The organism is Brevibacterium otitidis (assembly GCF_042429315.1).
GTDB classification, from domain to species: domain Bacteria; phylum Actinomycetota; class Actinomycetes; order Actinomycetales; family Brevibacteriaceae; genus Brevibacterium; species Brevibacterium otitidis.
Genome location: NZ_JBHMAU010000057.1, coordinates 1 through 52,573, shown reverse-complemented (window position 1 = coordinate 52,573; position 52,573 = coordinate 1). Strand labels below are relative to the sequence as shown.

Here is a 52,573-nt window from a genome sequence, read left to right as displayed (position 1 = left end):
GGTAGATCAGGTGGTTAGCGCTTCTGATCCTCGGGGACCTCGACCCCTACCCGCCAACCAGCACCCGACGAACCTCACCCCCACCGGATGTCCGAAGAGCCGGTTTGATGCCGCTGCTGTTTGAGTTCGGAAGGACTGACAGTATGCCTAGAAGGATTGATGTTCAGCCGCGAGCGAGGTGCGTGCGGCTGGTGAGAGAGCACCAGCAGGAGTATCCCACTCAGCCTGCGGCAGTGACCGCTTCGACGCCGGCCAGGAAGTGTTTTGCGGGAGTCGGTGCGACGTTGGTTGGCTCGGGCCGAGATCAAACGCCGCAAGGCGGAGAATCGACGACTCAAAGAAGACAACGAGATCCTGCGCAGGGCCTCGATCTTCTTGGCGGGGGAGTGAAGTCACGGGACATCGTTCACTCGATGTCCCGAGGTTCTCTGTTCCGGCGCTGATGTCTCGCGACATCGTTCCGGTTTTCGGAGGCTGCCCCTGCGGTGACCAGGCGATGTCGAGGAGTTGAGCGCTGAGGTACCAATGCCGGGCCACGAGGTCAGAATCGCCGACCTGCTTGTTGGTGCGTCCGAGCTTCCTGGGGTCGTTGTAGTACTCGCCGGATCTCCAGGTGCTACCGGGCTTTCCTGTGATGAAGTAGGCGAGGTTGACCCCGCCCTGCTCGGGTGACATGAGGAAGCGGTTGAGAGCACCGTGGTAGACCCAGTGGAAATAGCTGCTGGTGTCAGAGGCGAAGCTGGTGGCGACATTGCCGGGGTGGAAGGCGACACTCGACAGTCCCTGGTCATGGAAACGGCTGTGCAGGCCCTTGGTGAAGAGGATGTTGGCGAGCTTTGCGTTGCCGTACGCGCGGTTCGGTCGGTAGCGGTTCCAGGTCTGGATACGCACGTCTCACGCTCGGAGCTGTCGCAAAGCGCGCGGGAGTGTCCACGGCCACCATCTACCGACGGAGGCCCACCAAACGCGAGCTCATCCTTGCCGTGGCAGGCCAGATCGCCGCCGACGAAGGGCCCGAGGCCGACACCGGCTCACTCGATGGTGACCTGCGTGAGATGTTCGAGCAGAAGCGCCATGCGTTCTCGGGGAAGGTGGCAGCTGCCCTTGTCTCCCTCGTCGGTGAATCTGCCCACAACTCTGAGCTGGCTGCCGCTGTTCGCGAGAGCATCCTTGTCCCCACGCGAGACTTTCTCACCGCAATCCTGAACCGTGCGACCGCACGGGGGCAGGCGGTGCGCACAGCCGATGCCGAGGCGGCCGCACGACTCATCGTCGGCCTCATCGTCACCAATGCCGCACTCCACCCAGCGGATGCCGACGGTAGCTGCACAGCGCTCGACGTCCTGCCCGCTGCTGATGCTGCACTCGTGATCCACGCACTCAAGTCATCAACGGTCGCCGGCGCAGAGAGCGGCACCTAGCCCGAGGACCGCACACTCCGGCAGGCTGCCGAAGCGCCGCAGGAGCTGCAGCACGCGGGCCCAGCCCAGCAGCGCGCTCGCCGCTCTTGACGAGTGTGTGCGCGTACACCACACCGGGGCTGTGACCGGCCCGGCCACCTGTGTTCTCGCAGAGCATGTATAACCCCCTGCAGCCCTAGGGAACACTGGGCAAGATGCCTGTCCCGTACACATATTCTGACCATGAACTCGAGGATCCCAGAGCAGCCGTCATCTGATGCGGCCACAACCGGAAGCCACACGGCGCAGCTGCCGCCAGCACGACCACCCGAGGCGGTGCCAAACGCCGCCCGCACAGCCCGCTTCCGTTCAACTTCGTGCAAGCATCGGGAGGAATCCGCGTGAATCCGGAGGATGCCGCAGACCGGCGATCACTCCCGATTTCAGGCAAAGGCGCAGGTCAGAGCAACGACATCGACGTGACTACGACGATCGGCGTAGAACGAAGGCGGAATTGTGGGCCGAATCCCGCCACTTCTAGCGTTGGATACATGGACACGAATGTGATTACTCGCCGTTCATTGTTCGCTACAGGAGCAGCTGTCTTCGGATCCGCCGTCGTCCTCGGCGCAGGTACCGCCCAGGCTGCTGAAACACGACCCGTCACCGAGGCCGCTGGCTTCCGCACCTCCGATGCCGATGGTGGTGAGGCCTCGAACCCGGCCAACCGCCTCGGCTGTGCACTCGGACGCGGAGTGGAGGGATAAGCCATGGCAGAACCCATCTGGATCGGAAGCCCCAACTTCAACGAAGGCCGCGCCGGCTCCGGCATCGACCGGATCGTCATCCACTACATCGTCGGCACGCTCGCCGCTGCCGACGGCACCTTCCTCGACCCCGAAGCCCAGGTCAGCGCCCACTACGGCATCGGTGAAGGCGAACTTCACCAGTACGTGGGCGAGGAGAACACCGCCTGGCATGCCGGCGATCTGTCGATGAACCAGCGCAGCATCGGCATCGAGCACTCCGCAGATCAGGACCGCGCACCGGATCAGTTCACCTACGACACCTCGATCGCCCTCTGCACCCGGATCTGCCGTGAATACGGCCTCGACCCGCAGGCTCAGATCATTCCCCACAACTCGGTGGTCTCCACCTCGTGTCCAGGAACCGTTGACTTGCAGCGGATCAAGGACGGCGTCGCAGCGGCGCTGTGATGACCTTCCTCGATGACCTTCCTCGGCACTCCCACCCCTCGATAACCGAATAGTCCCCCTGTCCCCAGCGCAGGGCCGCCAGGTCAGCAACCGCCTCGGCGGCCCTGCGCGCATTCATGTGCTCCCGCCCCGCGGCGGTGCAGTTCTCAGCGTGTGGCACACATCTCAACACCTCCGCAGCACTCGTCTAAGCTGAAGTCATGGATCTGCCACACGCTGATATCGACCCGGACGGCCTGCTCGAATACTCCGTTGTCTTCACCGACCGGTCGCTCAACCACATGTCCGCACGCTTCGTGTCCGTCATGGAGGACACGCTCGCGATCCTGCGCAGCACCTACAATGCCCACACCGCCGCACTCGTGCCCGGCGGCGGCTCCTACGGTATGGAAGCAGTCGCCCGGCAGTTCGCCGGCGGCAAGCGCTGCCTCATCGTGCGCAACGGCCAGTTCTCCTACCGCTGGTCGCAGATCCTCGACATCGGCCAGATCCCCGCCGAACACGAGGTCCTCAAAGCCCGCCCGGCAGGCGGCGACTCCGACAAGGGCTTCGCCCCGGCGCCCATCGACGAGGTCGTCGAAGCGATCCGCCGGCAGCGCAGCGAACTCGTCTTCGCCCCGCACGTCGAGACCGCCTCGGGCATCCTCCTCACCGCCGACTACCTGCGCCAGCTCGCCGCGGCCGTGCACGAGGCCGGCGGCCTGTTCGTGCTCGACTGCGTCGCCTCCGGCCCGCTGTGGGTCGACATGGAGGACATCGGCGTCGACATCCTGCTCTCCGCCCCGCAGAAGGGCTGGAGCGGCTCCCCCTGCGCCGGCTACATCATGCTCTCCGAACGCGCCCGCACCGCGATCGAGGACACGACGAGCTCGAGCTTCGCACTCGATCTGAAGAAGTGGCTGACGATCAGCGAAGGCTACGCCGCCGGAAAGCACGGCTACCACGCGACGATGCCCACTGACTCCATCGCCCACAACCTCACCCTCATGCAGGAGGCCGTCGACACCGGCCTGCCGCTGCTGCGCGAACGCCAGATCGAACTCGGCACCGCGGTCCGCCGCCTCCTCACCGAACACGGGTACACCTCGGTCGCGGCGGAGGGCTGGCAGTCGCCGACGGTCGTCGTCGTCCAGACCCAGCGACCCGCCGCCGAGGTGGTCGCCGGCTTCGCTGCCGCCGGCGTCCAGGTGGCGGCCGGGGTACCGCTCATGGTCGATGAGCCCGAAGGATTCCAGACCTTCCGCATCGGCCTCTTCGGCCTCGACAAATGGGCCGATGTCGACGGCGCGGTGGCGCGCCTGGCAGCTGCGCTCGAACGCGTCGACAGCTGAGGGCGCAGCTGCGCCTCGTGGCCGCGGGGCCAGCTCCGCGGGTGCGGTCTTCTCATGAGCCGTTCTCACCCATCGGTAATATCGGCTGCGGCGGTTGCTAATGTGGAGAGCGTCCAGCCGCCGCCGGTTCGCCGCGCGCCGGCTCACCTCCACATTGCAGAGACGATCACATGAATGATGCGCAACACCCGTCAGAGTCGAAACCCTCAGCAGAGTCGCTGAACCCGCAGCAGAACCCACGCACTGCCTCGGCCCGGGCCACCCCAAGCGAAACCCCGACCGGCACCTCGGGAGCGGACCCGGAAGCGCAGCCGACCGGCACCTCGGCCCCGGCTGATCCGCCGCCGGCGAACTGGCCGGTCTTCCTCATCTCCGGCATCAGCATCCTCGCCATCGCCCTGTGGGCGATCATCGCCCCGGAGAACGCCAATACGGTGCTGAGCACCGCAGTCGGCTGGATCTCAGCGAACTTCGGCTGGTACTACATCCTCACCGCCACCCTCATCATCGTCTTCGTCATCATCATGGCCGCCGGCCGCACCGGCTCGATCCGACTGGGCCCGCAGCATTCGCGCCCCCAGTTCAGCCTCTTCACGTGGACGGCGATGCTGTTCGCCGCCGGCATCGGCATCGACCTGATGTTCTTCTCGGTCTCCGAACCGGCCTCCCAGTTCCTGTACCCGCCCGAGGGCGAGGTCGCCGATCCGCTCAACCCGGACTCCGACCCGAACGGCCGGGCGCGCATGGCCGTCATCTGGACGCTGTTCCACTACGGCATCACCGGCTGGGCGATGTACGCACTCATGGGCATGGCCTTCGCCTACTTCGCCTACCGCAAGAACATGCCGCTGTCGATCCGCTCGATCCTGTACTGGGCGATCGGCAAGCGGATCAACGGATGGCTCGGCTCCAGCATTGACGTCGCCGCCGTGCTCGGCACCGTCTTCGGCATCGCCACCTCGCTGGGCATCGGCGTCGTGCAGCTCAACTACGGCCTGTCGATCATGTTCGGCATTCCCGAAGGCGTCGGCGCGCAGATCGGCCTCATCGCGCTCGCCGTGCTCATGGCGACGATCTCGACCGTCACCGGTGTGGAGAAGGGCATCCGCCGGCTCTCAGAGCTCAACGTCATCCTCGCGATCGTCCTGCTCGCCCACATCCTCATCACCGGCAAGACCCGGTTCCTCTTCGACGCACTCGTGACCAACATCGGCGAGTACCTCTACGAGCTGCCGCGCATGACGCTCGACGTCTTCCCGTTCATCCAGCCCGATGACTGGATGGCCGGCTGGACGCTGTTCTTCTGGGCCTGGTGGATCGCCTGGGCGCCGTTCGTCGGCCTGTTCCTCGCCCGCATCTCCCGCGGCCGCACGATCCGCCAGTTCGTCACCGGCGTGCTCATCGTCCCCTTCACCTTCATCGCCATCTTCATCTCGATCTTCGGCAACTCCACCCTGCGCCTCGTGCTCGACGGCGACACGGAGTTCGCCGATGTCGCAGCCAACACCCCGGAGCGGGCGTTCTACTCGCTGCTGGAGATGTACCCCGGGGCCACCGCCGTCATCGGCCTGGCGACGATCGTCGGTCTGCTCTTCTACGTCACCTCCGCTGACTCCGGTGCGCTCGTGCTGGCGAACTTCACCTCCCACACCCACGACCCCAACACTGACGGCCGCAAGGGCCTGCGCGTGTTCTGGGCGATCGCCACCGGCGTGCTGACCCTCGGCATGCTCATCGTCGACGGCGTCACCACCCTGCAGGGAGCCACGCTCATCATCGGCCTGCCGTTCTCGATCGTGCTCTATCTCGTCATGCTCTCCCTCTACCGGGCGCTGCAGGTCGAGCTCGATGTCACCGACAGCCGGTTCAACAGCCTGCCCGGCCGGCTGTCCGGTCAGGCCGGGCTGTCCTGGCAGCAGCGCCTGCGCCGCGCGACGAGCTTCCCCGGCCGCGGATCCGTCTCCCGCTACTTCAAGTCCACCGTCATCCCGGCGCTGACCGCGGTGGCCGAGGAGCTGCGCGCCAATGGCGCCGACGCTCAGCTCGACACCTCGGAAGTGGTGTCCCTGAAGCTGCCGCAGGCCGCGCTGACGATCGAGTTCGCCGAGGCGGAGCCGTGCGTCTACCAGGTCTATCCGGTGGCCTCGCAGATGCCGTCCTTCGCCCTCAACACCGCCCGCGAAGGCAGTGACGCGTACTACCGCCTCGAGGTCTTCAACACCGAGGGATCACGCGGATACGATGTCTTCGGCTACACCAAGGAGCAGCTGATCTCCGATGTGCTCAGCAGCTATGAGGCGCATCTGGAGTTCCTGCGCATCTCCGACGGCACCCCGCCGGATGTCGCAGCAGCTGCCCCGACGACCCTCACCACCGACTGGGAAGAGGGCACCCCGGAGACCACAACCACCGACCAGAGCTGACCGCAGCACGGTGTCGATCCCGGCGCCGTGCCAGAGTGAGGAGTGCCATGCCGAACACCCTGTACATCGACGGCGAGTGGGTCTCCGCCTCCGCCGGAGGAACCCGCGAGATCCACTGCCCGGCCAACGGCGAACTCGTCGCCGTCGTCGACGAAGCCACCCAGGACGACACCGTCAAGGTGATCGAAGCCGCCCGGCGGGCCTTCGACTCCGCCGTGTGGTCGAGCGTGCCGGCGGCCGAGCGCGGTGCGCTGCTGCTCAAGGTCGCCGCCGCGATCCGGGAGCGCAAGGACGAATTCGCCCGCGCCGAATCGCTCGACACCGGCAAACGGCTCGTCGAATCCGAGATGGATATGGACGATATCGCCGCCTGCTTCGAGTACTTCGGCCGGATCGCCGACTCAAACGCCGGCCGCGTCGTCGACGCCGGTGACGCCTCGGTGGTCTCGCGCATCGTCTATGAGCCGGTGGGCGTGTGCGCGCTCATCACCCCGTGGAACTACCCGCTGCTGCAGGCCGCGTGGAAGATCGCCCCCTGCCTGGCCTCCGGCAACACCTTTGTGCTCAAGCCGGCTGAGCTCACCCCGCACACCGCGATCCTCATCATGCAGGTGCTGGAGGAGGCCGGCCTGCCCGCCGGCGTCGGCAACCTCATCCTGGGTGCCGGAGCCGAGGCGGGGGCCCCGCTGTCGACGCATGCGGACATCGATATGGTGTCGTTCACCGGCGGTCTCGTCACCGGCCGGCTCATCGCCCGCAATGCTGCCGAGACGGTCAAGAAGATCGCCCTGGAGCTCGGCGGGAAGAACCCCAATGTCATCTTCGCCGACGCCGACCGGGCAGCCGCCCTGGACAATGCGCTCAACGCCGCCTTCGTGCACTCCGGCCAGGTGTGCTCGGCCGGTGCCCGGCTCATCGTCGAGGAGTCGATCGCCGAGGAGTTCGTCGATGAGCTCGTCGCCCGGGCCGAGAAGATCCGCCTCGGTGGGCCCTTCGATGAGAACGCCGAGACCGGCCCGCTCATCTCCGCTGAGCACCGCGACAAGGTCACCGCCTATGTGGAGGCCGGCAAGCAGGAAGGCGCCCGCGTGCGCTGCGGCGGCAGCTGGGGGACCGGCGCGCTCGAATCCGGTTTCTACTACCTGCCGACCGTCATCGACCAGGTCAAGCCGGGTATGTCCGTGCTGCGCGACGAGGCCTTCGGCCCGGTGGTGACCGTCGAGACCTTCACCACCGAGGATGAGGCCGTCGCCCTGGCCAATGACACCCACTACGGCTTAGCCGGTGCGGTGTGGACGCAGGATGCCGGCAAGTCCCAGCGGGTTGCTGGCCGCCTGCGCCACGGCACCATCTGGATCAACGACTTCCACCCCTATCTGCCGCAGGCCGAATGGGGCGGATTCAAGCAGTCCGGGTTCGGCCGCGAACTCGGACCGACCGGTCTTGCCGAATATCAGGAAGCCAAGCACATCTACCAGAACCTCGAACCGGCTGTCACCGGCTGGTTCCCGGAGCACTGAGAGGGAGCCATGGAGACCACCCACACTTTCGACTACATCGTCGTCGGCGGCGGCTCGGCCGGTGCGGCCGTCGCCGCCCGCTTAAGCGAGGACCCCAATGTCACCGTCGGCCTGCTCGAGGCCGGGCCCACCGATGTCGACCTCGACGTCGTCCTCACCCTCAACCGGTGGATGGAGCTGCTCGAATCCGGCTACGACTGGGACTACCCGATCGAAGAGCAGGCCAACGGCAACTCGTTCATGCGCCATGCCCGCGCCAAGGTGCTCGGCGGCTGCTCCTCGCACAACTCCTGCATCGCCTTCTGGGCACCGAAGGAGGACCTCGACGCCTGGGCGAACACCTACGGTGCCATCGGCTGGGAGGCGGAGAAGACGTTCCCGCTGTTCACCAAGCTCGAGACCAACGAGGACGACGGCCCGCTGCACGGCCACGACGGCCCGGTCGAGCTCATGAACGTCCCGCCGAACGACCCGTGCGGCGTCGCCATCCTCGATGCATGCGAACAGGCCGGCATCCCGCGCGCGCAGTTCAACACCGGTGAGACGGTCGTCAACGGCGCGAACTTTTTCCAGATCAACCGCAAGGCCGACGGCACCCGGTCATCGTCCTCGGTGTCCTATCTGCACCCGATCCTCGACCGCGAGAACCTCACGATTCTCACCGACACGTGGGTGCGCGAGATCGAGTTCGACGACGACAACACCGCCACCGGCGTGCACGTCGTCAACAACGCCTTCGGCCGCACCCACCGGATCGCCGCCGACCGCGAGGTGATCCTCTCCGCCGGCGCGATCGACACCCCGAAGCTGCTCATGCTCTCGGGCATCGGCCCGGCCGCCCACCTGAAGGAGGTCGGCGTCGACGTGCGCGTCGATGCTCCCGGCGTCGGCTCGAACCTGCAGGACCACCCGGAGGGCGTCATCCAGTGGGAGGCGAAGAAGCCGATGGTCACCGAATCGACGCAGTGGTGGGAGATCGGCATCTTCACCCGCATCGACGGTGAGGGCGATGTGCCGGACCTCATGATGCACTACGGTTCGGTGCCCTTCGACATGCACACTCGCCGCCAGGGCTACCCCACCTCGGAGAACGCCTTCTGCCTCACGCCGAATGTGCCGCACGCCCGGTCGCGGGGCACGGTGCGCCTGCGCAGCCTCGACTACCGGGACAAGCCGAAGGTCGATCCGCGCTACTTCACCGATCCTGAGGGCTATGACATGCACATCATGGTCGAGGGCATCAAGAAGGCCCGCGAGATCGTCTCGCAGCCGGCGATGGCCGAATGGGCCGGCCGCGAGCTCTACCCGGGTGAGGACGTGCAGACTGATGAGCAGATTGAAGACTACATCGTCCGCACCCACAACACCGTCTACCACCCGGCCGGCAGTGTGCGGATGGGCCCGGCGGACGACAGCGAATCGCCGCTGACCCCCGATCTCAAGGTCAAGGGCGTCACGGGCCTGCGCGTGGCTGATGCCTCGGTGATGCCGCTCATCACCGCTGTCAACCCGAACATCACCGTCATGATGATCGGCGAGAAGTGTGCCGAGCTCATCAAGCAGGACAGCTGAGCCTGACAGACTCACCCAGAAAGGGGGCGGGCAGCGATGATTCGGTGCCCGCCCCCTGTTGGTCATCGGCTCGGTGACCTCAGATCAGGACGTCTCCTTCGCCTCGGTGGTGGCTGGCGGCTGAGATGCCCCGGCACCCGGAGCCGGCTGAGATGCGGAAGTCTCGGAGTCTGCGGCTGTGTGCAGCAGGGTCCGGAGGTCGACTCCGGTGGTCTCGTCGACGACCTGCAGCACTTTGGCGAGGTTGACGCCGATGTTCTCGCTTAGCTTCCCTTCCCCATCGGAGGAGATGATCGAGAGCCTGTCGATGCTGCCGTAGGGCTCAGCCAGGCGGCCGGCCATCTCCGGCAGCACTTTGAGGATCTCGGCCAGTCGTGCGGCATCGTTGTAGGAGGCGTACGCCTCGGCGGCGGCCTCGATCGCCCGTGCCTCGGCCTCACCGCGGGCGGCCACCGCAGCCGCCTCGGCCCGGCCGCGCGTCTCGGCGGCCGCAGCGTCGTTCTGCGCTTCGACCAGTGCCGCTGCCGAGGCGCGCTCGCGCCGGTAGTGATCGGCGTCAGCTTCGCGTTCGGCGGCGTACTTCTTGGCATCGGCTGGCTTCTGCACCTCACCGATGAGTTCGCGCTCACGCAGCTCGTTGTTGCGGTCAGCGATCTTCTGCTTCTCATCCAGGATGCGCTGCTCCTGCTCCGCACGGGCCAGTTCCTCAGCGGCAGCCGCCTGCGCCTTCTCGGCAGCGGTCTCACGCTGGATCGCGGCTTGGCGCAGCTCGAGGTCCTTCTGGGACTCGGCCACCCGCTGGGCATCGGCGTTCGAGGCTTCGGTCGCCTTGCGGCGCGATTCGGACTCAGCGATCGCGGCACGCTCGGCGACGAGTGCGGCCTCGGGACGGCCGAGATCCTTGAGATAGCCGTCATCGTCTTCGATCGAGATGATCTGGAAGGTGTCGATGACCAGGCCCTGGTTGTTCATCGAATCCGCGGCATCGGCCCGCACCTGCGCGGCGAACTCGGCGCGGTCGCGCAGCACCTGCTCGACCGTCAGCGTGCCGATGACCGCGCGCAGCGTACCGGAGAGGATCTCCTGGCAGTAGTTGTCGATGGCCTTCTGCTGATCGAGGAAGCGCTGGGCGGCTTTGCGGATGTCGGCAACCGATTCGCCGACTTTGATCTGGGCGACACCGCGCAGCCGGAGGAAGATGTTGTTCGACGAGTAGCCCTCGATCTCGATGCTGATCTGGCGCGAGGACAGCGAGATCGTGTGCGCGCGGTCGAACAGCGGCCTGACGATGGCGCGACCGCCGACCACGACGCGGGTGCCGCTTTCGAGGTCGACGTCCCCGCCCTTGCTGCGGGTGGGTGCGCGGCCGGTGATGACGAGCGCCTCATTGGGCGCAGCCACGCGGTAGGCGCGGCGGAACATGATGAAACCGATGATGCCGATGATGAAGACGACGGCGAGGATCGCGCCGATACCGGTCACCAGTGTGGGATCGAACATGGGGGTTCTCCTGAAAGTGACAGCGCGGGGCTGCTGGCAGTGCCGAATGGGTCACTGGCAGACTATCCGAAGAATGTGAGGCGCGGCGCCGTCAGCCCGCAGAGGGCCGGCACCTGCGGCTGCCGGCCCGCTGCGAAACCAGGGACGGGGTCGTCGTCTTAGGTCAGAAGGCCGCACCAGTGGCCGCAGGAACCTCCTCGGCGGCGCGAACGCGCACTGCGTCACGGGCGGCGATGAGATTCTCCAATGCCGGACGGACCGCCTCGTACCGGCGGGTTTTGAGTCCGCAGTCAGGATTCACCCACAGGCGATGGCGCGGCACGTGGGTCAGGGCTGCCTCCAGCAGGCCGACGAGCTCATCGACCGAGGGCACCCGCGGGGAGTGGATATCGTAAACGCCTGGGCCGACGCTGCGGTCGAACTCGGCGGGGTCGAGGCTGGCGAGCAGCTCCATCCGCGAACGGGCGGCTTCGATGCTCGTGACATCGGCATCGAGTGCATCGATGGCGTCGATGACCTGCTCGAACTCCGAATAGCACAGATGCGTGTGGATCTGGGTCCTCGGCTCCACGCCGATGCTGGCCAACCGGAAGGCATCGACCGCCCAGTCCAGATAGGCGTCCCGGGCATCGGCGCGCAGCGGCAGCAGCTCACGCAGAGCCGGCTCATCGATCTGGATGATCCGGATGCCGGCGGCCTCCAGTTCGGCAACTTCGTCGGAGAGCGCCAGGCCGATCTGCTCAGCAGCTGTCGACAGCGGCACGTCATCGCGTACGAAGGACCACGACAGGATCGTCACCGGGCCGGTGAGCATTCCCTTGACCGGTTTGTCGGTCAGGCTGGCGGCAAAGGTCGACTACGGCACCGTGATCGGAGCCGGCCGGTGCACGTCGCCGAACAGGATCGGCGGGCGGGTGCAGCGGCTGCCGTAGGACTGCACCCAGCCGTGATCGGTGACCGCGAAGCCGGCCAGGTGCTCGGCGAAGTACTGCACCATGTCGTTGCGCTCGGGCTCACCGTGGACGATGACATCGAAGCCGAGCTCCTCCTGCAGGCGCACCACCTCGGCGATCTCAGCCTCTATCGTCGCCTGGTACTGCGCCTCGGTGATGCGCTCATCGCGCAGCGCGGCCCGGGCGCGGCGCACCTCGGGCGTCTGCGGGAACGAGCCGATCGTCGTGGTCGGCAGCACCGGCAGGCCCAGCGCCTCCTGGGCCCGCCGGCGCTCGTCGAGGCTGCCGGTGCGCACCCGATGCTCAGCGGCGAAGGACAGCCAGCCGGCCACATCAACCGGCAGCCGGGTCTCGGCGGCCACTGTGTAGATCGTGCTCACAACACTCCCGCCGGGGCCGTCAGCAGGTCGGGGTGGTGGATTGCGGCGACGTCGGGGTGGGAGCGCAGCCGGGAGGCCAGCGCGTTCTCCCCGTAGACGGCATGGAGGGTGTCGCGCTCATCAGCGCTCACCCCGCGCGCCCAGGGGGCGAGCTCGTCAGGCAGGGTCACCTCGGGCAGGCTGGCGCGCAGGGCGGGGTTGTAGAAGAACGGCACCGAGATCCGCTCGGCACCTGGGGCGGTCGGCAGCACCCGGTGGACGGTGGCGCGCAGGTAGTCTGCGGTGGCGACCTCGAGCAGCTTGCCGATGTTGACGGTGAAGGTGTTCTCGATCGGTTCGACGTCGATCCACTCGCCTGCGTGGAGCACCTGCAGCCCGGTTGTTCCTGGCTGCGGGTAGAGCAGGGTGAGCACCCCGCCGTCGCGGTGTGCGCCGACGCCCTGGGCGATGTGCTCGGCGGCCGTTCCCGAGGCGGCGGCCGAGTCTGAGGGGGTGGCCGGACCCGAGGCGGTGGCAGCGTCCGAGGTGGTGGCCGGTTCGGGTGCCGGGTAGCGGATGTCTTGATGAAGGATTCGGGGTCCTCGGCGAAGGCCGGTGCGAAGAAGTCAGCCGGCTGGCCGAGGCTGACTGCCCATTCGGACAGCAGCCGGGCCGCGACCGCGCTCAGCTGGGCGTGCCAGGCGTCGGTGACGGCCCGGAGCTCCGGCATGGCGTCCGGGTAGAGGTTCGGGCCGGTGAGCCGGTCGTAGGCGTGCAGCGGCTCGGCGACCGGCTCACGGTGCGGGCCGATGTCGATCTGCTCGCGCCAGTCGACCAGGCCCTGGGTGCGTTCGCCGCCGGTGCGGGTGTAGCCGCGGAAGTGCGGGGAGCGGGTGTTCTCGATGGCGAGCTTGTCCGCCTCGGGCAGGGCGAAGAAGCGCTCAGCGGTCTGCAGCAGGGTGGTGAAGTCTGCGGCGGGGATGCCGTGGCCGGTGAGGTAGAAGAACCCGACTGAGTGGGTGACCTCGCCCGGCGGAAGTCGGCGGCCAGCTGCGGGTCGTCGGCGTGGGACAGGTTGAGGAGCGGCAGGCGGTTGAGTGTCATGGTGGCTCCTGGTTCTGCTGGAGGGCGGATGTGGAGCTCACGCTAGAACCGCGCTGGGACCGGCGCCGGTGCGGCTGTCACGGCGGGTCTTTTGCCGTCATATGCCTGCCGCGCAGCGTCATGAATGCGACTTCCGGCGTCATCTGCCGCCGCACAGCCGCTGGCTCGCTGACAGCTGCAGCTGCTCAGTCGCGCACGATGCGCTGTTCGCGCGCAGCGGCGATCGCCGCAGTGCGATTGGTGACGCCGAGCTTCGAGTAGACGTGATGCAGATGCGTTTTCACGGTCGCCTCTGAGATGAAGAGCTGGCGGGCGATGTCCCGGTTGGCCGCACCGGTGGCCAGCAGCTCCAGGATCTCGATCTCCCGCTTCGACAGCGAGATGCCCGGGCTGCGCATCCGGTCAAAGAGCCGGGCGGCGATTTCCGGTGCCAGGGCGGTGCGTCCGGCGGCGGCCTCGGTGACGGCCTGGCGGATCTTCTCCGGGTCGGCATCCTTGAGCATGTAGCCTGCCGCACCGGCCTCAATCGCTGCGACGATGTCGGAGTCGGAGTCGTAGGTGGTGAGGATGAGCACCGGCAGGCCGGGGCGGGACTCCTTGAGCCTGCGGGTCGCGGTCACCCCGTCCATCCCGGCCATCTGCAGGTCCATGAGCACGACATCGACTGGTTCGCCCAGCGTCTCGGCCCGTTCGACCTCCTTGATGGCCTGCATCCCGTCGGAGGCCTCGGCGGCGACCTCGAACTCAGCGAAGCCGTTGAGCATGGCGATGAGCCCGGTGCGCACAACCGGATGGTCATCGACGATGAGCAGACGGATCTCAGGCATCAGCATCCTCTTCATCACCGTCAGGCAGCGGCAGCCGCACACCGACGACGGTGCCGGCACCGGGGGTCGATTCCACTGTCAGCTCGCCGCCGGCGCTGGTGATGCGCTCGCGCAGCAGACGCAGCCCATAGCCGGAATCAGCGCTTGCAGCCTCGATGGCCTGCGGGTCGAAGCCGCGGCCGTTGTCGAAGACATCGACGGTGACCGCATCGTCGAAGTACGCCACGGTCGCCCGGGCGGCCCCCGCCTCGGCGTGGGTGGAGACGTTCGACAGCAGCGACTGCACGGCCCGCACGAGCACCGCCTCGGTCGCGGCTGGAACCGGCACCGGATCGCCTTCGACCGTGAAGGTGCAGGTGAGCGGCTGGCCGGCGGCGCGGGCATGATCCTCAGCAGCAGCGCACAGCTGGGGGAGGCGGGTGAGCAGCTGGGTCGAGGGCGTGCGCTGCGGGGCCTGGCCAGCGGCAAGGTCGCGGACGAAGCCGCGCGCCTCGGCGAGGTTGTCGCCGGCGGTGCGTTCGATGAGGTCGATGTAGTCACCGGCGGCCTGCAGATCGCCGCCGGTCTGGGCATTGCGGGCCGCGCGGGAGACGAGCACGATGCTCGACAGCCCTTGGGCGAGGGTGTCGTGGATCTCCTGGGCGAGGCGCGAGCGTTCGGCCAGCTGCCCGGCCTCATGCTGGGCGGCGGCGAGCTCGCTGCGGGTGCGGATGAGCTCCTCGACTGCCCGGCGCTGCCGTTCGCTTTCGGTGTAGAGCGCCTGGTAGACGAGCGACATGACGATCGCCACGCCCGCCCCGAGCAGCGGGCCGACGATGAGCGCGGTTTGCAGCTGCCCGGTGTGCGCCCACTGCACGACTCCGACTGCCGCAGCGAGCAGGAAGATTGCGATGATCGCATGCCGGGTGCGCAGGATGTGCAGGTGCAGGAAGAAGAGCGGAAAGGCCAGCCACGTGAAGTGCTCGCTCAGCGAGACGAGGCACAGCCACTGGACGGTGACGGCGGCCAGCCACAGCATTGCCATGCGCTGCGGCAGCCCGGCGAGCCGGCCGTCGACGCCGACGTGTTCGCTGTGGTGCTTCTCGCGCACCGTGCCGTAGACGTAGGTCCCGGTCAGGACGACGGAGAGCACCAGGACGATCCAGCCGATGCCGTGCAGCCCGATCTCGGTCAGCGCGCGGATGATGCCGATACCCAAGAGGAGGGCGAACCCGAGGTGCAGGGTCACGCGCATGGTGCGCATCACCAGCGGCACTGGACTCTCAGGCTCGGGCATGTGTCAACAGTAGCCCGGCACCCGCAGCGGCGGCATCAACTGAATGGTTGAGGGCAGATCCCACCTCGCGTCCGATGTGCGCGCGGCACATGCGCGAGATCGTGGAGATATGTTCCTAGCATTTCGTGAGATCAAGTTCGCCAAGGGCCGCTTCGCCCTCATGGCCGCAGTCGTCGCGCTCATCAGTGTGCTGCTCATCATGCTCTCCGGGCTCACCGCCGGTCTGGCCCGCCAGTCCACCTCGGCGATCGCCGATCTGCCGGCCTCGATGGTGGCCTTCGGCTCGGGCAGTGAGGATGAGGAGGTCGACGACCCGTCCTACACCCAGTCCCGCGTCACCACCGATCAGGTCGACGCCTGGCAGTCGACGGCTGGTGTCTCCGGTGCCGAACCGCTGGGCATCGTGCAGTCCCGCCTGGAACTCGACACCCCCAGCCAGGCCGCCGGCTTCGCCGCCGAACCGGGCTCGGGCATCGCACCTGATGCGCTGCGCGCAGAGACCATCGTGCTGAGCGAGGAGCTCGCCACCGAGCTGTCAGCTAAGACCGGTGACATCGTCACCTTCGGCGGCACCGAGCTCGAGGTCGCCGGCACCATGCCCGATGAGTGGTATTCCCACACTCCGGTCGCCTGGATCGACCTGGGCACCTGGAAGGCGATCACCCATATCTCCGACCCCGAGGTGGCCGGCACCGTCGTGCTCGCCGACGGGACCGACGCCTCGGCCGCGGCAGCAGACGAGGCCGCCGGCACCGTGTCGATGACCCCGAAGCAGAGCTTCGCTGCGCTCGCCTCCTACAGTTCCGAGAACGGCTCACTGACCCTCATCCAGGCGTTCCTCTACGGCATCTCCGCGCTCGTCGTCGCCGCGTTCCTGAGCGTGTGGACGATCCAGCGGACCCGTGAGATCGCCGTCGTCAAGGCACTCGGCGGCTCCACCCGCTATGTGCTCGGCGATGCGCTCGGCCAGGCGCTCATCGTGCTCGGCATCGGCATCATCGCCGGCGGCGTCATCGGCATCGGCGCGGGCCTGGGCCTGTCCTCGGTCGCCCCGTTCACCGTCAGCCCGGCGACCACGCTGCTGCCGATGGCAGGCGTCATCGGCATCGGCCTCATCTCCGCTGCCTTCGCCGTTCGCCGCGTCACCCGCGTCGACCCGCTTCTCGCACTGGGAGGAAACTGATGACCACCATCCTGCAGACCACGAACACCCAGACCACCACCGCCGGCAGCGCCCCTGCGCTGGAGCTGGAGCGCATCACCCTGACCTATCCGGACGGCACCGGCACGGTCACCGCGCTCCATGACGTGAGCCTGACCCTGATTCCGGGCACCGTCACCGCGATCGTCGGCCCGTCCGGTTCGGGCAAGTCGAGCCTGCTGGCTGTCGGTTCGACACTGGTGAAACCGACCTCCGGTGTGGTGCGCATCGACGGCACCGACGTCGGTCGCCTCAAGGAGTCCGAGCGCAGCCGGCTGCGCCGAGAGAAGATCGGCATCGTCTTCCAGCAGCCGAATCTGCTGGAGTCGCTGACTGCTGTTGAGCAGCTCATCATCACCGACAAGCTGCGGGTCAAGGGCGGCGGAGACGACACCCGCACACGCGCTCAGGAACTGCTCGAGCGCGTCGGATTAGCCGATGCCGCCAGGCGCCGGCTCCACCAGCTCTCCGGCGGTCAACGGCAGCGCGTCAACATCGCCCGCGCGCTCATGGGCGACCCGAGCGTGCTGCTCGTCGATGAGCCGACCGCTGCTCTCGACCACGACCGTTCGGAGGCGATTATGGACCTGCTGTGTCAGGTGACGAAGGAGTTCAACGTCGCCACCGTCATCGTCACCCATGACACTGAGTTCCTGCCGAAGACCGATGTCGTGGCCACGATGCGCGACGGCAAGCTCTCGGAGCCGGAGTGCGCTGCCGCTGCAGCGTGCTGACCCGGTCTGCACTGCAGCCTGAGGCGGCCCCGGCGCTGACCCAGCGGCGGCAGCCCGCCTGGGCTGAAGCAGAGCGATCTGTCAGCCGAGCTGCCGGATGACCCTCGCTGGAACCCCGGCTGCGAGTGCACCGGCGGGGACATCCTCAGTGACGACGGCACCGGCGCCGATCACGGCATCATTGCCGATCGTCACGCCCGGGCAGATGGTCACTCCGCCGCCGAGCCACACGTTGTCGCCGATCGCGATCGGCTCAGCTGATTCGCGCCCGGTCCGCCGCGTGCCGGGATCCAGCGGATGGATCGGGGTGAGCAGCTGGACGTTCGGGCCGATCTGGCAGTCGGCGCCGATGGTGATCGGTGCGACGTCGAGGGCGGTCAGCTGCGCGCCGATGTACGTGCGCTCGCCGATGCTGATGTTGCTGCCGTAGTCGATGGTGAACGGCGGGCGCACCTCGACGTCAGCACCGACGGTGCCGAACACAGCCTCCAGGCGCGTGCGCACGAGGCGCACATCGACCTCGGCGCCGGAATAGAACGCCTCCGCGTAGGCGTGCGCCCGCCCGGTCGCGGCCCGGTGACTGCTGGCCAATGCTGGGTTGTCGGCTGCGATGTACCAACCGGCTGCGGCCGGCAGCACCGCCTCAGCTGCCCGAGACGCTGCGACCGCCACCTCGGGTGCGGGCCCGCCAGCGGGGGAGGAGGTAGAATCGGCGGTCTGGTTGCGCGTCTCGGTCGCCGGGTGGGCAGCGGCATCGACATCACCGCTGGTGAGTTCCGCCAACTCGGCCATATCGCCGACGACGACGAGCTTGAACCGGGCACGGGACATTCCGACGTACATCATCTCCCGGGCCCGCTGCGGGTCGCGGAAACCGTTGGCGCACAGCACGACGACCTCGCGGTCGAGGCCCTTGAAGCCGAGCACGTGATCGTAGAGGGCGTCCGTGCCGGCGAAGAACGCATCCCAGTAGGCGGCGAAGCCCTCGGTCTCGACGATCTCGCGCTGCACCGGATGCCTCGGACCGGTCGTCAGCAGTGCGATCTGGTTCAGCTCCCAGTCCCCCGAGTCGGCGATCCGGGCGAGAACATCGTCGGCGGTCTCGAGCGCGGCAGCAGTGGGCACGTCGACGAATTCGACGCGCTCACCGCCGTGTAGCCGCACGATCTGGGGTTCGGAGGCGAGCCCGGCGATCGACTCGACGATCGTGTCGGCGTTGCGCAGATTCTCACCCAGATAGAACGGGTTCATGGTGATCGGTGCTGCGCCGTCCCGGTCGAAGATCCGCTGATGTTCGTCGGTGAATGCGTAGAGGATGCCGGTCGCCGGTGCGCGCAGGCACGACTCGACGGCCTGCCACCAGATGTCAGAGAAGTCCTGGCCCTCGTCGACGATGATCGCATCGAACAGGTCGGCAGGATCACGCTCACCGGCGAGTTCGCGCAGCCGCTGGGGCAGTGCGACCTCCCAGTAGTGCGAGTCGTCATCGGCACCCGGCTGCGCGCCCCACTGCAGCGGCAGGTCATGGAACAGGCCCACATATGCCGGGCGCTCGTCCGGCCCCCACTGGGCGATCGTCAGCTGCATGAACCGGGCCAGCCCACGCGAATAGCACATCACCGCCACGCGCAGCCCCTCCCGTGTGAGCTGGCGAGCCTTGAGCAGCGCCAGGTGCGTCTTGCCCGAGCCGGGGCCACCGCTGAGCTCAGCTCGCGTCTGGTAGCGCAGCACCGATAGGATCCGCTCCTGTTCGGCTGTCAGCGCATTCGAGCGGCTGTCGAGTTCAGCCGCGCGCAGCCGGGAGGTTTCAGCAGCCTGATGGGTCTGGCGCAGCTGGCGGGTCAGCAGTTCCAGCTGCTGGCCTGACAGCGGCGCGGTCTCGCTGTAGTAGGTGCGCAGAGCGGCTTCGATGCGCGCGCCGATGCTGCCGAGATCCTGCCCGTCGATGAGCAGATCGCGTGGGGCATCGGGCACACTCGTCCAGTCCCGCAGGCTGCTGAACGGCAGGCTGGCCATCTGCACCATCCGTCCTGCACCGGTGCTCAGCCGGTTGCGCAGCCACCGGCGCAGCGCGTGCTTGGCACGCATCGCCTGCTCCAGCGGGGACACCTGCAGCTGGGCAGACCCGTGCCGGCCGGCGGTGTACCACTGGCCTTCGCGCATCGACACCTGCCCGCCTTTGACCTCGAGGACGACGATGCCCAGGCCTGGCCACAGGATGAGCATGTCGATCTCGACGTCGAGGTCTGCGGTGGTGATCCGCTGCCCGCAGATGACCGTGACCTCCTCCGGCAGCTGCTCGCGCAGGCGGCGCAGGACCACCGCCTCGGCAGTGGAGGCATCGTGCGGCTCACCGAGCACCCGCGGGCCGGTGTCGTTCGTCTGGGACGGAGGGTGGAGGCCAGAAGCGGTTTCGGACATACGCGGTCTCTCTGCTGGGATGATCTGCTCACCGTGAGGCCGGCAGCGCCCGACGGCTGCGGCACTCGTGCTCAGCGTAACCCGTCGAGCATGCAGCAGCAGCCGGAGACAGCGCAGCTCCCCTGCTCATCATGAGCAGGGGAGCTGGTGTCCTCACCCGAGGCTCACCTCGGGAACGGGGCGCTCATCGCGCGGCGATCAGAAGTTGCGGGGATCCTTGGCACGCGGGTTGCCGAACTCGTCGACGCCCTCTTCCGCCGTCTTCTCCTCGGCGTCTTCCTCAGCGTCGATCTCCTCAGCCTTGGCGGCCGGGACCGGGGCCTCGGACACCTCGGTCACCGCGGTCTGGCGGGACGCCGGGGTGGAGCCGACCGGACGGGCATCGGCGGGGCGGTTGCCCTCCAGCGGCGTCGACCAGGGATCGTCGACCGGCTGCGCCTTGCGCCACACGAAGTAGGCAACACCGGCCAGGCCGACGAGCACGAGCATCCACAGGAACACCTTGGTGCCGGTGCCCATGCCCGACTGCGCGGTCCGCTTCTCGATGTCCTTGCCGGCCTTCTTCAGAGCCTTCTTGGCCTTCTTCACAGCCTTCTTGTCGCCGGTCAGCTTGGTGGCGATCTCCTCGATGGCCTTGGGGGTCTGCGCCGAGGCGAGGGCTCCGGCGGCACCGGCAGCCAGTGCACCTGCACGTCCGGTGGCCTCAGGGGCCCAGTCATCGGCCACGCGCTTCTTGGCAGTCGCGAGACGCTCACGGCTGTCGGCGCTGAGCGAATCGAACTGGTCGGCCACCTGATCAGCGACGACGCCGAACTGCTTGCGGCCGTCCTTGCTCAGCTTCTCCAGGCGGGGGCGGAGATCCTTCTCGAAATGGTTCACATCGGGTCGCACTTGGTCAGCAGCCTCCTTGAGCTTCTTCGACACTCGACGCAGCTTCGGCGCATTCTTCGCCGCACCGTCGCCGACATAGGCATTGGCCCTCTCGAGCGCCGGTCCGGAGGCTTCGATGGCCTGTGCAGAGCCTGCACGCACCGCATCCCCGACTGCAGCGGCGACATCGCTGACCTCTGCGAGGAGGCGCTGGGACGTGGGTTGGGTCTTCTTCTTGAACATCTCACCCTCCGGAATCGGTGGATTCATTCTGTTATCTCAACGTTACCCCAGTCTAGAGGGTCGGCTCACCGGTTCTGCACCCGGGCGGAGGTCCAGCGGCTGACAATTCGCTCAGCATTCGAGCCTGCGGCACCGGATGCACTGAGAATGCCGTGAGCCGCGCCCGAGGCGGTGGGAGCCGGGGTGCGTTCGTGACAGAATGACGGGTATGAGTATCGCAACGCAGCAGGCAGTCCTGCACACGAACAAGGGCGACATCGTCATCGATCTCTTCGGCAACCACGCTCCGAAGACGGTGGCGAACTTCGTCGAGCTCGCGCAGGGAACCCGCGAGTTCACCGACCCGCAGACCGGCCAGCAGGTCACCCGTCCGTTCTACGATGGACTCGGCTTCCACCGCATCATCAAGCAGTTCATGATCCAGGGCGGCTGTCCGCTGGGTACCGGCACCGGCGGCCCCGGCTACGTCTTCGACGACGAGATCCACCCGGAACTGCAGTTCAACAAGCCCTATCTGCTGGCCATGGCGAATGCCGGCAAGCAGATGGGCCGCGGCACCAACGGCTCGCAGTTCTTCATCTCGACCGTGGAGACCCCGTGGCTCAACGGCAAGCACACGATCTTCGGTGAGGTCACCGACCCCGAGTCGCAGAAGGTCGTCGATGCGATCGAGGCTGTGCCCACCGGCCAGGCTGACCGCCCGCTCGAGCCGGTCGTCATCGAATCCGTCGAGATCCGCTGAGCTGACGCGCAGCTGAGCTGATCCGGTTCTCATCCAACGGCCCCCGACTGCCGTGCAGTCGGGGGCCGCTGCATGTGCGGGGGAGCGCGCAGCTCGGCACAGTGGCGAGCTCATAGGATGAGGGCATGTCAGCTCCGCCGCCCGAACCGCCTGAGGACATTCCGCCCGGCCGCATGCCCGGTGACGGGTCCGACGCCGTGCCCGGTGACGGGTCTGCGGGTGCGCCTCCGCCGCCGAGGCCCCGGCCGGGTGCGCCTGCCGGTCGCCGCTCCCCGTGGAGCTTCGCCGAGACCCCGGTCACCTTCACGCTCATCGGCGCCTGCGTGATCGTGTGGCTGCTGCAGCTGCTGACAGGCGACTGGATCGCACAGCGCTTCGGCTTCGCCGCCTACTGGGCCGCAGCCGAACCGTACACCGCGCTGACGACGGCCTTCATCCACGCCGGCAGCATGCACGTGCTGTTCAACATGATCGGGCTGCTCGTCTTCGGCACCTTCCTCGAGCGATACCTCGGCTCCGGCTGGTTCGCGCTGCTCTATCTGCTCAGCGCCTGGGGCGGATCATTGGCCGTCTTCGTCATCGCGGTCGCCGACGGCAGCCCGCAGGCGGTGCTGACGGGACACATCGGCGCCTCCGGGGCGCTGTTCGGGCTCGTGGGGTTCATCGCCACACCCACCCGCCGGCTCGATCGCAACCTCACCGGGATGCTCGCCTTCGTCGCCATCAACATCGCGATCATCTGGCTGCTGCCGAACATCTCCTGGCAGGCGCACCTGGGCGGCTTCGTCACTGGGTTCATCCTCGGCTGCGTGCACTTCTTCACCTCGGCCCGCGTGCGCACGCTCGCCATGCTGAGCACGGCTGCGCTCATCACGGCCGCCGGGTTCGCAGCGATGATGCTCATCCCCATCAGCGTCTGACGCCGCAGCCGAGGTGGGCCGCGGGTGTGCGTGTCCGGCTCAGGTGTCCTCGGAGACCATCGGGTCGCCGGGGCCGAAGATCTTGATCGCCAGATTGAGGATGAGGTGGGTGACCGGCCCGATGAGGAATGCGAAGAGGATCGTGGCGATGAAGAGGGTGCCGCCGAGCAGCCAGCCCACCAGCATGACCGCGATCTCGATCGAGGCGCGCACGACGGTCACCGAGCCGCCGGTCTTGAGGACGAGGCCGGTCATGAGGCCATCGCGGGGACCCGGCCCGAAGTTCGGGATGATGTAGAGAACCGTGGCGATGGCGTTGATGAGGATCGCCAGCACGACGAAGACGATGCGCACCCACAGCGCCTCGGGCTCGGGCACCATGAACAGGGTCAGGTCGATGAACAGGCCCACGAGCAGCGCATTGGACAGGGTGCCGAGTCCCGGCCGCTGCCGCAGCGGAATCCACAGCAGCAGGATGATGAAGGACAGGATGACGGCGGTCAGACCGATCGAGATGCCGGTGAGCTTCGACAGGCCCTCATGCAGGACGTCCCAGGGCATATTGCCCAGGGTCGAGCGGAGCATGAGCCCGGCGGAGAAGCCGTAGAGGAACAGCCCGACGTAGAGCGCCGCCAGGCGAATGGGCAGTGGGTGGTGTGCTAGGAGGCGGAAGTATCCGGCAGGTTTTGCCATTCCCCTAGCGCCATCGGGTCGACATCAGCAGCCCTGCCACGAGGATCGAGAAGCCGGCGATGAGGTTCCAGTTGCCCCACGCCTCCACGGGCCACGCACCCTGGGATAGGTAGAAGACGACGAGCCAGGTCAGGCCGAGCAGCAGGATCCCGACCATGACGGGGACGAACCAGCGGGCGTTCGGCTTCACCACCGCCGAGGTGGAGCCGTCATAGGAGCTGGTGGTGCGGCCGGACGACCGGGAGGTGCGGGAGGTGCGGCTCGTGCGGGTGGCTCCGCGCTTGGCGGGATTGCCGGAACGGGCAGAGGCCTTCGAGGACTTCTGCGACTTCGACGACTTCTCATCATCGTCAGCGGCGTCCGCGGCCTTGCCCTTGGCGGACTTCTTGGAATCGGCAGCGGTGTCCTTCTTCTCAGCGTCCTTCTTCGCGGCGGCGGAGCCGGACTTCGTGGAATCGGACTTCGTCTCGCCGTCCTTCGTGTCAGCTGCCGCGTCGGCGTCGGTGTCGAGGATCTCGTCGTTCAGAGTCTCCTCGGCGGTCGATTCAGCGGCCTTGGGGCTCTCCGTATGGCGCGAGGTGCGGTGCGCTTTGCGGTTACGGCTCGACTTGGACACGTTTCTCCTCCGGTGGACAGGTCGATCCCGTGTTCGGGGCCGGTGCTGCTGTCCCTGAGTGCATGTGGGGCTTGGACAACACCCAAAGTCTACTCGAGGACGAACGCAGTGCACATCGCTGCAGAAACAGCTGTGGCTCGCCGGCTGGAATCAGAGGATCTGCCCGTCATCGGTGATGACGGAGCCGAGGCGTCCGGCAGCGGCGCGGGCCGCGCGGCGCCGGCGCCTGGCCTCGGGGTGGAAGGACACCGGGGTGGCGTCGAGCACGCGGTTGACCATGACGGTGAGGAACCGGTCGGGTGAGAGCCGATCGGCGACCACATCATCTCGGACGGTGACGGCCGGCAGCCGGTCGATGATCGCATCGAGATCGCCTTCCGGTGACATCTGCGCTGCATCGTCGAACAGGGTGCCGCTGGCCCTCGGGTCCTCATAGTCGAAGACGATGATGCTGGTGGCATGGTAGGCATCGTCTTCCTGCCCGAGCTTGCCGACGAGATCGAAGAGCCATTCGGCTGTCGCCGGGGCGGTGTCGAGGATGTCGGAGCGCAGCCCCAGGACGAAGCCGAGCGCGGCCAGCGGATGGCGCAGCCGCAGATTCTTCGCATCCCCATAGGACTCCTCGACCCGGTTGGCGGCGTTCTTGCCGTAGGAGGAGTCCATCCGCTTCGTCGAGATGAGCAGCTCCGGTCCGGTCGCCCAGTCGGTCATCATGACATCGACCTGCTTGAGATAGTGCTTGCCCAAGATGTTCGCGCTGGCCGCCGTGGCACCAGGGATGGCGGTCCGCTGTTCCAGTCGGGCGGTCAGGCTCGCGCGCTCAGCTGCCGGCAGACCGGAGAGCAGCTTGGCGATCGGGGTCGGCAGGATCCGCGGATGAGTGGGCCGCGGCCAGACGGCATCCGGGTCGAAACCGGCACGGCGCAGCTCATAGGACAGCCACACATCGAGAGCCAGTGCCGGCACCCCGGTCTGGCTGCCGGCCCGCAGCAGCAGCGGCACGCCGAGCAGCCGTTCAAGAGTGTCGACATCCGGGCGGAAGCGCAGCCGCCCGTCAGCGGTCGTCGTCCACGGATCGGCGTGCTCACCTTCTGGTGCGGCCGCTGCGACGATCCGGTCGAAGAGCCGCCATGCCCGCTCCTTGGCACTCGTCTCAGCGGCCACTGGACCCCCTGATCGTACGCCGGGAGACCATCGCCTCGCGGGCGGTGCGCACCTGCTCCAGCTCAGCCGGGGTGAGGTGGCCGGTCTTCAGCAGCAGCGCCTCATCGACGAGTGCGGTGGCCTCGGTCCGGTGGCCGGCGGCCAGCAGCCGGGCGACCTTCGGCCGGATGGTGCGCAGCGCCTCGGCGGCGGAGGCCACGAGCTCAGGGGAGGGCACCGCCCAGCGGTCGGCCTCCCGCGGTTCGAGTTTGAGGATCCCGCCGCCGTAGCTGCGTCCGACGAGCTCAGCGTGCAGCATCGTGACGGTGTTGAGGCTGGCCAGCGGCAGCAGCTCGCAGCCGAGCTCGCGGTGTTCCGCACGCAGGTAGACGCCGTGGACGGAGTTGAGGTGGTGGGCGCGTGCGCTGTTGGTCGTCAGGCGCGGAGTGTCGGCGTTCATGCAGGTGAGCAGCAGATCGGCCGGTTCCAGCAGCGGCACGGAGTACCAGGTGCGGCGCACGCGGCACTTATAGGCCTCATCGACTCCGGTGCGCTCGCCGGCCTCGATATAGGCAGCAGCGGCGGCCGAGAGCGGTTCGCGCGGATGGAACAGCTGCGTCGATTTGCCCTCAGCGGTGAGCCGGCGCATGAGGGCAGGCGAGAGGGTGAGCCCTCGCAGATGGGCGCTGCCCGGTGGTGAGACTCGTCTGAGGTCGCGGCGGTTGAGACCGAGTTCGGCAGCGCGGGCGGCCGAGAGGGTGAAGTACTTGTTGTTGCCGGTCACCGTGCCGAGCGTGGTGTCGCCCCAGGTCTCCAGCTCGCAGAACCGGCCGGTGGCCAGCTGGGTGCGCACCGCCTCGGTGGCGGCGGGGCTCACGAGGCTGTCGATCCATTTGGCGGCCGGGTTCGCCGGGGTCCAGTGCTGGCCGGGAGCCAAGGTCGCCAGGTCGGCCGGGTTCTTCGCCTGCCGGATCGTGGCGTGGGCGCTCGGGCCCTCCTGATAGCCGTCGGCGAGCAGGAGCACCACCTCGGTCTCGGCACCGGGGAACACCTGCTCTTCGAAGAGGACGAGTTCGACGCTGCGGAAGTGCTCGAACAGGAAGGTGCGCACCGGGGCGGCGTAGTTGACGGTCAGCAGCTCGGCCGGCAGCACAAGGCCGAGCCGGCCGCCGGGACGCAGGAACAGGGCTGCGTGGACGGTGAAGGCCGCCCAGCTGGAGGCCAGCCCGGACAGCGCGACCCCGCCGCGCAGGGCCGCCTCGCGGGCGCGGGCGCGGTTCTCGCCGGTGAAGCCCTGGTAGCGGATGAAGGGCGGATTGCCGATGACGGTGTCGTAGTCGCCGGTGGGCAGGAGGCGGAAGAAGTCGCTTGTGTGCACCTCGGCCCGGCCACCGGCAGCGGCGACGCGGGCGCGGGCCAGCTCGGCGCTCTCCGGGTGGATCTCGACGCCGTGGACGGTCGGTGCCTGGGGCGCCGGCTCGCCTGTCGGCTGGTCTGGGGCGAGAGTCTGCAGGCGGTGCAGGGCGGCGATGAGGAAGGCGGCGTCCCCGGCAGAGGGTTCGAGCACCCGGTCAGCAGCGGAGCGCACCGCCCAGGAGGCGATGAACTCGGTGATCGCGGCCGGCGTGAAATAGGCGCCCCGGGCTTTGCGCAGGGCAGGAGTATCGGCCGGTGAGGCTGCGGGCATGGACGTCACCTCTCCATTATCGACGATCGTGGGCGGGATCCCGGCCCGGCGGCGTGTGTGCTGCACGTCCGGGTCCATGACACAGTCAACCCGCCGGCACGGACATCGCCGGCTGCATCGGGACCAGACGGCCGCGAGCACCGGCAGCAGGAGGACAGGAAGCGGCCGGCAGATCACCGGTTCATCACGAAGCGCCGACAGGACCGGCCGTCAGGTGGCCGCTGCCTGCTGCGCTGGGTACATTTGACCTCAGTGATCATCCCCCGGGGCATCCGATGAAGGTGCGGCCCCGTGAATGCGAAAGCACCAGCGCACACGGGCACGCGCGCGTGAGCCGAGCACTGGTGTGAAGAAGGAGCACAGGACAGTGAAGCGACTCTTCGGACATCCGATGGTCTTCGCTGTGCTCATCATCTGCGGGATGCTCATGGCCACCTCCGCCCAGACCTCTGACGGCACCCGGCTGCGGACCGAAGCCTCGACCCTGCCCGATATCGTCAAGCAGCGCTCCGAGCACGGCCGCGAACTCGAAGACCGCGTCTCCGAGCAGCGCCGCACGATCAAGGACCTGCAGAGCAAGTCCGGATCGGCCGAGGTCGATGAGGCACAGGCCTTCGCCGATGCGCTGGCCGAGCAGGCCAAGGCGACTGAGCTCACCGGCGAAGGCGTGACCGTCACCCTCGACGATGCGCCCAAAGAGTCGATGAACCTGCCCAATGTCACCGTCAACGACCTCGTCATCCACCAGCAGGACCTCGAAGGCGTCATGAACGCGCTGTGGGCCGGCGGTGCTGAGGGGATGTCCGTGCAGGGCCACCGGGTCGTGGCGACGACCTCGGTCAAGTGCGTGGGCAACACCCTGCGGGTGAGCTCCCAGGTGTACTCCCCGCCGTATGTCATCGAAGCGGTCGGCGACCCCGATGCGCTGCGTGCGGCACTCAGCGACTCCTCAGCTGTGCAGGTCTATCAGCAGTATGCCGACCGCTTAGGATTAGGGTGGAGACTCGAGACCGGAACGGTCACCCTCGATGCCTCTGAGGCGACGTTCGACCTCTCCCAAGCGAAGGTGAAGCAGTAGTGGACCAACCGATGTCGCGCCGTGAGCGCATCGCGCAGGAGCGCGCTGCAGCTGCCCGGCAGGCCGGCACCGGCGACAGCGGAACCGGCAGCGCCGCCGGCAGCACCGCTGGTGGGGCCGGAGAACGCACATTTCCTGCCGGCGGCACATTCGGCGCAGACCAGCAGACCGGTCCGCAGCGCCCATCCGCCCCGACCGGCCAGCGGCCGGTCATCAAACCCGCCGCACGGCACCAGGAGCACGGCTACGGCCGCGCAGCCGGCGCCTCGGCTGCGGGAGCGGGATACGGCAGCGGACCCCAGAGCTCCTACGGCTCCGGCCCGCAGGCCTACGACACCAATCAGACCCAGCCGATGCCGGCCGCCCAGCAGCAGGGTGATTTCGACACCGTCGTCTTCGGTGACGAGCGGGTGCGCAAGCAGACCGCATACAAGCCCAAGCCGGAGCGCGAACCCCTCGGACCGGTGCGCGCAAGCGTGCGGACCTTCGGCGAGCTGTGCATCACCGCCGGTCTCGTGCTCATCCTCTTCGTCGTCTGGCAGCTGTGGTGGACCGACATCGAGGCCAATGAGGACAACCGCAACCTCGCCAATGAGCTCACCACCGAGTGGCGGGACAATCCGCGCAATGAGCTGCCTGAAGACCCGGACACCCCGTATGTCGGGGAGCCGGCGGACATCAACTCCGCCTTCGGCATCATGTACATTCCGCGCTTCGGCGACGACTACTACCGCACGATCGCCGAGGGCGTCTCGCTCGAACCGGTGCTCAACCGGATGGGTCTGGGCCGCTACCCGAACGCCGCGATGCCCGGTGACGTCGGCAACTTCGCGATGGCCGGCCACCGCGTGACCTACGGCAAGCCCCTCAACCTCATCGCCGAGATCCGCCCCGGCGACGAGGCGATCGTGCAGACCGCTGACGGTTTCTACACCTACACCTTCGTCAACTTCGACATCGTGCTCCCCGACCAGACCGAGGTGCTCGCCCCCGTGCCGGACATGCCCGACTACAAGGGCAAGGACCGGATCATGACGCTCACGGCCTGCAATCCGATGTTCTCCGCCCGCGAGCGCTACGTCGGCTACTTCGAGCTGAGCGACTGGCGGCATGTGAGCGAGGGCCCGCCGGATTCCATCAAGGACTCCTCGGCGTATGAGAAGGCAGGAGGTGCGACGGACTGATGTACGAACTCATCTGGCGTGCCCTGCCCGGCAACTGGTTCAGCAAGCTCATTCTGTCCCTCGGCCTCATCGCCGGGGCCTGCTATCTGCTCATGCAGTTCGTGTTCCCCGTCGTCGCCCCGTACATGCCGTTCAACGACGCGACGATCGAGGAGGAGGGCGACCACGCCCCAGCCGACCCCGGAGAGGGCGGCGAACCCGGCGTCGAACAGCCCGGACAGGGCGGCTGATGACCCGCATCCTCGTCATCGACAACTACGACAGCTTCGTCTACACCCTCGTGAGCTACGTCCGCGAGCTCGGCGCGCAGACAACGGTGATCCGCAACGACGATCTCACCGCGCCCGAGGTGGCGGGCACCCTGGCAGATTACGACGGGGTGCTCATCTCCCCGGGGCCGGGAGCCCCAGCCGATGCGGGAGTCTGCCCGCAGGTCATCGCTCACTGCGCTGAGGCCGGGCTGCCGGTGCTCGGCGTGTGCTTGGGCCATCAGGCGATGGGCGAGGTCTTCGGTGCGACGGTGTCGCATTCGCCGGTGCTCATGCACGGCAAGACCTCGCAGATCACCCACACCGGCACCGGCCTGTTCGCCGGCTGCCCGAGCCCCCTGACGGTCACCCGATATCACTCCTTGGCGATCGTCGACCAGACCCTGCCCGCAGACGTCTTCACGGTCACCGCGCAGACCGCCGACGGGGTCATCATGGGCATCGAGCACCGCAGCGCACCGGTGTTCGGGGTGCAGTTCCATCCCGAATCGGTACTGACCGAATGCGGGTACCAGATGATCGGCAACTTCCTCGCCGCCTGCGGGATGCCTGAGGCGGCACAGGCCGCCCGCGACCGGGCCCCGCTGCTTTCGGCCCGCAGCTGACCTGCCCTCGCAGCAGCCTCAGATGCCGAAGCGCTCGCGGACGGTCCGCTGGGCCTTGTCGACCAGGCCGCCGAGGTCGTAGCCGTCAGGCAGATCGGTGTCCGGCCACGGCCATTCGAGGCCGCCGCCATCGTCATCGTCGTCGGTCGGTGGCGGTGACGGGGTCGGGGTCTGGGTCGGCTCCGGCGGGGCCTTGGCGATCGTGATGGTGATGGTGGCGTGCTGTTCGACCTCCTCACCGGCATCGGCGCTCTGCTTGAAGACCTTGCCCTCTTCGTGGTCGGCGGTCTCCTCTTCCTTGACGTCGCACTCCAGCTGGTAGTCGTCGCCCTTGAGCGCGTCGCAGGCCTCCTGCTCGGTCTTGCCGAGCACATCGGGCACATCGATCCGTCCGGTCGAGAGCACCAGGTCGACGTTGGAGTCCTTGTCGACCTCGGTGCCGGCCTTCGGGCGCGTCTCGATGACCGTGCCGGCCTCGACGTCCGGGGAGTTCTCGTCGATGTTGTTACCGGCCTTGAGGTCGGCATCGTTGATGCGCTGGCGGGCCAGCGACTCAGTCTCGCCGGCCACATCGGGCACGGTGACGACATCCGGGCCGGTGGAGACGTAGATGGTGATGGTGTCGCCGTGGGCCACCTGCGAGCCGGCCGGGGGATCGGTCTTGACGACATTGCCCTCCTTGACCTCGTCATCGGCGATGGACTCGCGGTCGGGGACGAGGTTCTGGCTGATGAGGTAGCTTTCGGCGTCGTCGGCGCTGCGGTCGCGCAGGTCGGCGAGCGCGAAGGTCACCGGCTCCTTCTCCTTCGTGGCGTTGTACAGCCACAGGCCGAGCCCGGTGAGCACGACGGCGACGAGCGCAGCCCCGACCCACAGCCAGGCCTTGCGCTTGCGGTCGCGCTCCTCATCAGCATCGTCGTCGCTGTCGGGAACCGTGGCGACGGCGTTCGTCGACGGCGCGGTGTGCATCGCCTGCGTCGGCAGCTCGGTGGCATAGGCCGGTTGCGGGGTGCCGTGACCGGCCGCAATCGCCGCCGGCGGGCTGAACACCTGGGTGGCGTCCTCATCACCGGCATCCAGCGAGGTGGGACGGCCGTCGCGCACCGCGAGCACGTCCTCGCGGAAGGTGAAGGCATCCTGGTAGCGGATGTCGCGGTCCTTCTCCAGGGCGTGCATGAGCAGCCGGTCGAGAGCAGGCGGCACCTCGGGGTTGAACTCCGAGGGAGCCTTCGGCCGTTCGCCGACGTGCTGGTAGGCGACCGCGAGCTGCGAATCGCCCTGGAACGGGGGCCGGCCGGCGACGAGTTCGTACAGCAGGCAGGCGGTGGAGTACAGGTCGGAGCGGGCGTCGACGATCTCGCCGCGCGCCTGCTCGGGTGAGAGGTACTGGGCGGTGCCGACGACCGACTGGGTCTGGGTCAGGCTGCCGGTGTCCTCCAGGGCGCGGGCGATGCCGAAGTCCATCACCTTGATGTCGCCCTCGGGGGTGAGCATGACGTTGGCGGGCTTGATGTCGCGGTGGACGATGCCGTTGCGGTGGCTGTACTCGAGCGGGCCGAGCACGCCGGCGGTGACATCGAGGGCTTCGCGGATCGTGAGGCTGCCGTGCGTGGAGATCACCTCGCGCAGAGTCTGGCCCTCGACGTACTCCATGACGATGAAGGGCACCTGCACGGTCGAGCCGCCGGATTCGGAGAAGACCTCCTCACCGGAGTCGTAGACGGCGACGATGCCGGGGTGGTTGAGCCCGGCGGCCGCCTGCGCTTCGCGCTTGAGGCGGGCGTGGAACGACGGGTCGCGGGCGAGGTCGGAGCGCAGCAGCTTGATGGCAACACGACGGCCGAGGCGGGTGTCGAGGCCCTCATGGACCTCGGCCATGCCGCCACGTCCCAGCAGCCGATGCACTTCGTATCGGCCGGAGAGTATCCGCGGTTCGCTCATGCTGTTCCTTCTCGTCTGTCAGTTTCCGCCGCGGCCGGAGTTCTGTCCCGGTCCGCTGCCGTTGTTGCCACCGCCGTTGTTGCCACCGCCGTTGCCGTTTCCGCCCCCGTCACCGCCGCCGTCACCGCCGCCGTCGCCGCCATCATCGCCGCCGTCGTCGGGCGGCTGGGTGGGCTCAGGTTCGGGTTCCTGCGTCGGCTCCGGGGCGCGGGTCGGCTTACGTTCCTGCGTCGGCTTCGGGGCGCGGGTCGGCTCCTGGCGCTGCGGTCCTTCCGACACCTCGATCGTGACAGTGTCACCAGGGGCAAAAGTGTAGCCGTTGTTGCCCTCGCGGACATCGACCACTGTACCGGCGGCCGCATCGGCTTCGACCTTGGCGGACTTGACCTTGAGGCCCAGCTTCTCCAGGTTCGCCTTCGCTGAGTCCTCCGACAGCCCGATGTAGTCATCGGGGGAGATGGTGATCTCCTCTTCCTCCTCCGTCTCCGTCGCGGTGGCGGTCGGGGTGGGGTCGGGCTGTTCGCCCTGTGGGCCGAAGAACAGCCAGGCGATCCAGCCGAGGCCGGCGAGCAGCAGGATCACGAGGATCGTGATGACGACCGCAGGGGCCTTCGATTTCTTCTCCTCCTCCGGATCCTGCTCCGGGTCGAGCTGGCCGGGCTGCTGGTCATAGGGAGCGACCGCATTCGCGCTCGGGTCATTGCCCGGCTGGTAGGCACGCGTCTGGGCGGTCGCTGGCAGCACGCGGGTGCCGGTGTCGGCGGGCTGGTTGAACACCCGGGTGACCGCCTCGGAGGCGGCCGAACCGGCAGCGCCAGCGGCCAGCATCTGCGGGACCGCCGCCTCGGCTGCGGCCACATCGCCGTTCATGAGCGCCCGCGCCGCGGTCGCGAGGGCGGCGCCGGAGGCCGGGCGCTTCTCCGGCTGCTTCGACAGCAGCGAGTCGACGAGCCGGCGGACCGGTTCGGAGACCGTGTCCGGCAGCGGCGGATGCTGGCGGTTGACCTGCGCGATCGCGATCTCGACCTGCGAGTCGCCGGTGAACGGGCGGGTGCCGGCGAGTGCCTCATAGGCGATGATGCCGAGCGAGTACAGATCGGACTTGGGCGTCGAGCCCTTGCCGGTGGCCTGTTCGGGCGCGAGGTACTGGGCGGTGCCCATGACCTGGCCGGTCTTCGTCAGCGGCGCCTGATCGGCGACCCGGGCGATGCCGAAGTCGGTGATCTTGACCCGCGAGTCCGGGGTGATGAGCAGATTGCCGGGCTTGACGTCGCGGTGGACGACCCCGGACATGTGCGCGGCATGCAGGCCCTGCGCGGCCTGGGCGATGATCGAGAACGTATCGGCTTCGCTCAGCGGGCCGCGGTCGAGCACTGCCGCCAGCGACTCACCGGGCACGAACTCCATGACGAGGTACGGCGAGCCGTTCTCCTCACCGTAGTCGTAGACGCCGGCGATGCCGGGATCGGAGACGGCGCCCATCGAGCGCGCCTCAGCGCGGAAGCGGGCGAGGAACCCCTGGTCGGAGAGGTACTCGTCCTTCATGATCTTCGCTGCGACCTCACGGTCGAGCACTGTGTCGCGGCCGCGCCACACCTCGCCCATGCCGCCGACCGCGATCCGGCTGGTGAGCTCGTACCGGCCGCCGAGCAGCGTGCCTGGTTCTGGCCTCATGAATCCATCACCGCTTCCATGACTGATTTTGCGATCGGGCCCGCCACACGTCCGCCCGAGGCCTCGTTGCCGGCATTGCCGCCGCTTTCGACGACGACGGCGACGGCGACCTGGGGATCGTCGGCGGGGGCGAAGGAGGCGAACCACGCATGCGGGGCCTTGCCCTTTGCGTGCTGCGCCGTGCCGGTCTTGGCAGCGACATCGACACCCGGGATCTGCGCCGCGGTACCGGTGCCGCTTTCGACGACATGGACCATCATGTCGGTGAGCTGACCGGCGGTGTCGCTGCTGATCGGCTTGGAGAAGGTTCGCGGCCGGGACTGCTCGATGAGGTCGAGGGTGCGGGCATTGCGGACCTGGGCGATGAGCTGGGGCTGCATGAGCTCGCCGCCGTTGGCGATCGCCGAAGCGACCATCGCCATCTGGATGGGCGTCGAGCGCACCTCGTACTGGCCGAGCGACGACTGAGCGAGCTGCGGTTCGTTGATGTCGGAGGGGAACGACGAGGCGGTGACGCCCAGCGGCATGTCGAAGGACTCTCCGAAGCCGAACTTCTTCGCCTGCTCGTTCATCGCATCAGCACCTAGGTCCATGCCCAGCTGCGCGAACGTCGTGTTGCACGATTTCGTCAGCGCATGGTCGAGGCTGGCGGTGCTGCCGTTGCCGCAGGATGCGCCGCCGGCGTTGCGGATCGTCGCCGAGGTCTGCGGCAGGTCGAGCACGGTCGGCGACGGCAGCTTGGAGTCCTTCGTGTACTCACCGGATTCGAGTGCCGCGGCCGCCGTCACGAGCTTGAACGTCGAGCCCGGCGGGTAGAGGTTGCCGCCGATCGCCCGGTTGTAGGCCGGGTTGGCGTCGTTGTCGATGAGTGAGTTGTACGCATCGAGGGCGGCATCGCGGTTGTGGGTGGCCAGCGAGTTCGGGTCCCAGCCCGGCGTCGAGACCATCGCGAGGACCTTGCCGGTCTTCGGATCGAGCGCCACGGCCGCGCCGCGCTGCCCGGACAGGCCGTCCCAGGCGGCCTTCTGCGCCTTCGGGTTGATGGTGAGCTCGACGGCGGCGCCGGTCGGCTGCTGGCCGGTGAGCAGATTGGAGACCTTGTCGTAGAACAGCGCGTCGTCGGTGCCGGAGAGCAGGCCGTTCTCGCTGCGCTCCAGGCCCGAGGTGCCGGAGGTGATGGAGAAGTAGCCGGTGAGGCTGGCGTACATCTCCGCCGGCATTCCCTCGGCACCGTATCTGCGCTGGAACTTGTACGGGTCGTCGACGGGCTCGGAGTAGGCGATCGGGGTGCCGTCGACGAGGATCGGGCCGCGGTCGCGGGAGAGTTCGTCGAGCAGGGTGCGGTTGTTGAGCGGATTGTCGTTGAGCGACTGCGCAGCGAAGTACTGCACATAGCTCGTCGAACCGAACAGCAGCGCGAACATCACGAATCCGACGACTGCCAGGTGCTTGAGCGGATTCTTCACTGCCAGTCACCTCCGCGCTGCAGATTGGTCGTCGGTGCGTCGTCGGCTGCCGGGCCCGAGGTGTGGGCGCCGGGGGCCGGGCCCGAGGCGGGGGTGGCGATGCGCTCGCCGGTCTCGTACACCTCGTAGCCGCTCTCCGGGGTCGCCGGTCCGCTGTCGGGTCGGTGGACGCGGCGCTTGGAGCGCAGCCGCCCGAGCGTGGAGGCGAGAGCGGATTCGTGGGCTTCGTCCTCATCGGCGGGCTTCTGGATGGTGAGCACACCGGTCTGGAACTCCTCGGCCGGGCGGCGGGAGTTGTCGCTCATCCGCAGCATGAGGCCGATGATGATCCAGTTGGCGATGAGCGAGGAGCCGCCGTAGGCGAGGAACGGGGTGGTGAGGCCGGTGAGCGGGATGAGGCGGGTGACACCGCCGATGACGATGAAGCACTGCAGGGCGATGGTGAAGGACAGGCCGGCGGCCAGCAGGGTGCCGAAGCCGTCGCGCAGCTGCTGGGCGATCTTCATGCCGCGTTCGAACAGCACCACATAGAGCAGCAGGATCGCGAACATGCCCACCAGTCCGAGCTCCTCGCCCAGGGAGGCGTAGATGAAGTCGGATTCGGCATAGGGGACGATGTGCGGGCGGCCGTTGCCCAGCCCGGCGCCGCCGAGTCCGCCCTTGGCCATGCCGAACAGCCCCTGCACCAGCTGGTAGGAGCCGCCGAACTTGCGGTTGTACATGTCCGGGTTGAGCGCATCGAGCCAGCCGTCGAGGCGTTGCTGGACGTGGCTGAAGATCCGGGAGGCGACGAAGGCCCCGGCGGTGAACATGCCCAGGCCCAGGAAGATCCAGGCCTTCTTGCCGGTGCCCACATAGAGCACCGCGACGAACAGTCCGAAGAACAGCAGCGAGGTGCCGAGGTCGCGCTGCAGCACGAGGATGCCGACGCTGGCGATCCAGGCGATGATGATCGGGCCCAGATCGCGCGGCCGCGGGAACTGCATGCCGAGGATCTTGGGTCCGGCGAGCACGAGCTGATCGCGGAAGCTCACGAGGTAGCCGGCGAAGAAGACCGCCAGGCAGATCTTGGCGATCTCACCGGGCTGGAACGACATGCCGCCGACCCCGATCCAGATGCGGGCGCCGTTGATCGTCTTGCCGAGGCCGGGCACCAGCGGCATCATGAGCAGCACGATGGCGGCTAAGCCGCTGAGATAGGTGTAGCGGCGCAGCATCCGGTGATCGCGCAGCAGGATGACGACGACAGCGCACAGGATGATACCCAGGGTCATCCACATCAGCTGTGAGACCGCGGCGCTGCTCTCACGTCCCGCGGCGGTTTTGGCGACGTCGATCCGGTAGATCATGGCGAGGCCGAGGCCGTTGAGCAGCACCGCCAGCGGCACGAGCACCGGGTCGGCGTAGCGGGCCCGCCACCACACGATGATGTGCAGCACGAGGGCGAGGCCGGCGAGCCAGCCGGCGTACTTGTAGACATTGGCCGGCACGGTGTCCTCTGCGCCGAGCCCGACGAGCGCATAGGCGCCGGCGGAGATGACGATCGCCAGCAGGGTGAGCAGCAGCTCCGAAATCCGCAGCGCCTGCGCGCTCCGGTGCCGCTGGGACGTCATCCCTGCCGGAAAGGGTGCGGGAGCATCAGGTGCGTACGCCATCGTCACCCGCCTGTGTCCGCAGCTGGACTGTCCTCAGGCGCACCGTCCTCAGGCGCGTCACCGGCCGGTGCGGCGCTCTCCGGCGGCGGTGCCGGATCCGAGGAGTTGTCGCTGGCTTCGGCGGCGATGCGCTTAGCGTTGTTCTGCGCGGCTTCCTCGCGCAGGTTCTCGACGAGCTTGTCGGCATCGGCGCGCGAGCTCGCCGGGATCGTCTGCTCGATCCGCCGCTGCGAATAGGGCGACAGGTCGTCGACGGCCACATCGGTGGTCTCATCGAGTTCGGAGAGCTCGAGCGGCCCGAGCTTCTGGGCGATGCCGCGGTAGACGGCGACCTTGCCGGTCTCCGCGGCGACGTAGTACTGGCTGCGGATGAAGGAGTAGCCGACGATGCTCGCGAGCACGAGCGCACCGAGGACCGCGATCGTGATGACGATGCCGAGCACCGGCCGGCGGCGCGGATGCTCATCCTCCTCGCCCCAGTCCTGGCCGGCGGCGATCTCCCGGGTCGCGCCATCGCGGGCGGCCCCGGCCTGGGTGCCCTCGCCCGCTCCCGAGGCGGTCGCCGCGCCGGCTCCGGCTGCGGCACCCGCGCCGGCAGCAGCGGCACCGGTACCTGTAGCGGCGCCCGCCGCCTCGGGCCCGGCGGGATCGCCGGCATCAGGCCGGTCGACGATGTCGAGGGGGTGGGTGTCGGTGTCTTCGACGGCGATGGTGTCGAACTGGCCGGTGTCGATGAGCTCGGTAGGGGTGTCCTTCTGCCCGAGGAGGGCGAACTGCGGATTGTCGCGCACCGAGCCGACGGACTCGCCGCCGCGGCTCAGCCCCTCGTCGTCGGCTTCGACGACATCGCCGATGACGACGGTGATGTTGTCGGCTCCTCCGCCGTCGAGGGCCATGTCGATGAGCCGCTCACAGCAGGCGCCGGGATCGTCGATGGTCGCCAGGGCGTGCTTGATCTCGTCGATGTCGGCGAAGCCGGTGAGCCCGTCGGAGCACAGCATCCAGCGGTCGCCGATGCGGGCTTCGCGGATCGACATATCGAGCTCCGGGGCCGCGCCGACATCGCCGAGCACCCGCATGACGACCGAGCGCTGCGGATGTTGTTCGGCCTCTTCGGCGGTGATGCGGCCTTCGTCGACGAGCATCTGCACGAAGGTGTGGTCGTGGGTGGCGATGTCGAGCTCGCCGTCGCGCAGCAGATAGCCGCGCGAGTCGCCGATGTGGGCCAGCGCGAGCTTCGAGCCGGCGCACAGCACCGCAGTGACCGTGGTGCCCATGCCCGCCAGCTCCGGCTTCTCGGCTACAGAGTTGGTGATGCGCTCATTGGCGTCGAGGATCGCGGTGCGCAGGGCTTCCGAGGCGTCGTGGTCGTGGTCGTCAGCGTCGAGATCGGCCAGCCGGGCGACGGTGATCGCGGAGGCGACGTCGCCGCCGGCGTGACCGCCCATGCCGTCGGCGATGAGCAGGAAGTTCGGACCGGCATAGCCGGAATCCTGGTTGTTCCTGCGCACGGCGCCGACGTGGGAGCGGGCTGCCGAGCGCAGCATGATGGGACGGGAACTGCTCACGAACGTAGCTCCATCGTGGTGTGGCCGACGGTGACCGGAGTGCCCGGTGAGACGGCGACAGGGCGCGTGAGCCGCTGTTCGCCGATGAACGTGCCGTTGGTGGATCCGAGGTCCTCGATGTACCAGCGGCCGCCGGAGGAGACGAAGCGGGCGTGATGGCCTGAGGCGAAGTCGTCTTCGAGGACGACTGTGTTGTCACTGGAGCGGCCGATGGTGATCGGCGCGGTGCCGAGCGCGATGACCATGCCCTGCAGGGCTCCGGAGGTGACGATGAGTGAGTGCGGCGGGCTGGCCGCCGGCGGGTGGCTGGCGGCCGCCGGCTGCGGGGCCGGGCTCGGCGCAGGAGCGGGGGCGGAGCCGCCGCGGCGACCGCGCTTGGCGGCGCGGTTGCGGCTGCGGCGCGGACCGAAGAGGTCTTGGCGCAGGACACCGGCGATGAGGAAGACGAAGAGCCACAGCAGTACGAAGAATGCCAACCGCAGCACCAGAACGGTGAACTCGCTCATCAGCCTCCCATTTCCCGGTGCTGGAAGAGCACCTCGGTGTCGCCGGCGGTGAGCCGGGCTCCATCGGTCAGCGTAACCGAGGTGATGCGGCGGCCGTCGAGCAGCGTGCCGTTGGTCGAGCCGAGGTCGGTGGCAGTGGCGTGACCGCCGTGCACAGTGATCTCGAAGTGGCGGCGGGAGACGCCGGAGTCGTCGAGGACGATGTCGGCGCTGTTGGAGGAGCGGCCGAAGACGGTCGTGCCCTCACCCAGCCGGTAGCGGCGGCCGGCGACCTCGGCGTAGCACTGGACGGACGCGCCGGGGTGGGCGGCGCCTCGAGGGCGGCCCATGGTGGCCGGAGCTCCGGAATGGGCCGGGGCGGCACCATAGCCGGGAGCAGGAGAGTAGCCGGCGGCGGGGGCCACCTGTGGATTGGGGCGCGAGGAGGTGTGGCCGGAGCGCTGTTCCCACTCCTCGGCGACGATCGGATTGGCGCGGCTCTCGGGGTCGTAGCCGCCGCGGTTGGGCGGCTGCGCGGCCGGTGAGCCGTCTGGGCGCAGGGTGTTCGAGCGCACCCGGTAGATGCCGGTGTCGAGGTCTTCGGCGCTTTCGAAGCTGACGTTGATGGGGCCGACGAAGCTGTAGCCCTGCTCGACGGCATGATCGCCGACGACCTGGCGCAGATCGCGGCGCAGCTCCGCCTGGATGGGCTCGAGCCGCTCGTAGTCGGAGGTGGAGAGCTCGATCGTGTAGCTGTTGGCCGTCAGGGTGCGGCCGCGGGAGACGACGGCGGCGCGGTTGTCGGATTCATTGCGCAGCGCGCCGGCGAGTTCGACGGGCTCGACCTGCGAGCGGAAGGCCTTGGCGAAGGCGCCGTTGACGACGCGTTCGATGCGTCTTTCGAAGCGGTCGAGCACGCCCATCCGGTGCCTCCTTCCTGGTGCGCTGCCGAGACATCTCGGCTGGTGGTGCAGTCTGTGGTCGTGCGCGCACGCTGAGGGGCTCAGCGTGCGAGCTGTCAACACTCCATGCTAACGCGATCGCTTGTCAATCACATGCCGTCGGCTCTGTATATCTGCCCAGAAAGGCGTCAGAGCCCCGCGCCTGAGTGCCTGACCTGGGATTTTGTCGATCGCATTGTGGGGTGAGCGGTGCCGGGGTGCGGTCCTGCGGGACCGGCCGGTGTGACGCACGTCGCCGGATTGGAACTGTCGCGTCTGTGGTGTTAGAGTCTCCTGGTGTTGCTCGCGCGAGTGGCGGAATTGGTAGACGCGCTGGCTTCAGGTGCCAGTGATCGCAAGATCGTGGGGGTTCAAATCCCCCCTCGCGCACGTTGTGAAAACAGCCCCTCACCAGGCATGATGCCGGTGAGGGGCTGTTTTGCTGTGCTTCTGAGACAAGCTTGCCTCACTGCCGTCCGATGAAGTCGTCGGACGCCACGCGCTTCATTGAGCCAGCGAAGCGATCAGGACGAAATGGTGAGAGCATCGACTGAGAGATTCCGTGAATCTCCTCGGCTGCAAGTCGTCCGAGCAACGGCCCGAGCGTCATGCCGCTGTGGGTGACAAGAGCGAATATTCGGTTCTCTCGGTCGAGTGGCCCCGCCACGGTCAAGCCGTCGTCAGGCAGACTGCGCGCGCTGAGGACCACGTCATGGATGCGAATCCTCCTGCCGGTTAGAATCTCGAGTTCCTGTTCCATCGCACTGGCGACTTCATTCAGGAGACTCGATGAGGGGTATTCTGCGGTGCGGTGCTCTGATCGCGGGATCTGCACGAATAGGGAGCCGTCATGACGCGGTCGCACGTTGATCCGGTCGGAGACAATGACCCGTTCAACTCCGCCTACTCCAGGCTCCGTAATCCCAAGGAAGCTGTGAGTCCGTTCGCAGGGCAGACGAGTGTCTGCCATGTCGATTCGCGCACCTACTGTTGCTGCAAGACGACTCGACTGTTCGCCTGCTGCGATGATGACTCTGTCGGTCTCAAGGACGGAGTCTGCCATGTGGACTCGGACTCGATTGTTCGAAAGTTCCAAGCTCTCGACGTGCTCGGAAATGATTGGTGTGCCGTGGCGAGCAAGCTCGCTGAGTAGGAAGCTCGCCAGCGTTTCAATGTCGAGGTGCCCCTCCGATGGGAAGAACAGCGCCTTCTGTGGAATCGAGTCGCCACTGATGCCCGGCTCTAGATCTCGGATCTCCTGAGCAGCGACGTTTCGGACGGGATAACTCAGCTCTTCGGCCTCTTTGAGCCGACCGGCATACGTTTCCGGTGCCGCGTGGGTGTAGTCAATGAGCAGACATCCCGTCTGGTGAAACCACTGCTCCGACTCTGGGTGAGCAGCTTGCAGGCTCTCGTGCTCCGCGATCCCCGCTCGGTTGAGCCAGTGGTAGGGCTCCGGCTGTTTGTGATTTGCGTTGATCCACGCAAATGATCGGCCGCTGGCACCGGCACAGGGACGCTCTCGCTCAATGAGCACGACTTCGTCACCGTGTTTCATGAGTTGATATGCGGCGCACAAACCGAGGACGCCTGCGCCGATAACAGCGATCCGCATCTGGTCTACTCCTTCCCTCGTGACTGGAGCAGCGTCGGATCGGCTGCTCCAGGGGCGATCTGAGTCGGTCGCCAGATGGCGAGAGCAATGAGATACGCGACCAAACTGCCGACGATCCCGAAGACCGCGTAGGGAACGGTCGTACCCATGGCGTGAGCGGTTGCACACGTGATAAGGCCTATGATCATCGCCGCGTAGGCGACGACTGGCTGAATCCGCCACCGTGATGCCAGCATCATACCGACCAGGAGCGGAACGGCAAGAATCGAGGCTGAGTAGGCGTAGGTGAGAATGAGCCAACCGAGCGCTTGAGGATAGACGATCGTGAGTCCGGCAGCCACGACCGTCACAGCGACAGTCGTCCACCGCGAGATCTTCACGAGGTCAGCTTCCGTGTCTTTGCGTGTTACGTACGTGCGACGCAGATCGGAGACGAGATTGACGACAACGGACTGCAGAGCCGACCCAGTTGTCGACACGATCGTTGCCATAAGGAACGCTCCATAGAGGGCGAGCAGCCACACAGGAATCTCGGTGAGGAACCACCCGGCTGCCTGTTCGCGTCCGTCGACGCCGAAGCTGGGATTCATGCTCAGGATCGCCAATCCCATAATGAGGGCATAAGTTCCGGCGATGATGATCATGACGCAGCTGAGATAGATGCCGGTGCGGGCTTCTTTGACGCTTCTGGCCGCGAAGATGCGCTGGTAGTACAGCTGGTTTGTGAGTGTTCCAGGCAGGATTGCGAAGAACCACAGCAGGATCGTTTCTGGGCCTGCAGCGGTGATAGCTGCCGGGAACTCAGAAAGCTCGCTGGGGATAGTCGACATGATCGTTCCCCAACCGCCGGCGGCTATGACCGCATAGACAGCGACGACTAGAGAACCGCCGATCATGAACACGCCGAAGAAGAAGTCAGACCATGCTACGGACGTCAATCCGCCTGGAAGCACGAAGATCATGCTGATGATCGCCATCGCGATGACAAGTGTCGTTGTATTTACGCCAGTGACAGCATTGAAAAGATTGGCGAACGATACGAACTGCGTTGCTAGCCAACCGAATGGGACAACGATCACCGCAATAGCTACCACAGTCAGCATGAGCCGGTGCTCACCGTACAACCGGGCGAACACCTCAGGAAGGGTTGCAAACTTGCGGCGCCGCAGCCAGCCAGCAGTGAGAGCGACAAGAAGGAGTCCGATGATGACGAAGATTTCGTACCAGAAGATCGAGAAACCCCATGCGTAGGCAATGCCGACATGGGCAACGAGAACGCCGCCACCGACAGCCGTCGCATATTGGGTAAACGCGACCACATAGATGGGGAGGCTTCGGCCTCCGACGATCCAGTCGTCATTCGAATGGTGGCGTCGTCCCACGGCAAACGAGATGAAGGCGCCGATACCGATGACGACCAGCGACGAAACGGCGATGATGATCATGGTGCTGATGTTCATGGTGCGCTCCCAACGGCGTGTGCAGCATTCGACGGTGCGCTGTCGTTCACGAGGCGGGCGGCGTCGAAAATGTCGATCATGTCGGGCGAGCGGCCCTCGCTGACGAGGTCTGCCGCGATCGAACCGACCATCGGTGAGAACTTGAATCCCTGGCCGGACATACCGAAGGCATAGACGATACGGCCGTCTTCTGGACTCGTGCCGATGATGGGGGCGTCATCAGCAGCGAAACCCTCGGCCCATGTCGAAACGCGGAACGCTGTCGGTTCGAGTCCAGGCATAAGACGTGCAACCGCAGATTCTGCAGAGCGCACAAACTCCGTTTCAATGAACCGTGGCAGCTCATCAACGGTATCCAGGTCCACCCACGGCAGATGGTGGGGCAGGATCTTAACCCCGACACCATCGACGACCGGGAAACACGAGAAGCCACCCGCGGCATGTCGCCGGATCGAGATCGGCATGTTGGTTGGCGTGTGCAACGGGACATCAGCGGCCGCAAACCAGAGCGCAACGAGGCGTCGGGGAACGACGGTCGAGTGGGGGAGTCCGCTGAGCTCATTGCACCAGGGGCCCGTGGCCAGTACGACATTGTCGAATTCTGCGGCACCGTCTGCACTATCGAGCACTACCGCATTGGACAGCGGCCTAATGCCGAGAACGCGCGAGTAAGGACGATAACGAGCGCCGTACTTGATGCTCTCGTCGCGTGCGGATAGGACTGCCAACTCGGGTCGGAAGATGCCTGAAGCAGGGTCAAAGACCCCAACCTCGTCATCGTCGAGTCGGTATTGGGGGTAGCGGCGTGCCATGTCGGCAGCGTCAATGACCTCGAAGTCAAGGCCGCCGACTTCCCCGCATTCGATGACGCGTGCGACGTCGGGTTGTTCCGGGTGGCCGATTGTCAGACCACCGCACATCTCGAGGAATGGCCGCTGTTCGTGCTGCAGTTCCTCCCAGAACTCCCGGACAGAGGCAAGGATCGGCAGGTAGTCAGTTCCCTCTTTGTAGAGTGTCCGGAAGATCCGGGATTCGCCGGCTGAAGCGCCGCGGTCATTGGGAGTGTTGAACTGGTCGAAAACGGTCACTTGGTGGCCGCGTTTGGCCAGTTGCCAGGCAGTCATCGTGCCGATGACGCCGGCTCCGATGACGGCGACGCGACGGCTATTCTGTGTCGTCTCAGCGTGAATCAATCTGAGACACCTCCAAAGTCAGTTTGTGTGGGTGGTAGAAGAACTCCGCCGCTTCAATACACGTAGTGGGTGTCGAGTAGACACGGCGGACTTGTTTGATGACCGGGGTCGTTTCCGTCAGGCCGATGGCGGCCGAATCCTCTCGGTTGAGATGGACGGCATGGAATTCGGAATCGATCTTGTGAATCGGTAGGCCACGGTCGTTGTAGTAGGCAGTGGTGGCCAGGGCGTCGAGATCGGTCTCGACGACGTCTGGCGCGTAGGACAGAGAGATCACGGCGCGTTCGAGAGCCAGCGCCTCCCCAGTGCCGGAGCGCTTGATTCGGGTCAGCTCCACCGCTGGAGTCTGGGGCTCCATAACGCGTCGTGACAAAGGGAATGACTCGCTGCTTGCAACTGCGACATCGACGACTTCGTGTGTTCCCGTGTCAACAGGTGCACTCCGCAGTGTCGTGTCGACGTGGCGCAGGAGATTAGCCCGTAAGCCAGTCGACGCGACGGTGGTGCCGCGTCCACGTTGGCGGATGACGAGGCCAGCTTCCACCATGCCCTCCATGGCACGCTGCACAGGGTTTCTGCTGACGGAGAACTGCTCCATCAGTTGTTTCTCAGTCGGCAGTCGGTCGCCCTCGCTAAACGTGCCGTCGCTGATGCGGGATTCGATCCAGTCGCGAATCTCTAGGTGTTTCGGTCTCACCATGCTGTGACCATAATCACAGCAAGAAGTAATGTCAATAGAATAAAAGTCATGACATTTAGAGCCCGATTGAGATTGGGTGCCAGTTGATTCATGGGCTCCCGCCCGCACCCTCTCCGACCAGGTGAGAAACCAGATTGCCGCCGTCTGTCCCAGCCGATACCGTGACAGCATCAATGACATAGACGTCTGGTGATAGGAGAGGTTCGGCATGGCCGAGAAGGCGAAGACGCTGCTGCGCGGGGTGCGGGTGTTCGACGGGGAGACCTTCCTCCCGCAGCTGCAGGACGTGCTCATCGCCGATGGCGCCATCGAGTCGCTCACCGCCACCGACACCTCGGGCGCGAAGGTCCCTTCCGATACCGAGGTGATCGATGGGACCGGGCACACGCTGACCCCGGGCATCATCGACTGCCACGTCCACGTCTGCTTCTCCGAGGCCGGCTCGCTCGCCTCGTTCACCGAACCGTTCTCGCTGCAGTTCTACAAGTCCGTCGACCACCTCCAGCGCACCCTCCGCGCCGGTGTCACCACGGCCCGCGATGCAGGCGGCGCCGATGCCGGCACCCGGCATGCGCTCGACGCCGGCCTCATCAACGGCCCTGACCTGCGTCTGGCGATCTCGATCATGTCCCAGACCGGCGGCCACGGTGACGGCCGGATGCTCTCGGGCTGCTCGACGCCGATGCATGTCGAGCATCCCGGCCGGCCCAATGGTGTGGCCGACGGGCCCGAGGCGGTGCGCAAGAAGGTGCGTGAGATTCTGCGGGCGGGCGCCGATCAGATCAAGATCTGCTCGACCGGCGGGGTGCTCTCACCGATGGACGACCCGCGGCATTCCCAGTTCACGGAAGAGGAGATCGCCGTCATCGTCGCCGAGGCCCGCGCCCAGGGCACCTATGTCATGGCGCATGCGCAGGGCACCGAGGGCATCAAGAACGCGCTGCGCGCCGGTGTGCGCTCGATCGAGCACGGCATCTACCTCGATGATGAGGCGATCGACATGATGCTGGAGGCCGGCGCCTTCCTCGTCCCGACCCTGCAGGCGCCGATCTCGGTCATCGCCCGCGCCGAGGCGGGTGCGCCGATGCCGCCGGCAGTCGTCGAGAAGGCCCGTCGGGTGGCCGAAACCCACGCCGCCTCGATCGCGGCCGCGTATGAGGCCGGTGTGCAGATCGCGATGGGCACCGACGCCGGTGTGGGCGCGCATGGGGAGAACCTCGAGGAGATCGAGCTGATGATCGCCAACGGCATGAGCGCAGCCGATGCGCTGGCCGCCGCCACCTCGGTCGCCGCCCGCCTGCTCGAAGACGATGCGATCGGCCGGCTTGCCGCCGGCAAGAAGGCCGACCTCGTGCTCTTCGACACCGATCTGCGCGAGGGCGGGGCCGAGCGGATCCGTCAGCACACCAGCGCGGTGTGGCAGGGCGGCGTCCGCATGCGCTGAAGTGCGCGCCATCGTCGATGATGGCAATCAGTCGAAGCACCTCGGATAGGGGTCTGCTTTGACCTCAAGCCGTGTTCTCAACCGACCGGGGAACTCCACCTAGGGCATGTGTGGGTTCGGTGCCTGAGAGGCGACGGCGAGAGCTTTGGCTGCGTTCTCAACCCGATCTCCGCGCAGCTTTCCGACGGTGATGCGGATGAATGGCTGCTGCCTTTTGATGCGCGTCAGCTCTGAGGAGGCTACTGCGTACCTATGTGCGGCCAGCACGAGTTGGGCGCCTGCGTCATCGCGGACCGGAACCGCCATCACCAGACCGTCGTGCGACAGTGGAGTCACGTCGAGCCCCGCCAGTGCAGCGGCCAGCGCGGACCTCCTGCTCGCGTACTCAGCGCGAGCCTTCGCCACCATGCCGATGGACTCGTCGTCACTGAGGAGGAAGGCAAGAGTGTCCTGCAGGATCCGGCTCACCCAGCCGGCCCCGTAATGGAGAGTGTCGCGGGCCAGTTCGACAGGCCGAGGGATGCAGCTTCCGATGATTCCGATGCGCAGGTCGGGACCATGCGATTTGGAGAAACTGCGAATCAGGACCGTCTTGTCGGGAAGCAGCTCTCCCAGACTCAGCAGCTTCTGCTGCGAGATGTCCCCGGAGCCGTCGTCTTCAATGATGGTTGTGTCGTGACGGCTGAGTATCTCGGCGAGCTCCTGGCGCCGGGTATGTGTCATCGACGCGCCTAGAAGCGAGCTGCACCGCGGCTCGTAGATAAAGATGTGAGCTCCTGCAGAGAGCACCTCGTCAGCAGAGTCCGGCAACGGCCCGTTTGCGTCGGTCGCCACCGGCACTGGACGGACGCCACACCGGTCGAGAATGTCGAGGGTGCGCGGTGAAGCGGGATCGGCGACAGCGACGCGCACCCCCGGAGAGGTCAGACCCTGAAGGAGCAGGAGCAGGCCGTCGTAACCACCGCTGACGGCCAGCCAGTGACGCGCGGGAAACGGCCAAACAGACTCCGCGGCACGCTCAAGCGCCGGTGTGATCGCCTGGCGGGAGTAGCTGTGCAGAGCAGGATCCTCAGCAACTGCAAACTCGAGAGCGCGCGGCAGAGCCGGCAGTAGCGTCTGGTCGGGTGTCGCATACGTCAGGTCGGCGGTGCCTTCCGGCCAGTAGCTGGAGATGTGGTCGAAGCGCCGCGGACCGACGATCGGCGCCGCTGATGAGATCCAGGCTCCCTGGCGGCCAACGCCTTCGACATACCCGCGGGACCGGAGGGTTTTCCAGGCTGCGGAGACCGTTGCGCTGCTGACATGCAGGATCTGCGCAAGGTCGCGCACTTTCGGCAGCTGAGTGCCTGTGGGCGCTTCCCCGCTGCGGATGAGCTGAGCTACGGCTGCCGCGATGCCGGCGGCGGAGGCTTCCTGAGTGCGCGAAGCGATCATCTCGGCACTGAGCGCCGTCGAGTCGGGCGGCATAGCCGATCCTTTCATTAGTTCAGAAACAATATTATCTATTGTTTCCGAGTGGATCTGAACTTACTGTTAACGACACGTCACGTCGAAAGGTCAGCAGTTGTCAGAGCCACTCAAGGTCGGTACCCGTCAGTGGGACCATGTCTTCCCCATCGCGATGGGAGATGTCAGCGCGCCCTCGGGCAGGAATGTGAGTCTTACACGGCTCGATCACACCCCGGACCTGTGGGCGAGCGCGGATTTCGCAGCCGGCGAGACCTCGCTCAGCCGCTATGTTCGCCGCCGGGCAGCCGGGGATGACTCCGTCATCGCGCTGCCTGTCTTCCTCATGCGGGGCTTCCGGCATCGCTGCATCATCGTTGCGCAGTCTTCAGCTGCGGCGTCACCGACCGATCTCGCCGGTGCCAGGATCGGAGTCACGGGCTGGCCGGATTCCGGGAACACCTGGACTCGGGCACTGCTGACCGAGGCCGGCGTCGATCTGGCCAGCGTCGAATGGACAGTCGGAAGGCTGACAGCTGAGCATCCCATCACCGACCGCTTCGACGGGGTGGTTCCGCGCAGCGACCTGACAGTGACGACCAACGATGTGCCGATGGTTGATCTGCTCACCAGCGGGCGCCTCGACGCCGTTTTCACGCCCTTCCTTCCCCCGGGTTTCCAGCGTCCGGACAGCGGCATGCGGCTGTTGTTTGACAACGTCACGCGCGAAGAACAGGCGTTTCTGCGTCAGCACGGCTATGTTCCCGGAATCCACGTGCTGGCAGTCCGGGCAGAAGCGCTCACTGCAGAACCGACGCTGCCCGCTGAGCTGGGCTGCATGTTCCGGCAGTCGGAGCAGATTGCTGCTGCTCGTCATCGCAAGCTGCTCGATGTGACGCCATGGCTGAGCACCGCATTCGAGGCTCTTGACGCGACCGGCTGTCAAGACCCGAATCGAATCGGCATCGATGCCAACCGCACGATGCTCCACGACTTCATAGGCCATATGAGGCTGCAGGGTCTCATCTCTGATGAACCAGCGCTGAATGAACTGTTTCCGCTGGACCTGAGCGGGGAAGGAGAGATGCGATGAGCCAAGCGCCGCGCACAGAACTGCGAACAGCCGTCGGACAGTTCGCCGTCGTCGAGGACTGGCAGGCCAATGTCAGTGCCGCAGAATCACTGATCAGCAGGGCAGAGGAGCAGGGAATGGACCTACTCGTGCTTCCCGAAGGGATCATGACACGGTTCATCGATCGAAAGGAGCTGATTCGGGAAGCCGCCCAGTCTCTTGACGGCCCTTTCATGACTGCGATGCTCGAACTCACCCAGGGTCTGCACGTGACGGTGGTCTTCGGCATGCATGAGACATCCGACGAGCCCCGGCCATTCAACACCCTGGTGGCGATACGCGGTGGTGAGGTGCGCGGAATCTATCGGAAGCTGCACCTCTACGACGCCTTCGCGGCCGTCGAATCAGAGCACGTGCGCGCCGGATGGGAGCAGCCGCCGATCATTGATGTCTGCGGCTTCAGCGTCGGAGTGATGACGTGCTACGACGTCCGCTTCCCCGAGCAGGCACGGGACTTGGCTGACCGCGGAGCTGAGCTCATTGCGCTGCCAGCGGCCTGGGCCGCAGGACGCACGAAGGAGTTCCAGTGGGCGACATTGGTCTCGGCACGAGCCCTCGACGCAACGGTTTTCGTGGCCGCCTCGGGCGAATCAGGATCAGCCTGCATCGGCGGCTCTCGGATCGTCGATCCGCTGGGCATGCCCATGGCGATGTGCACGCAGGAAACCGATCTCGCAACCGCTGTGCTGAGTCGAAGCCAGTTGGAGGACAGCCGGAACAAGCTGCCGGTCCTCGGCCATCGACGGTACGCGCTGACCTTCAATCCCGAACAACCACATAGCTGACCACCGCCCCCTGTCAGAGACGACGATAGCGAAGAGTAAGGACAACCAAACGCCATGAAATCTGTGATCACATCAAAGCCGATCTGGGCTGCTGCGGCCATGGGAGCCGTCCTCGCCATGCTGGCTGGCTGCACCGTCGACGAGTCCTCGGGCGACGAATCCAAAGGCGCAGACGCCGCTGAGATCGAGGAGCAGGAGCTCAACGAGGAGCTGCATGATCAGCTTCCTGACGAGATCAAGGACGCCGGAACCATCACCTCGGTGAACACTGGGTCCTTCCCTCCGTACACGATCGTCGATGGAGAGAACAACGTGACCGGTGCCAGTGCCGATCTCGCCGAAGCAATGGGCCAGATGCTCGGCGTCGACATTGAACACCAGACCATCGATGGCCTGGCCAGCGTGCTCACCGGCATGGAAGCTGGCCGCTACGACCTCAGCATCGGACCGACCGGCGATTTTTCGGAGCGACAGGAACAGGCCACCTTCATTGACTGGGTGCAGGAATACGTCGTCTTCGCCGTACAGGCGGGCAATCCGCAAGAGATCGACGGTCTTGACACCACCTGCGGTAAGAAGATCGCGGTTCAGGCGGGTGGATCTGCTGAAGCTGTTATCAAGGAGCAGTCGACCACCTGTGAGGACGGCGGCGAGGAAGCGATCGAAGTTCAGTCCTACAAGGATCAGCCCAGTGCCATCCTCTCGGTGCAGTCCGGCCGTGCCGATGCCTTCTTCTCTTCGCGGGCACCGCTGACATACTTCGTCAACGATTCCGACGGCCAGCTTGAGCTCGTTGGCACCGAGGACAAGAACGGTTTCGGTGACCTCTACCAAGGCATCATGGTTCCGAAGGACTCTGAAATGAGCGAAGTGATCCTCGCCTGTCTCGAAGAGCTCCATGCCAACGGCACTTACGACGCCATCATGGACAAGTGGGATCTCGATGCGAACAAGCTCGACACTCCCGGCATCAACCTGGCTGAGTGATGATGACAGACACCTCACAGCAGCTGGACATCAGCAACGCCTATAAGAAGAAGCACCCATGGCAGATCGTCGGAGCTGTGGTCGCGCTGATTCTTGCCGGGCAGGTCGTCTACCTTCTCTTCACTACGCCGAATTTCGGCTGGAACGTGGTGGCGACGTATCTGTTCGAGAAGTCGATCATGCGCGGACTGGGAATGACGCTGCTGCTGACAGTCATCGCGATGATGATCGGCATCATCCTCGGTGTCATCCTCGCGCTGTGCCGGATGTCTGACAATCCCGTCCTCAAACCGCTGGCGGCCTTCTACATCTGGTTCTTCCGCGGCACCCCTACGCTGATCCAGCTCATCTTCTTCTACAACCTCTCAGCTCTGTTCCCAGTGCTGGCTATCGGCGTCCCCTTCGGCGGGCCGACGTTTGCAGAAGCTCCGACGAACCGGATCGTGACAGGATTCCTCGCTGCCATCCTCTGCCTGGGTCTCAATGAGGCCGCCCTCATGGCCGAGATCATCCGCGGCGGACTCATGTCGGTCAAGCGGGGTCAGCGGGAAGCCGCTGCGGCGATCGGAATGGCGCCGTTCCATGCCTTCCGCCGAATCGTGCTGCCGCAGGCCATGCGGTTCATCATTCCGCCGACCGGCAATCAGGTGATTTCGATGGTCAAGAGCACCGCTTTGGTCAGCGTTATCGCCCTGGCGGACCTGCTCTACTCCGCGCAGGCGATCTACAATCGGACCTTCGAGACGATTCCGCTGTTGATTGTCGCCTGTATCTGGTACCTCCTCGTCACCTCGATTCTCAACGTTGGTCAGCACTTCATCGAACGTCATTACGGGAAGTCCGATCAGCCGGCCGGCAGCACAAGCTACCGAACCCGACTGGCCCGCGTCTTCACGAAGCAGAAGGAGGCGACAGAACGTGGCTGAGCAGACGAAATCCAAGGGTGACCGCTCCCAGGCGGAGCCGGTGCTGCAGGCGATCGGAGTGCAGAAGAGCTTCGGCGATTCCACCGTGCTGAAAGGCATCGATCTTGAGATCGCAGAAGGGGAATCCGTCGTGATCCTCGGGCCCTCCGGCTCGGGAAAGTCCACCTTCCTGCGCTGCATCAATTTGTTGGAGCAGCCTGATGGCGGCCGGGTCCTTGTCAAAGGACAGGATGTTGGCTACACCGTCAAGCGCGGCCGCCTGCATCAGCTGCCGCCGCGAGAGCTGGCCAGACGGCGGGCGCGCATCGGAATGGTGTTCCAGCAGTTCAATCTGTTCTCGCACATGACTGTCCTGGAAAACATCACTGAAGGGCCGGTCGGAGTGCTCGGTCGCAAGCATGCTGACGCTGCCAAGCGGGCGTCCGAGCTCCTCGAGCTCGTCGGGCTGGCAGGACGAGAGAAGGCTTACCCGGAGCAGCTCTCAGGAGGCCAGCAGCAGCGGGTGGCCATCGCCCGTGCGCTGGCCATGGATCCGGCACTGGTTCTCTTCGACGAGCCGACCTCGGCGCTCGACCCCGAGCTCGTCGGCGAAGTCCTGTCGACGATGCGGACACTTGCCGACGCGGGCCTGACGATGGTCGTTGTGACGCACGAGATCTCCTTCGCCCGTGAGGCAGCAGACCGGGTCGTCTTCATCGATGGTGGCGTCATCGNCCTCAATTACGAAGAGCCTCTGAAGGTGCAATCAGCTCTCCACACGAGAAGGAAGCGGGGCGGGCAGCAGTTCATGAACTGCTGCCCGCCCCGCTTCCTTCTCGTGTGGAGAGCTGATTGCACCTTCAGAGGCTCTTCGTAATTGAGGGTGTGGATCAGTGTTTCCAGGACACGGCGTGGCGCTGCCCGGATAGACGTCGAGGTCTTCCGATGATGGAAGTTCTTATACAGTCCATCCGAAAGACCTCGACGTGTCCAAGCTTACTTTCTCATCTCCTGACCTCACGACGTTCTGCCGGCTCGACTCCCTTGACCTCACGTGCATTGGCCAGCACATCACCGGGCACAAAGCCATTCTGGAATGCCAGCCCAACAGTGCCGATGACTGGTGCCGACGGTGTGGCGGACACGGGATCGTCCGCGACACCGTCGTCCGCCGCCTCGCCGGCGAACCCTTCGGCCACCGGCCCACCACGCTTCACATTCGCCTCCGCCGGTACAAATGCGTCGAATGCGGCCGCGTATGGCGTCAGAACACCACTGCTGCGGCGCC

General features: G+C 66.4%; 43 protein-coding genes, 1 tRNA gene and 3 pseudogenes. 23 read left to right on the top strand and 24 right to left on the bottom strand.

Features of this window, described 5'->3' with window-relative positions; genetic code table 11:
• Window positions 1-147 precede the first annotated feature (147 nt).
• On the bottom strand, window positions 148-891 hold the full coding sequence (locus ACFFN1_RS09325; RefSeq protein WP_376840438.1) for a Rossmann-fold NAD(P)-binding domain-containing protein: 744 nt from the start codon (window positions 889-891) through the stop codon (window positions 148-150).
• A gap of 35 nt (window positions 892-926) precedes the next feature.
• On the opposite strand from ACFFN1_RS09325, the gene ACFFN1_RS09320 reads away from it, so the two are divergent.
• The 7 genes from ACFFN1_RS09320 to ACFFN1_RS09290 all read left to right on the top strand — a co-directional run bounded on the left by ACFFN1_RS09320 (window position 927) and on the right by ACFFN1_RS09290 (window position 9,463).
• Window positions 927-1,421, top strand: a complete 495-nt coding sequence (locus ACFFN1_RS09320) for a TetR-like C-terminal domain-containing protein (protein WP_376840437.1) — start codon at window positions 927-929, stop codon at window positions 1,419-1,421.
• A 530-nt stretch (window positions 1,422-1,951) separates the two neighbouring features.
• A complete protein-coding gene (locus tag ACFFN1_RS09315; RefSeq protein ID WP_376840436.1) occupies window positions 1,952-2,167 on the top strand; it encodes a hypothetical protein in 216 nt (71 codons plus the stop codon).
• A gap of 3 nt (window positions 2,168-2,170) precedes the next feature.
• Window positions 2,171-2,617 (top strand): N-acetylmuramoyl-L-alanine amidase, encoded by a 447-nt coding sequence (locus ACFFN1_RS09310; protein WP_376840435.1) that lies wholly within the window; start codon window positions 2,171-2,173, stop codon window positions 2,615-2,617.
• Window positions 2,618-2,817: 200 nt separating this feature from the next.
• Window positions 2,818-3,948 (top strand): aminotransferase class V-fold PLP-dependent enzyme, encoded by a 1,131-nt coding sequence (locus ACFFN1_RS09305; RefSeq protein WP_376840433.1) that lies wholly within the window; start codon window positions 2,818-2,820, stop codon window positions 3,946-3,948.
• Window positions 3,949-4,118: 170 nt separating this feature from the next.
• The gene (gene betT / locus ACFFN1_RS09300; RefSeq protein WP_376840432.1) at window positions 4,119-6,371 is read left to right on the top strand and encodes a choline BCCT transporter BetT; all 2,253 of its coding nucleotides are present in this window, start codon (window positions 4,119-4,121) and stop codon (window positions 6,369-6,371) included.
• Between the two features lie 47 nt (window positions 6,372-6,418).
• Window positions 6,419-7,891, top strand: a complete 1,473-nt coding sequence (locus ACFFN1_RS09295; RefSeq protein WP_376840430.1) for an aldehyde dehydrogenase family protein — start codon at window positions 6,419-6,421, stop codon at window positions 7,889-7,891.
• A gap of 9 nt (window positions 7,892-7,900) precedes the next feature.
• The gene (locus ACFFN1_RS09290; protein WP_376840429.1) at window positions 7,901-9,463 is read left to right on the top strand and encodes a GMC family oxidoreductase; all 1,563 of its coding nucleotides are present in this window, start codon (window positions 7,901-7,903) and stop codon (window positions 9,461-9,463) included.
• Between the two features lie 84 nt (window positions 9,464-9,547).
• Here the strand turns inward: ACFFN1_RS09290 and ACFFN1_RS09285 are convergent, their stop codons facing one another.
• The 5 genes and pseudogenes from ACFFN1_RS09285 to ACFFN1_RS09265 form a co-directional block, all read right to left on the bottom strand.
• Window positions 9,548-10,963, bottom strand: coding sequence for a flotillin family protein (locus ACFFN1_RS09285; RefSeq protein ID WP_376840427.1), 1,416 nt, complete (start codon window positions 10,961-10,963; stop codon window positions 9,548-9,550).
• Between the two features lie 163 nt (window positions 10,964-11,126).
• A pseudogene (gene metE / locus ACFFN1_RS09280) lies at window positions 11,127-12,221 on the bottom strand (5-methyltetrahydropteroyltriglutamate--homocysteine S-methyltransferase); the annotation flags it as partial.
• A 71-nt stretch (window positions 12,222-12,292) separates the two neighbouring features.
• A pseudogene (locus ACFFN1_RS09275) lies at window positions 12,293-13,379 on the bottom strand (isopenicillin N synthase family dioxygenase).
• A 185-nt stretch (window positions 13,380-13,564) separates the two neighbouring features.
• On the bottom strand, window positions 13,565-14,206 hold the full coding sequence (locus ACFFN1_RS09270; protein WP_376840425.1) for a response regulator: 642 nt from the start codon (window positions 14,204-14,206) through the stop codon (window positions 13,565-13,567).
• A complete protein-coding gene (locus ACFFN1_RS09265; RefSeq protein WP_376840424.1) occupies window positions 14,199-15,482 on the bottom strand; it encodes a sensor histidine kinase in 1,284 nt (427 codons plus the stop codon). The genes ACFFN1_RS09270 and ACFFN1_RS09265 overlap by 8 nt, the downstream gene beginning before the upstream one ends.
• A 109-nt stretch (window positions 15,483-15,591) precedes the next feature.
• Here ACFFN1_RS09265 and ACFFN1_RS09260 point away from each other — a divergent pair, with 109 nt between their 5' ends.
• Window positions 15,592-16,665, top strand: coding sequence for an ABC transporter permease (locus ACFFN1_RS09260; RefSeq protein ID WP_376840423.1), 1,074 nt, complete (start codon window positions 15,592-15,594; stop codon window positions 16,663-16,665).
• On the top strand, window positions 16,665-17,417 hold the full coding sequence (locus tag ACFFN1_RS09255; RefSeq protein WP_376840422.1) for an ABC transporter ATP-binding protein: 753 nt from the start codon (window positions 16,665-16,667) through the stop codon (window positions 17,415-17,417). The genes ACFFN1_RS09260 and ACFFN1_RS09255 overlap by 1 nt, the downstream gene beginning before the upstream one ends.
• 81 nt (window positions 17,418-17,498) lie before the next feature.
• On the opposite strand, the gene ACFFN1_RS09250 is transcribed toward ACFFN1_RS09255, so the two are convergent.
• On the bottom strand, window positions 17,499-19,838 hold the full coding sequence (locus ACFFN1_RS09250) for a DapH/DapD/GlmU-related protein (RefSeq protein WP_376840421.1): 2,340 nt from the start codon (window positions 19,836-19,838) through the stop codon (window positions 17,499-17,501).
• A 198-nt stretch (window positions 19,839-20,036) separates the two neighbouring features.
• The gene (locus ACFFN1_RS09245) at window positions 20,037-20,978 is read right to left on the bottom strand and encodes a hypothetical protein (protein WP_376840419.1); all 942 of its coding nucleotides are present in this window, start codon (window positions 20,976-20,978) and stop codon (window positions 20,037-20,039) included.
• 181 nt (window positions 20,979-21,159) lie between these two features.
• Between ACFFN1_RS09245 and ACFFN1_RS09240 the strand changes: the two genes are divergently transcribed.
• Window positions 21,160-21,693, top strand: a complete 534-nt coding sequence (locus ACFFN1_RS09240; RefSeq protein WP_376840417.1) for a peptidylprolyl isomerase — start codon at window positions 21,160-21,162, stop codon at window positions 21,691-21,693.
• A 125-nt stretch (window positions 21,694-21,818) separates the two neighbouring features.
• Window positions 21,819-22,613, top strand: coding sequence for a rhomboid family intramembrane serine protease (locus ACFFN1_RS09235; RefSeq protein WP_376840416.1), 795 nt, complete (start codon window positions 21,819-21,821; stop codon window positions 22,611-22,613).
• A 39-nt stretch (window positions 22,614-22,652) separates the two neighbouring features.
• Here the strand turns inward: ACFFN1_RS09235 and yczE are convergent, their stop codons facing one another.
• From yczE to ACFFN1_RS09215, 4 genes are all read right to left on the bottom strand, one after another.
• Window positions 22,653-23,306, bottom strand: a complete 654-nt coding sequence (gene yczE, locus ACFFN1_RS09230; protein ID WP_376840415.1) for a membrane protein YczE — start codon at window positions 23,304-23,306, stop codon at window positions 22,653-22,655.
• A gap of 4 nt (window positions 23,307-23,310) precedes the next feature.
• A complete protein-coding gene (locus ACFFN1_RS09225) occupies window positions 23,311-23,922 on the bottom strand; it encodes a cell division protein CrgA (protein WP_376840413.1) in 612 nt (203 codons plus the stop codon).
• A gap of 150 nt (window positions 23,923-24,072) precedes the next feature.
• Window positions 24,073-25,086 carry a hypothetical protein gene (locus ACFFN1_RS09220; protein WP_376840412.1) on the bottom strand — a complete coding sequence of 338 codons (1,014 nt, stop codon included), beginning with the start codon at window positions 25,084-25,086 and terminating at the stop codon, window positions 24,073-24,075.
• Entirely contained in the window at window positions 25,076-26,818 is a 1,743-nt protein-coding gene (locus ACFFN1_RS09215) for an N-6 DNA methylase (RefSeq protein WP_376840411.1), read from the bottom strand. Before ACFFN1_RS09215 ends, ACFFN1_RS09220 begins: the two co-directional genes overlap by 11 nt.
• A 301-nt stretch (window positions 26,819-27,119) precedes the next feature.
• On the opposite strand from ACFFN1_RS09215, the gene ACFFN1_RS09210 reads away from it, so the two are divergent.
• Genes ACFFN1_RS09210 through ACFFN1_RS09195 form a run of 4 tightly spaced genes read left to right on the top strand, consistent with a single transcriptional unit; the run spans window position 27,120 to window position 29,888 of the window.
• The gene (locus ACFFN1_RS09210) at window positions 27,120-27,830 is read left to right on the top strand and encodes a DUF881 domain-containing protein (protein ID WP_376840409.1); all 711 of its coding nucleotides are present in this window, start codon (window positions 27,120-27,122) and stop codon (window positions 27,828-27,830) included.
• A complete protein-coding gene (locus ACFFN1_RS09205) occupies window positions 27,830-29,014 on the top strand; it encodes a class E sortase (protein ID WP_376840408.1) in 1,185 nt (394 codons plus the stop codon). The genes ACFFN1_RS09210 and ACFFN1_RS09205 overlap by 1 nt, the downstream gene beginning before the upstream one ends.
• The gene (locus ACFFN1_RS09200) at window positions 29,014-29,244 is read left to right on the top strand and encodes a hypothetical protein (protein WP_376840407.1); all 231 of its coding nucleotides are present in this window, start codon (window positions 29,014-29,016) and stop codon (window positions 29,242-29,244) included. The genes ACFFN1_RS09205 and ACFFN1_RS09200 overlap by 1 nt, the downstream gene beginning before the upstream one ends.
• On the top strand, window positions 29,244-29,888 hold the full coding sequence (locus ACFFN1_RS09195; RefSeq protein ID WP_376840406.1) for an anthranilate synthase component II: 645 nt from the start codon (window positions 29,244-29,246) through the stop codon (window positions 29,886-29,888). Before ACFFN1_RS09200 ends, ACFFN1_RS09195 begins: the two co-directional genes overlap by 1 nt.
• Window positions 29,889-29,906: 18 nt before the next feature.
• On the opposite strand, the gene pknB is transcribed toward ACFFN1_RS09195, so the two are convergent.
• Genes pknB through ACFFN1_RS09160 form a run of 7 tightly spaced genes read right to left on the bottom strand, consistent with a single transcriptional unit; the run spans window position 29,907 to window position 39,600 of the window.
• Window positions 29,907-31,829, bottom strand: a complete 1,923-nt coding sequence (gene pknB / locus ACFFN1_RS09190) for a Stk1 family PASTA domain-containing Ser/Thr kinase (protein WP_376840405.1) — start codon at window positions 31,827-31,829, stop codon at window positions 29,907-29,909.
• Window positions 31,830-31,847: 18 nt separating this feature from the next.
• Complete coding sequence (locus ACFFN1_RS09185; RefSeq protein WP_376840404.1) at window positions 31,848-33,503, bottom strand: protein kinase domain-containing protein; 1,656 nt, start codon at window positions 33,501-33,503, stop codon at window positions 31,848-31,850.
• Entirely contained in the window at window positions 33,500-34,969 is a 1,470-nt protein-coding gene (locus tag ACFFN1_RS09180; RefSeq protein ID WP_376840403.1) for a peptidoglycan D,D-transpeptidase FtsI family protein, read from the bottom strand. Before ACFFN1_RS09180 ends, ACFFN1_RS09185 begins: the two co-directional genes overlap by 4 nt.
• Window positions 34,966-36,582 carry an FtsW/RodA/SpoVE family cell cycle protein gene (locus ACFFN1_RS09175; RefSeq protein WP_376840439.1) on the bottom strand — a complete coding sequence of 539 codons (1,617 nt, stop codon included), beginning with the start codon at window positions 36,580-36,582 and terminating at the stop codon, window positions 34,966-34,968. The genes ACFFN1_RS09180 and ACFFN1_RS09175 overlap by 4 nt, the downstream gene beginning before the upstream one ends.
• Window positions 36,583-36,626: 44 nt before the next feature.
• Window positions 36,627-38,192: a PP2C family protein-serine/threonine phosphatase gene (locus tag ACFFN1_RS09170; RefSeq protein WP_376840402.1), complete on the bottom strand. Its 1,566-nt coding sequence runs from the start codon at window positions 38,190-38,192 to the stop codon at window positions 36,627-36,629.
• On the bottom strand, window positions 38,189-38,698 hold the full coding sequence (locus ACFFN1_RS09165) for an FHA domain-containing protein FhaB/FipA (RefSeq protein WP_376840401.1): 510 nt from the start codon (window positions 38,696-38,698) through the stop codon (window positions 38,189-38,191). Before ACFFN1_RS09165 ends, ACFFN1_RS09170 begins: the two co-directional genes overlap by 4 nt.
• Window positions 38,698-39,600 (bottom strand): FHA domain-containing protein, encoded by a 903-nt coding sequence (locus ACFFN1_RS09160; RefSeq protein WP_376840400.1) that lies wholly within the window; start codon window positions 39,598-39,600, stop codon window positions 38,698-38,700. Before ACFFN1_RS09160 ends, ACFFN1_RS09165 begins: the two co-directional genes overlap by 1 nt.
• 324 nt (window positions 39,601-39,924) lie before the next feature.
• On the opposite strand from ACFFN1_RS09160, the gene ACFFN1_RS09155 reads away from it, so the two are divergent.
• Window positions 39,925-40,008, top strand: a tRNA-Leu gene (locus tag ACFFN1_RS09155).
• A gap of 76 nt (window positions 40,009-40,084) precedes the next feature.
• Here ACFFN1_RS09155 and ACFFN1_RS09150 read toward each other — a convergent pair.
• Genes ACFFN1_RS09150 through ACFFN1_RS09135 form a run of 4 tightly spaced genes read right to left on the bottom strand, consistent with a single transcriptional unit; the run spans window position 40,085 to window position 44,586 of the window.
• Window positions 40,085-41,233: an NAD(P)/FAD-dependent oxidoreductase gene (locus ACFFN1_RS09150; protein WP_376840399.1), complete on the bottom strand. Its 1,149-nt coding sequence runs from the start codon at window positions 41,231-41,233 to the stop codon at window positions 40,085-40,087.
• A gap of 5 nt (window positions 41,234-41,238) precedes the next feature.
• Entirely contained in the window at window positions 41,239-42,693 is a 1,455-nt protein-coding gene (locus tag ACFFN1_RS09145) for a sodium:solute symporter family protein (RefSeq protein WP_376840398.1), read from the bottom strand.
• Window positions 42,690-43,886 carry an FAD-dependent oxidoreductase gene (locus ACFFN1_RS09140; RefSeq protein ID WP_376840396.1) on the bottom strand — a complete coding sequence of 399 codons (1,197 nt, stop codon included), beginning with the start codon at window positions 43,884-43,886 and terminating at the stop codon, window positions 42,690-42,692. Before ACFFN1_RS09140 ends, ACFFN1_RS09145 begins: the two co-directional genes overlap by 4 nt.
• Window positions 43,873-44,586 (bottom strand): GntR family transcriptional regulator, encoded by a 714-nt coding sequence (locus tag ACFFN1_RS09135; protein ID WP_376840395.1) that lies wholly within the window; start codon window positions 44,584-44,586, stop codon window positions 43,873-43,875. The genes ACFFN1_RS09140 and ACFFN1_RS09135 overlap by 14 nt, the downstream gene beginning before the upstream one ends.
• Before the next feature lie 208 nt (window positions 44,587-44,794).
• Here ACFFN1_RS09135 and ACFFN1_RS09130 point away from each other — a divergent pair, with 208 nt between their 5' ends.
• The gene (locus tag ACFFN1_RS09130) at window positions 44,795-46,030 is read left to right on the top strand and encodes a metal-dependent hydrolase family protein (protein WP_376840394.1); all 1,236 of its coding nucleotides are present in this window, start codon (window positions 44,795-44,797) and stop codon (window positions 46,028-46,030) included.
• A gap of 99 nt (window positions 46,031-46,129) precedes the next feature.
• Here ACFFN1_RS09130 and ACFFN1_RS09125 read toward each other — a convergent pair whose 3' ends face one another.
• Window positions 46,130-47,497 carry a GntR family transcriptional regulator gene (locus tag ACFFN1_RS09125; protein WP_376840393.1) on the bottom strand — a complete coding sequence of 456 codons (1,368 nt, stop codon included), beginning with the start codon at window positions 47,495-47,497 and terminating at the stop codon, window positions 46,130-46,132.
• 325 nt (window positions 47,498-47,822) lie between these two features.
• Here ACFFN1_RS09125 and ACFFN1_RS09120 point away from each other — a divergent pair, with 325 nt between their 5' ends.
• From ACFFN1_RS09120 to ACFFN1_RS09095, 6 genes and pseudogenes are all read left to right on the top strand, one after another.
• Window positions 47,823-48,569: an ABC transporter substrate-binding protein gene (locus ACFFN1_RS09120; RefSeq protein ID WP_376840392.1), complete on the top strand. Its 747-nt coding sequence runs from the start codon at window positions 47,823-47,825 to the stop codon at window positions 48,567-48,569.
• Window positions 48,566-49,393, top strand: coding sequence for a nitrilase-related carbon-nitrogen hydrolase (locus ACFFN1_RS09115; protein WP_376840391.1), 828 nt, complete (start codon window positions 48,566-48,568; stop codon window positions 49,391-49,393). Before ACFFN1_RS09120 ends, ACFFN1_RS09115 begins: the two co-directional genes overlap by 4 nt.
• A 54-nt stretch (window positions 49,394-49,447) precedes the next feature.
• Window positions 49,448-50,380: an ABC transporter substrate-binding protein gene (locus ACFFN1_RS09110; RefSeq protein ID WP_376840390.1), complete on the top strand. Its 933-nt coding sequence runs from the start codon at window positions 49,448-49,450 to the stop codon at window positions 50,378-50,380.
• Window positions 50,381-50,382: 2 nt separating this feature from the next.
• Window positions 50,383-51,306 (top strand): amino acid ABC transporter permease, encoded by a 924-nt coding sequence (locus tag ACFFN1_RS09105; protein ID WP_376840388.1) that lies wholly within the window; start codon window positions 50,383-50,385, stop codon window positions 51,304-51,306.
• A complete protein-coding gene (locus ACFFN1_RS09100) occupies window positions 51,299-52,162 on the top strand; it encodes an amino acid ABC transporter ATP-binding protein (RefSeq protein WP_446680473.1) in 864 nt (287 codons plus the stop codon). Before ACFFN1_RS09105 ends, ACFFN1_RS09100 begins: the two co-directional genes overlap by 8 nt.
• Window positions 52,163-52,271: 109 nt before the next feature.
• Window positions 52,272-52,573 (top strand): annotated as a pseudogene (locus ACFFN1_RS09095) (ISL3 family transposase); the annotation flags it as partial.

Excerpts from the sequence above, each read along its gene's own strand:
- ACFFN1_RS09175 (WP_376840439.1), bottom strand. The coding sequence starts at position 36,582 with ATGACGTCCCAGCGGCACCGGAGCGCGCAGGCGCTGCGGATTTCGGAG.
- ACFFN1_RS09115 (WP_376840391.1), top strand. The coding sequence starts at position 48,566 with ATGAGCCAAGCGCCGCGCACAGAACTGCGAACAGCCGTCGGACAGTTC.
- ACFFN1_RS09120 (WP_376840392.1), top strand. The coding sequence starts at position 47,823 with ATGCGGGGCTTCCGGCATCGCTGCATCATCGTTGCGCAGTCTTCAGCT.
- ACFFN1_RS09265 (WP_376840424.1), bottom strand. The coding sequence starts at position 15,482 with ATGCCCGAGCCTGAGAGTCCAGTGCCGCTGGTGATGCGCACCATGCGC.
- ACFFN1_RS09305 (WP_376840433.1), top strand. The coding sequence starts at position 2,818 with ATGGATCTGCCACACGCTGATATCGACCCGGACGGCCTGCTCGAATAC.
- ACFFN1_RS09240 (WP_376840417.1), top strand. The coding sequence starts at position 21,160 with ATGAGTATCGCAACGCAGCAGGCAGTCCTGCACACGAACAAGGGCGAC.
- ACFFN1_RS09235 (WP_376840416.1), top strand. The coding sequence starts at position 21,819 with ATGTCAGCTCCGCCGCCCGAACCGCCTGAGGACATTCCGCCCGGCCGC.
- ACFFN1_RS09255 (WP_376840422.1), top strand. The coding sequence starts at position 16,665 with ATGACCACCATCCTGCAGACCACGAACACCCAGACCACCACCGCCGGC.
- ACFFN1_RS09310 (WP_376840435.1), top strand. The coding sequence starts at position 2,171 with ATGGCAGAACCCATCTGGATCGGAAGCCCCAACTTCAACGAAGGCCGC.
- ACFFN1_RS09135 (WP_376840395.1), bottom strand. The coding sequence starts at position 44,586 with ATGGTGAGACCGAAACACCTAGAGATTCGCGACTGGATCGAATCCCGC.
- pknB (WP_376840405.1), bottom strand. The coding sequence starts at position 31,829 with ATGAGCGAACCGCGGATACTCTCCGGCCGATACGAAGTGCATCGGCTG.
- ACFFN1_RS09145 (WP_376840398.1), bottom strand. The coding sequence starts at position 42,693 with ATGAACATCAGCACCATGATCATCATCGCCGTTTCGTCGCTGGTCGTC.
- ACFFN1_RS09245 (WP_376840419.1), bottom strand. The coding sequence starts at position 20,978 with ATGAATCCACCGATTCCGGAGGGTGAGATGTTCAAGAAGAAGACCCAA.
- ACFFN1_RS09160 (WP_376840400.1), bottom strand. The coding sequence starts at position 39,600 with ATGGGCGTGCTCGACCGCTTCGAAAGACGCATCGAACGCGTCGTCAAC.
- ACFFN1_RS09290 (WP_376840429.1), top strand. The coding sequence starts at position 7,901 with ATGGAGACCACCCACACTTTCGACTACATCGTCGTCGGCGGCGGCTCG.
- ACFFN1_RS09315 (WP_376840436.1), top strand. The coding sequence starts at position 1,952 with ATGGACACGAATGTGATTACTCGCCGTTCATTGTTCGCTACAGGAGCA.
- ACFFN1_RS09250 (WP_376840421.1), bottom strand. The coding sequence starts at position 19,838 with ATGTCCGAAACCGCTTCTGGCCTCCACCCTCCGTCCCAGACGAACGAC.
- ACFFN1_RS09200 (WP_376840407.1), top strand. The coding sequence starts at position 29,014 with ATGTACGAACTCATCTGGCGTGCCCTGCCCGGCAACTGGTTCAGCAAG.
- ACFFN1_RS09130 (WP_376840394.1), top strand. The coding sequence starts at position 44,795 with ATGGCCGAGAAGGCGAAGACGCTGCTGCGCGGGGTGCGGGTGTTCGAC.
- yczE (WP_376840415.1), bottom strand. The coding sequence starts at position 23,306 with ATGGCAAAACCTGCCGGATACTTCCGCCTCCTAGCACACCACCCACTG.
- ACFFN1_RS09165 (WP_376840401.1), bottom strand. The coding sequence starts at position 38,698 with ATGAGCGAGTTCACCGTTCTGGTGCTGCGGTTGGCATTCTTCGTACTG.
- ACFFN1_RS09195 (WP_376840406.1), top strand. The coding sequence starts at position 29,244 with ATGACCCGCATCCTCGTCATCGACAACTACGACAGCTTCGTCTACACC.
- ACFFN1_RS09105 (WP_376840388.1), top strand. The coding sequence starts at position 50,383 with ATGACAGACACCTCACAGCAGCTGGACATCAGCAACGCCTATAAGAAG.
- ACFFN1_RS09125 (WP_376840393.1), bottom strand. The coding sequence starts at position 47,497 with ATGCCGCCCGACTCGACGGCGCTCAGTGCCGAGATGATCGCTTCGCGC.
- ACFFN1_RS09285 (WP_376840427.1), bottom strand. The coding sequence starts at position 10,963 with ATGTTCGATCCCACACTGGTGACCGGTATCGGCGCGATCCTCGCCGTC.
- ACFFN1_RS09270 (WP_376840425.1), bottom strand. The coding sequence starts at position 14,206 with ATGCCTGAGATCCGTCTGCTCATCGTCGATGACCATCCGGTTGTGCGC.
- betT (WP_376840432.1), top strand. The coding sequence starts at position 4,119 with ATGAATGATGCGCAACACCCGTCAGAGTCGAAACCCTCAGCAGAGTCG.
- ACFFN1_RS09260 (WP_376840423.1), top strand. The coding sequence starts at position 15,592 with ATGTTCCTAGCATTTCGTGAGATCAAGTTCGCCAAGGGCCGCTTCGCC.
- ACFFN1_RS09295 (WP_376840430.1), top strand. The coding sequence starts at position 6,419 with ATGCCGAACACCCTGTACATCGACGGCGAGTGGGTCTCCGCCTCCGCC.
- ACFFN1_RS09185 (WP_376840404.1), bottom strand. The coding sequence starts at position 33,503 with ATGAGGCCAGAACCAGGCACGCTGCTCGGCGGCCGGTACGAGCTCACC.
- ACFFN1_RS09150 (WP_376840399.1), bottom strand. The coding sequence starts at position 41,233 with ATGCGGATCGCTGTTATCGGCGCAGGCGTCCTCGGTTTGTGCGCCGCA.
- ACFFN1_RS09110 (WP_376840390.1), top strand. The coding sequence starts at position 49,448 with ATGAAATCTGTGATCACATCAAAGCCGATCTGGGCTGCTGCGGCCATG.